General features: G+C 59.7%; 63 protein-coding genes and 1 pseudogene (2 of these 64 only partly in view). 31 read left to right on the forward strand and 33 right to left on the reverse strand.

What is annotated here, in order from left to right; genetic code table 11:
- From LIX15_RS17690 to LIX15_RS17700, 3 genes are all read left to right on the forward strand, one after another.
- Positions 1–620, forward strand: the 3' portion of a protein-coding gene (locus tag LIX15_RS17690; RefSeq protein ID WP_227774667.1) for a TIGR04024 family LLM class F420-dependent oxidoreductase. The gene continues 388 nt to the left of window position 1, outside the view; 620 of the gene's 1,008 nt are visible here — the last part of the coding sequence; its start codon lies beyond the left edge, outside the window; it ends in the stop codon at positions 618–620.
- Positions 621–869: 249 nt separating this feature from the next.
- A complete protein-coding gene (locus LIX15_RS17695) occupies positions 870–1,190 on the forward strand; it encodes a 2Fe-2S iron-sulfur cluster-binding protein (protein ID WP_227774669.1) in 321 nt (106 codons plus the stop codon).
- 19 nt (positions 1,191–1,209) lie between these two features.
- Complete coding sequence (locus LIX15_RS17700; RefSeq protein WP_227774671.1) at positions 1,210–1,626, forward strand: luciferase domain-containing protein; 417 nt, start codon at positions 1,210–1,212, stop codon at positions 1,624–1,626.
- A gap of 17 nt (positions 1,627–1,643) precedes the next feature.
- Here the strand turns inward: LIX15_RS17700 and LIX15_RS17705 are convergent, their stop codons facing one another.
- From LIX15_RS17705 to LIX15_RS17715, 3 genes are read right to left on the reverse strand one after another with little or no spacing between them, the layout of a single operon-like run.
- A complete protein-coding gene (locus LIX15_RS17705; protein ID WP_227774673.1) occupies positions 1,644–1,874 on the reverse strand; it encodes a hypothetical protein in 231 nt (76 codons plus the stop codon).
- A complete protein-coding gene (locus tag LIX15_RS17710) occupies positions 1,874–2,017 on the reverse strand; it encodes a hypothetical protein (protein ID WP_227774675.1) in 144 nt (47 codons plus the stop codon). The genes LIX15_RS17705 and LIX15_RS17710 overlap by 1 nt, the downstream gene beginning before the upstream one ends.
- A 52-nt stretch (positions 2,018–2,069) precedes the next feature.
- Complete coding sequence (locus LIX15_RS17715) at positions 2,070–3,059, reverse strand: DMT family transporter (RefSeq protein ID WP_227774678.1); 990 nt, start codon at positions 3,057–3,059, stop codon at positions 2,070–2,072.
- Positions 3,060–3,223: 164 nt separating this feature from the next.
- Between LIX15_RS17715 and LIX15_RS17720 the strand changes: the two genes are divergently transcribed.
- Positions 3,224–4,942, forward strand: coding sequence for a thiamine pyrophosphate-binding protein (locus LIX15_RS17720; RefSeq protein ID WP_227774680.1), 1,719 nt, complete (start codon positions 3,224–3,226; stop codon positions 4,940–4,942).
- Positions 4,943–4,965: 23 nt separating this feature from the next.
- Here the strand turns inward: LIX15_RS17720 and LIX15_RS17725 are convergent, their stop codons facing one another.
- From LIX15_RS17725 to LIX15_RS17765, 8 genes and pseudogenes are all read right to left on the reverse strand, one after another.
- Positions 4,966–5,592, reverse strand: a complete 627-nt coding sequence (locus LIX15_RS17725; RefSeq protein ID WP_227774682.1) for a class I SAM-dependent methyltransferase — start codon at positions 5,590–5,592, stop codon at positions 4,966–4,968.
- 209 nt (positions 5,593–5,801) lie between these two features.
- Positions 5,802–7,211: an FAD-binding oxidoreductase gene (locus LIX15_RS17735; protein WP_227774686.1), complete on the reverse strand. Its 1,410-nt coding sequence runs from the start codon at positions 7,209–7,211 to the stop codon at positions 5,802–5,804.
- Positions 7,212–7,328: 117 nt separating this feature from the next.
- The gene (locus tag LIX15_RS17740; RefSeq protein WP_227774687.1) at positions 7,329–8,018 is read right to left on the reverse strand and encodes a 6-hydroxymethylpterin diphosphokinase MptE-like protein; all 690 of its coding nucleotides are present in this window, start codon (positions 8,016–8,018) and stop codon (positions 7,329–7,331) included.
- 20 nt (positions 8,019–8,038) lie between these two features.
- A pseudogene (gene folP, locus LIX15_RS17745) lies at positions 8,039–8,845 on the reverse strand (dihydropteroate synthase); the annotation flags it as partial.
- Between the two features lie 40 nt (positions 8,846–8,885).
- Positions 8,886–10,991, reverse strand: a complete 2,106-nt coding sequence (locus LIX15_RS17750; protein ID WP_227774691.1) for a hypothetical protein — start codon at positions 10,989–10,991, stop codon at positions 8,886–8,888.
- 151 nt (positions 10,992–11,142) lie between these two features.
- On the reverse strand, positions 11,143–13,251 hold the full coding sequence (locus tag LIX15_RS17755; protein ID WP_227774693.1) for a hypothetical protein: 2,109 nt from the start codon (positions 13,249–13,251) through the stop codon (positions 11,143–11,145).
- Positions 13,248–13,949 (reverse strand): DUF7504 family protein, encoded by a 702-nt coding sequence (locus tag LIX15_RS17760; protein ID WP_227774695.1) that lies wholly within the window; start codon positions 13,947–13,949, stop codon positions 13,248–13,250. The genes LIX15_RS17755 and LIX15_RS17760 overlap by 4 nt, the downstream gene beginning before the upstream one ends.
- Positions 13,950–14,017: 68 nt before the next feature.
- Positions 14,018–14,224 carry a hypothetical protein gene (locus tag LIX15_RS17765; RefSeq protein ID WP_227774697.1) on the reverse strand — a complete coding sequence of 69 codons (207 nt, stop codon included), beginning with the start codon at positions 14,222–14,224 and terminating at the stop codon, positions 14,018–14,020.
- Positions 14,225–14,533: 309 nt separating this feature from the next.
- Between LIX15_RS17765 and LIX15_RS17770 the strand changes: the two genes are divergently transcribed.
- From LIX15_RS17770 to LIX15_RS17790, 5 genes are all read left to right on the forward strand, one after another.
- Positions 14,534–15,058: a DUF8114 family protein gene (locus LIX15_RS17770; RefSeq protein ID WP_227774698.1), complete on the forward strand. Its 525-nt coding sequence runs from the start codon at positions 14,534–14,536 to the stop codon at positions 15,056–15,058.
- Positions 15,055–15,804 (forward strand): RNA methyltransferase, encoded by a 750-nt coding sequence (locus LIX15_RS17775; RefSeq protein ID WP_227774700.1) that lies wholly within the window; start codon positions 15,055–15,057, stop codon positions 15,802–15,804. Before LIX15_RS17770 ends, LIX15_RS17775 begins: the two co-directional genes overlap by 4 nt.
- A 35-nt stretch (positions 15,805–15,839) precedes the next feature.
- Positions 15,840–16,676, forward strand: coding sequence for a phosphatase PAP2 family protein (locus tag LIX15_RS17780; RefSeq protein WP_227774701.1), 837 nt, complete (start codon positions 15,840–15,842; stop codon positions 16,674–16,676).
- Positions 16,677–16,761: 85 nt separating this feature from the next.
- Positions 16,762–17,145 carry a universal stress protein gene (locus LIX15_RS17785; RefSeq protein WP_227774702.1) on the forward strand — a complete coding sequence of 128 codons (384 nt, stop codon included), beginning with the start codon at positions 16,762–16,764 and terminating at the stop codon, positions 17,143–17,145.
- Positions 17,146–17,192: 47 nt separating this feature from the next.
- Positions 17,193–17,708, forward strand: a complete 516-nt coding sequence (locus LIX15_RS17790; protein ID WP_227774703.1) for an HPP family protein — start codon at positions 17,193–17,195, stop codon at positions 17,706–17,708.
- Positions 17,709–17,730: 22 nt separating this feature from the next.
- Here LIX15_RS17790 and LIX15_RS17795 read toward each other — a convergent pair whose 3' ends face one another.
- Both LIX15_RS17795 and gatE read right to left on the reverse strand, forming a co-directional pair.
- A complete protein-coding gene (locus LIX15_RS17795) occupies positions 17,731–18,591 on the reverse strand; it encodes a formate/nitrite transporter family protein (RefSeq protein WP_227774704.1) in 861 nt (286 codons plus the stop codon).
- A 100-nt stretch (positions 18,592–18,691) separates the two neighbouring features.
- Positions 18,692–20,560 carry a Glu-tRNA(Gln) amidotransferase subunit GatE gene (gene gatE / locus LIX15_RS17800; protein WP_227774706.1) on the reverse strand — a complete coding sequence of 623 codons (1,869 nt, stop codon included), beginning with the start codon at positions 20,558–20,560 and terminating at the stop codon, positions 18,692–18,694.
- A 219-nt stretch (positions 20,561–20,779) separates the two neighbouring features.
- Between gatE and LIX15_RS17805 the strand changes: the two genes are divergently transcribed.
- Positions 20,780–21,949, forward strand: a complete 1,170-nt coding sequence (locus tag LIX15_RS17805; RefSeq protein ID WP_227774708.1) for a PAS domain-containing response regulator — start codon at positions 20,780–20,782, stop codon at positions 21,947–21,949.
- A 12-nt stretch (positions 21,950–21,961) separates the two neighbouring features.
- Here the strand turns inward: LIX15_RS17805 and LIX15_RS17810 are convergent, their stop codons facing one another.
- Complete coding sequence (locus LIX15_RS17810; RefSeq protein WP_227774710.1) at positions 21,962–23,443, reverse strand: PH domain-containing protein; 1,482 nt, start codon at positions 23,441–23,443, stop codon at positions 21,962–21,964.
- Entirely contained in the window at positions 23,440–23,901 is a 462-nt protein-coding gene (locus LIX15_RS17815) for a PH domain-containing protein (protein WP_227774714.1), read from the reverse strand. The genes LIX15_RS17810 and LIX15_RS17815 overlap by 4 nt, the downstream gene beginning before the upstream one ends.
- Positions 23,902–24,079: 178 nt before the next feature.
- Here LIX15_RS17815 and LIX15_RS17820 point away from each other — a divergent pair, with 178 nt between their 5' ends.
- Positions 24,080–25,009: a hypothetical protein gene (locus LIX15_RS17820; RefSeq protein WP_227774715.1), complete on the forward strand. Its 930-nt coding sequence runs from the start codon at positions 24,080–24,082 to the stop codon at positions 25,007–25,009.
- 129 nt (positions 25,010–25,138) lie between these two features.
- Here LIX15_RS17820 and LIX15_RS17825 read toward each other — a convergent pair whose 3' ends face one another.
- Positions 25,139–26,551, reverse strand: a complete 1,413-nt coding sequence (locus tag LIX15_RS17825) for a class II fumarate hydratase (RefSeq protein WP_227774717.1) — start codon at positions 26,549–26,551, stop codon at positions 25,139–25,141.
- A 359-nt stretch (positions 26,552–26,910) separates the two neighbouring features.
- Between LIX15_RS17825 and LIX15_RS17830 the strand changes: the two genes are divergently transcribed.
- The 4 genes from LIX15_RS17830 to LIX15_RS17845 are packed head-to-tail and all read left to right on the forward strand — an operon-like array spanning position 26,911 to position 31,385.
- Positions 26,911–28,185 (forward strand): ABC transporter substrate-binding protein, encoded by a 1,275-nt coding sequence (locus LIX15_RS17830; protein WP_227774720.1) that lies wholly within the window; start codon positions 26,911–26,913, stop codon positions 28,183–28,185.
- A gap of 19 nt (positions 28,186–28,204) precedes the next feature.
- A complete protein-coding gene (locus tag LIX15_RS17835; RefSeq protein WP_227774721.1) occupies positions 28,205–29,203 on the forward strand; it encodes a carbohydrate ABC transporter permease in 999 nt (332 codons plus the stop codon).
- 28 nt (positions 29,204–29,231) lie between these two features.
- The gene (locus LIX15_RS17840; protein ID WP_227774723.1) at positions 29,232–30,185 is read left to right on the forward strand and encodes a carbohydrate ABC transporter permease; all 954 of its coding nucleotides are present in this window, start codon (positions 29,232–29,234) and stop codon (positions 30,183–30,185) included.
- A gap of 36 nt (positions 30,186–30,221) precedes the next feature.
- Positions 30,222–31,385 (forward strand): ABC transporter ATP-binding protein, encoded by a 1,164-nt coding sequence (locus tag LIX15_RS17845; RefSeq protein WP_227774725.1) that lies wholly within the window; start codon positions 30,222–30,224, stop codon positions 31,383–31,385.
- A 34-nt stretch (positions 31,386–31,419) separates the two neighbouring features.
- Here LIX15_RS17845 and LIX15_RS17850 read toward each other — a convergent pair whose 3' ends face one another.
- The 6 genes from LIX15_RS17850 to LIX15_RS17875 all read right to left on the reverse strand — a co-directional run bounded on the left by LIX15_RS17850 (position 31,420) and on the right by LIX15_RS17875 (position 35,340).
- Positions 31,420–31,668, reverse strand: a complete 249-nt coding sequence (locus LIX15_RS17850) for a BolA family protein (RefSeq protein ID WP_227774727.1) — start codon at positions 31,666–31,668, stop codon at positions 31,420–31,422.
- Between the two features lie 243 nt (positions 31,669–31,911).
- Positions 31,912–32,148, reverse strand: a complete 237-nt coding sequence (locus LIX15_RS17855) for a hypothetical protein (RefSeq protein WP_227774729.1) — start codon at positions 32,146–32,148, stop codon at positions 31,912–31,914.
- A 90-nt stretch (positions 32,149–32,238) separates the two neighbouring features.
- On the reverse strand, positions 32,239–32,502 hold the full coding sequence (locus tag LIX15_RS17860; RefSeq protein WP_227774731.1) for a hypothetical protein: 264 nt from the start codon (positions 32,500–32,502) through the stop codon (positions 32,239–32,241).
- A 44-nt stretch (positions 32,503–32,546) separates the two neighbouring features.
- Entirely contained in the window at positions 32,547–33,587 is a 1,041-nt protein-coding gene (locus LIX15_RS17865) for a presenilin family intramembrane aspartyl protease PSH (protein ID WP_227774733.1), read from the reverse strand.
- 469 nt (positions 33,588–34,056) lie between these two features.
- Positions 34,057–35,055, reverse strand: coding sequence for an ornithine cyclodeaminase family protein (locus LIX15_RS17870; RefSeq protein ID WP_227774735.1), 999 nt, complete (start codon positions 35,053–35,055; stop codon positions 34,057–34,059).
- 69 nt (positions 35,056–35,124) lie between these two features.
- Entirely contained in the window at positions 35,125–35,340 is a 216-nt protein-coding gene (locus LIX15_RS17875) for a DUF8015 family protein (protein ID WP_227774736.1), read from the reverse strand.
- A 493-nt stretch (positions 35,341–35,833) separates the two neighbouring features.
- Between LIX15_RS17875 and LIX15_RS17880 the strand changes: the two genes are divergently transcribed.
- Both LIX15_RS17880 and LIX15_RS17885 read left to right on the forward strand, forming a co-directional pair.
- Positions 35,834–35,977, forward strand: a complete 144-nt coding sequence (locus tag LIX15_RS17880) for an SdpI family protein (RefSeq protein WP_265338380.1) — start codon at positions 35,834–35,836, stop codon at positions 35,975–35,977.
- Between the two features lie 144 nt (positions 35,978–36,121).
- On the forward strand, positions 36,122–36,442 hold the full coding sequence (locus LIX15_RS17885; protein WP_227776928.1) for an SdpI family protein: 321 nt from the start codon (positions 36,122–36,124) through the stop codon (positions 36,440–36,442).
- Here the strand turns inward: LIX15_RS17885 and LIX15_RS17890 are convergent.
- Both LIX15_RS17890 and LIX15_RS17895 read right to left on the reverse strand, forming a co-directional pair.
- The gene (locus LIX15_RS17890) at positions 36,353–36,766 is read right to left on the reverse strand and encodes a DUF3054 domain-containing protein (protein WP_227774740.1); all 414 of its coding nucleotides are present in this window, start codon (positions 36,764–36,766) and stop codon (positions 36,353–36,355) included. The two genes, LIX15_RS17885 and LIX15_RS17890, sit on opposite strands and share 90 nt — an antisense overlap.
- A 22-nt stretch (positions 36,767–36,788) precedes the next feature.
- Positions 36,789–37,397, reverse strand: a complete 609-nt coding sequence (locus LIX15_RS17895; protein WP_227774741.1) for a class I SAM-dependent methyltransferase — start codon at positions 37,395–37,397, stop codon at positions 36,789–36,791.
- 127 nt (positions 37,398–37,524) lie between these two features.
- On the opposite strand from LIX15_RS17895, the gene LIX15_RS17900 reads away from it, so the two are divergent.
- From LIX15_RS17900 to LIX15_RS17915, 4 genes are all read left to right on the forward strand, one after another.
- A complete protein-coding gene (locus tag LIX15_RS17900) occupies positions 37,525–38,037 on the forward strand; it encodes a GNAT family N-acetyltransferase (protein WP_227774742.1) in 513 nt (170 codons plus the stop codon).
- A gap of 88 nt (positions 38,038–38,125) precedes the next feature.
- Positions 38,126–39,151: a DsbA family protein gene (locus tag LIX15_RS17905; RefSeq protein WP_227774744.1), complete on the forward strand. Its 1,026-nt coding sequence runs from the start codon at positions 38,126–38,128 to the stop codon at positions 39,149–39,151.
- 114 nt (positions 39,152–39,265) lie between these two features.
- Positions 39,266–40,246, forward strand: coding sequence for a flap endonuclease-1 (fen, locus tag LIX15_RS17910; protein WP_227774746.1), 981 nt, complete (start codon positions 39,266–39,268; stop codon positions 40,244–40,246).
- A gap of 6 nt (positions 40,247–40,252) precedes the next feature.
- Positions 40,253–40,627, forward strand: coding sequence for a hypothetical protein (locus LIX15_RS17915; protein ID WP_227774749.1), 375 nt, complete (start codon positions 40,253–40,255; stop codon positions 40,625–40,627).
- Positions 40,628–41,106: 479 nt separating this feature from the next.
- Here LIX15_RS17915 and LIX15_RS17920 read toward each other — a convergent pair whose 3' ends face one another.
- From LIX15_RS17920 to LIX15_RS17930, 3 genes are read right to left on the reverse strand one after another with little or no spacing between them, the layout of a single operon-like run.
- On the reverse strand, positions 41,107–41,334 hold the full coding sequence (locus LIX15_RS17920; RefSeq protein ID WP_227774751.1) for an H/ACA ribonucleoprotein complex subunit GAR1: 228 nt from the start codon (positions 41,332–41,334) through the stop codon (positions 41,107–41,109).
- Positions 41,334–41,615 carry a signal recognition particle subunit SRP19 gene (gene srp19 / locus LIX15_RS17925; RefSeq protein WP_227774752.1) on the reverse strand — a complete coding sequence of 94 codons (282 nt, stop codon included), beginning with the start codon at positions 41,613–41,615 and terminating at the stop codon, positions 41,334–41,336. The genes LIX15_RS17920 and srp19 overlap by 1 nt, the downstream gene beginning before the upstream one ends.
- Before the next feature lie 39 nt (positions 41,616–41,654).
- On the reverse strand, positions 41,655–42,722 hold the full coding sequence (locus tag LIX15_RS17930; protein ID WP_227774754.1) for a PGF-CTERM-anchored ABC transporter substrate-binding protein: 1,068 nt from the start codon (positions 42,720–42,722) through the stop codon (positions 41,655–41,657).
- A 64-nt stretch (positions 42,723–42,786) separates the two neighbouring features.
- Here LIX15_RS17930 and btuC point away from each other — a divergent pair, with 64 nt between their 5' ends.
- Positions 42,787–43,920 (forward strand): vitamin B12 ABC transporter permease BtuC, encoded by a 1,134-nt coding sequence (gene btuC / locus LIX15_RS17935; RefSeq protein WP_390184169.1) that lies wholly within the window; start codon positions 42,787–42,789, stop codon positions 43,918–43,920.
- On the forward strand, positions 43,917–45,185 hold the full coding sequence (locus LIX15_RS17940; protein WP_227774757.1) for an ATP-binding cassette domain-containing protein: 1,269 nt from the start codon (positions 43,917–43,919) through the stop codon (positions 45,183–45,185). The genes btuC and LIX15_RS17940 overlap by 4 nt, the downstream gene beginning before the upstream one ends.
- Before the next feature lie 13 nt (positions 45,186–45,198).
- Here LIX15_RS17940 and LIX15_RS17945 read toward each other — a convergent pair whose 3' ends face one another.
- Positions 45,199–45,507: a hypothetical protein gene (locus tag LIX15_RS17945; RefSeq protein ID WP_227774759.1), complete on the reverse strand. Its 309-nt coding sequence runs from the start codon at positions 45,505–45,507 to the stop codon at positions 45,199–45,201.
- A 386-nt stretch (positions 45,508–45,893) separates the two neighbouring features.
- On the opposite strand from LIX15_RS17945, the gene crtID reads away from it, so the two are divergent.
- The 3 genes from crtID to cruF are packed head-to-tail and all read left to right on the forward strand — an operon-like array spanning position 45,894 to position 49,046.
- Positions 45,894–47,369 carry a bifunctional phytoene desaturase/3,4-desaturase gene (gene crtID / locus LIX15_RS17950; RefSeq protein ID WP_227774763.1) on the forward strand — a complete coding sequence of 492 codons (1,476 nt, stop codon included), beginning with the start codon at positions 45,894–45,896 and terminating at the stop codon, positions 47,367–47,369.
- Between the two features lie 23 nt (positions 47,370–47,392).
- Entirely contained in the window at positions 47,393–48,220 is an 828-nt protein-coding gene (locus tag LIX15_RS17955) for a prenyltransferase (RefSeq protein ID WP_227774764.1), read from the forward strand.
- Positions 48,213–49,046, forward strand: coding sequence for a bisanhydrobacterioruberin hydratase (cruF, locus tag LIX15_RS17960; RefSeq protein WP_303657535.1), 834 nt, complete (start codon positions 48,213–48,215; stop codon positions 49,044–49,046). Before LIX15_RS17955 ends, cruF begins: the two co-directional genes overlap by 8 nt.
- Positions 49,047–49,061: 15 nt before the next feature.
- On the opposite strand, the gene LIX15_RS17965 is transcribed toward cruF, so the two are convergent.
- The 4 genes from LIX15_RS17965 to LIX15_RS17980 all read right to left on the reverse strand — a co-directional run bounded on the left by LIX15_RS17965 (position 49,062) and on the right by LIX15_RS17980 (position 51,556).
- A complete protein-coding gene (locus LIX15_RS17965; RefSeq protein ID WP_227776931.1) occupies positions 49,062–50,009 on the reverse strand; it encodes a phytoene/squalene synthase family protein in 948 nt (315 codons plus the stop codon).
- 98 nt (positions 50,010–50,107) lie between these two features.
- Positions 50,108–50,257: a hypothetical protein gene (locus tag LIX15_RS17970; protein ID WP_227774765.1), complete on the reverse strand. Its 150-nt coding sequence runs from the start codon at positions 50,255–50,257 to the stop codon at positions 50,108–50,110.
- Positions 50,258–50,322: 65 nt separating this feature from the next.
- Complete coding sequence (locus tag LIX15_RS17975; protein WP_227774766.1) at positions 50,323–50,622, reverse strand: hypothetical protein; 300 nt, start codon at positions 50,620–50,622, stop codon at positions 50,323–50,325.
- A 67-nt stretch (positions 50,623–50,689) separates the two neighbouring features.
- A complete protein-coding gene (locus LIX15_RS17980) occupies positions 50,690–51,556 on the reverse strand; it encodes an ArsR/SmtB family transcription factor (protein WP_227774767.1) in 867 nt (288 codons plus the stop codon).
- Between the two features lie 100 nt (positions 51,557–51,656).
- Here LIX15_RS17980 and LIX15_RS17985 point away from each other — a divergent pair, with 100 nt between their 5' ends.
- Positions 51,657–51,998 (forward strand): DUF7344 domain-containing protein, encoded by a 342-nt coding sequence (locus tag LIX15_RS17985; RefSeq protein ID WP_227774768.1) that lies wholly within the window; start codon positions 51,657–51,659, stop codon positions 51,996–51,998.
- A 63-nt stretch (positions 51,999–52,061) separates the two neighbouring features.
- Entirely contained in the window at positions 52,062–52,574 is a 513-nt protein-coding gene (locus tag LIX15_RS17990) for a hypothetical protein (RefSeq protein WP_227774769.1), read from the forward strand.
- Positions 52,575–52,875: 301 nt separating this feature from the next.
- On the opposite strand, the gene LIX15_RS17995 is transcribed toward LIX15_RS17990, so the two are convergent.
- A complete protein-coding gene (locus LIX15_RS17995; RefSeq protein WP_227774770.1) occupies positions 52,876–53,070 on the reverse strand; it encodes a DUF7501 family protein in 195 nt (64 codons plus the stop codon).
- 180 nt (positions 53,071–53,250) lie between these two features.
- On the opposite strand from LIX15_RS17995, the gene LIX15_RS18000 reads away from it, so the two are divergent.
- The 3 genes in view from LIX15_RS18000 to LIX15_RS18010 are tightly spaced (at most 54 nt apart) and all read left to right on the forward strand, a layout consistent with a single transcriptional unit that may run on beyond the window.
- Positions 53,251–54,030: a pantoate kinase gene (locus tag LIX15_RS18000; protein ID WP_227774771.1), complete on the forward strand. Its 780-nt coding sequence runs from the start codon at positions 53,251–53,253 to the stop codon at positions 54,028–54,030.
- A gap of 41 nt (positions 54,031–54,071) precedes the next feature.
- Positions 54,072–54,743, forward strand: a complete 672-nt coding sequence (locus LIX15_RS18005) for a TIGR00266 family protein (RefSeq protein WP_227774772.1) — start codon at positions 54,072–54,074, stop codon at positions 54,741–54,743.
- Between the two features lie 54 nt (positions 54,744–54,797).
- Positions 54,798–55,286, forward strand: partial view of a cytochrome c oxidase subunit 3 gene (locus tag LIX15_RS18010; protein ID WP_227774773.1) — the 5' portion only. 348 nt of this gene lie beyond the right edge of the window; only the first 489 of its 837 coding nucleotides appear in the window; it begins with the start codon at positions 54,798–54,800; its stop codon lies off the right edge, out of view.

Below are 55,286 nucleotides of genomic sequence, written 5' to 3' on the forward strand. Positions count from 1 at the left end.
CGGGCGAGACGGTGAACTACGACGGCGACTGTTTCACGCTGGCCGGTTTCCGACTGCGCTGTGAACCGCCCGAAACTCCGCCACCAATCGACGCCGCCGGGATGGGGCCGAAGTCCGTGGAATTGGCGGGGCGATTCGCTGACGGGTGGCACGCGACCGTTTTCACCCCGGACGGACTGCGCGACAGACTGGAAGATCTCCGTCGCGGTGTCGAGCTCGGCGACCGCGACCCGGACGACGTTCGGGTGACGCTCTCGTTGACCTGTTGTGCGTCGGAAGACGGCGAGCGCGCTCGAAAACTCGCCCGTCAGCACTCCGCCTTCTATGTCGGCGGGATGGGAACTTACTACCGCGATTCGCTGGCTCGACAGGGCTACGAAGAACTCGCCAACGACATCTCCTCGGCGTGGGGCAGTGGCGATAAGGAACGAGCGACCGAACTCGTCGGCGACGACCTACTGGACGATCTCTGTGCCGCGGGGACGCCCGAACGCGCCCGCGAGGAGCTCGAAAAATTCGCCGACATCGACGGCGTCGATGCGGTCGCGGTCGGCTTCCCGCGCGGTGCGACGGTCGAGGATGCTCGGGAGACGATGGCTGCGTTAGCGCCCAACGAGTAAGGCCGCAGGCACATTTTTCGGACGGGCGAATCGGGAACTGGGGGTAACGGGGCACTTCTCCCTTCGCGCCCATTCGATGGGTGCCTCTCGAGCTACCGTCATTCGATGACGGTCGCGGTGACGACTGTGGAAGAGGCCTCCGGCGGTAGGCCTCCTCAGCCTTGCCCTTCGATTCTCGTTTTGCACGTAACCTCGTCTGCTCTTTCGTCCGCGGAAAGAGCAAAGTCGTCTGCGAACAACTAGCACGGTATGTCAATCGTTCGATTTCGCGGACGGGAAATCGACTGCGAAGAAGGTGCAGTGCTCAGAAACGTGCTTCTCGATGCCGGTGAGACGCCGCACAATGGCTCGGCCGACTACCTGAACTGCCGCGGAAACGGCGTCTGCGGAACCTGCGCGGTGGACGTTGACGGCGAAGTGAGCGACCGAAACGCAAGAGAACGGAGTCGTCTTTCGAAACCGCCGCACGACCCCGAATCGGGGCTTCGGCTTTCCTGTCAGACCCGCGTTATCGGCGATGTGGAGGTAGAAAAGTACGGCGGGTTCTGGGGACAGAAGGTGAAAGAATGATTGAGACAAGTGAGAGTAAATGACTAACGAGATCGACCGAATCGTCGCCGAGGTGTCGAGTTGGGACGGAATCGAGGCGAAGGCGCACCGATTCGGCGGGACAGAATTTCGTCTCGGCCCCCGGGAAGTCGGCCACGTCCACGAGTGGGGTATCCTCGACATCGCGTTTCCGCGACGAGTGCGCGACCAGTTGGTAGACGAGGGAAAAACCGGGGCGCACCACATCTATCCCGAATCGGGGTGGACGACGTTCCGCGTCGGGGAGACGGGAACCCTCGACGACGCGCTCTGGTTACTGCGGCTGTCGTACCTGAGCCACGCGAAAATCGTGCAGAAGTCGGCGAAAAATGCGGGTAAAGCTGCACCCACGTCGCTCGACGTGGAGAGCGAACTCGCAAACCTCGAACCGAGCGAGGAACTGCGGGCGGTTCTGTAGATTCTGTTGTTTATTTTTCAGCTCTTCGCCCACTCGGTCGCTTTTTCGACGGCAGTCGCTCTGGAATCGGTTTCCGCGATGGTGTTCCACTCATCGGCGTCCACGTCGTAGGCGTAGACTGCATAGCCATCGCCGCGATAAGTCAGATTTTCGACGTACAACTCCACGTCGTCGCCATCGCTTAGCCAGACTCGTATCTGCTTGCCACCTTCCAAATCCTCGCGTCGTCGCCAGCCCGAAATCGACATTACGACGACCCCCAATCCGTGATGCCGAGAACCGCGTCGCAGTCCGGACACGTCCAAACCTTCGGCGTGCTGGCCGCGGCCGCGCGTTCGAGTCGCTGTGCCCAGTCGGTGATGTCGGCGTCGCAGTTCGGACAGATGGCCATGCAAGTCGTGTCAACGCTGTTCGACTTGTAGGTTCGGGCGAACTATCAACACCTATCGGCGATAGTAGACATTTCCCGAAACGACCACGGTTTCGGACGAGGACGCGCCCGGAAGCGACCGTGACGGCCTGCGAACCGCGACGACGCCGCGTTTCAGCGTCGCCCATTTTAACAGGACGAATCCCGCGACGATGACGAGGAAACCGAGTATCGTGTTTTCGGTTATCGGTTCGCCGAGCAGGAGCCAGCCGAACAGGGTGGCGACCACGGGAACGACGTAGTTCACGAGGTTCGCCTCGCTGGCACCGATTCGCTCCAGCAGGTCGAAGTAGACGAAATAGCCGACGATGCTGGCGACGAAGGCGAGGTAGGCGAGCGAGACGAGTGCAGTGGGAGACGGCGAAACGCTCGGCACCCCGCGAATCGCGGCGCTCGTCGCGTGGAGGAACAGCGCCCCGACGACCATCATCCACGCCTGCTGGGTGAGCGTCGGGAGCGTCGTCTGAATTTTCTGTGTTAGCACCGACGCGACAGCGAAGACGAGCGCGGCGACGAACAGCAGGCCGACGCCGACGGTTCCGCCACCGAGCGAAGTCGGGTTGGCGACGACGATGACGCCGAGCAATGCGACCAGCACGCCCGCGATTTGGAACCGACCAAAGCGTTCGTTCGGGAGAAGCGTCACCGCGAACAACGGCGTGACGACCGGTTTCAAACTCAGGACGACCGCGGCGACGCCGCTGGTGACGTACTGCTGGCCGACGAAGACGAGCGCGAGGTAGAGACCGAAGATGAAGATGCCACCGATGGAGACGTAGAGCCAATCGGTGCGCGTCGCCGGTCGCCACTGATAGCTCTTCTGTCGGGAACCGAGTCCGGCCACGACGACCAGCATCACGACGCTGGCGACGTCGTACCGGAGCGCCGCGAACAGCACGGGCGGGAAGGTGCGCAGACCGGCTTCGATGGCGACGAACGACGACCCCCAAATAACCGACAGCAGGACGAACAGAACCGTATTTCGATAGCGTGACAGATTCATGAGATTTTATCGGACACTCCTTCGCAGGTGTGGAGTACGTCTAACAGCTTGTGACACTTCAAAATTCTCGGAAACAGTGTACCAATTCACACAGTCACACGCATCAAATATGATGAGGAACTCGTCCCCGGAAACGGTTTAGCGTCTCGCGTTCAGTCACACCCATGGCAGATACACGCACGGGGGCGGATTTGTTCACCGAAGCAGTCGAATCTTACGGCGTTCGGTACGTCTTCGGCAACCCCGGAACGACGGAACTGCCCGTCATGCGCGCACTGGGTGATAGCGAATTGGAGTACGTCCTCGCCCCCCACGAGGACATCGCGGTCGGAATGGCTGCGGGCTATGCCACCACCCGGCAGTACGATGCGAATAAAAACTGTCCCGTCGGCGTCGTCAACCTCCACGTCGCGCCGGGCGTCGCCCACGGGCTTGGAAACCTCTACGGCGCGTCGGTGACGGGCGCTCCGCTCGTGGTGACTGCAGGGGCGCACAGCCTCGATTTCCGCCACGAGGAACCTATCCTCTCGGGTGACTTGCTCGCCATGACCGACCAGTTCACGAAGTGGAGCGCGGAAGTGACCGACGTGTCCGCGCTCCCGACGATGCTCCGCCGAGCGTTTCGCGTGGCTCAAACGCCGCCGACGGGGCCGGTGTTCCTCTCCCTCCCGCTAGACGTGATGATGACCGAAACCGACGCGGACCCACAGCGACTCGGCAGGATTCAGAACCCGGGCGCTGGCGACCCGGGGGGGATTGCGGAGGCCGCGAATCTGCTCGCGGAGGCGGACGACCCGGTCCTCGTCGTCGGCGACCACATCCCTCGCCACGGTGCCTATTCGGACACCGACCCGGTTGACGCGGCGGTTCGACTGGCGGAGGCGACGGGTGCGCGCGTCCACGCCGAAATCCTGACCTGCGAAGTTTCCTTCCCCGGAGAACACGACCAGTGGGTCTCCCACATCCCGCCGGACGAAAACCTCGCGGCGGCGGTGATGAACAGCGACGCGGTCGTCTTCGCGGGCTGTTCGACGAACACGACGCTGACCCGTCACGACCGCGACCTCATCCCCGATCGCGCGACGATTATCGACCTGAACGACGAACCGTGGCAGGTCGGGAAAAACGCGCCCGCCGACGTTGCGGTGACGGGAGACCTCGGACTCGTGATGGACGCAATCGCAGAACAGGTCGAAATCGGAGAAGAGGCGTTGGACGAGCGATTGGAGCGCGTCCAGCAGTTCAAGACCTTCGCACGGCAGAAGATGGCCGAGATGGGAGAGGATGAATCGAGGCCAGAAGACGCCGAAGACGAATCGAACGTCGCCGACCGACGCGCTTCGAAAGCCGAACTCGTGGATACCCTGCGCGCCACCGCCTCGAATCCCTACATCGTGGACGAGGGTGTCACCTCGAAGTACGCCATGCTCACGCGCTGGGCCTTCGAGCGCGAGGGCTACATCTCGAACAAAGGCGGCGGGCTGGGCTACGGCCTGCCCGCCGCCGTCGGCGCGGGGATGGCCGAAGCCGAGAAAGACGACCCCAGACAGGTCGTCGGTTTCATCGGCGATGGTTCGTATCTCTACTACCCGCACTCGCTCTACTCGGCGGCCCGGTACGACGTGGACGTGACCGTCGTCGTCTCCGACAACCGAAATTACCGCATCCTGAAGGACAACACCATCGGGCTGTTCGGCGGGGAGGACGACGACCACGAGTTCGTCGGGATGGATTTCGACCCGCCAGTCGATATTCCGAAAAATGCCGAGAGCCACGGTGCGAAAGGCTATCTCGTGGAGTCGCCCGACGAGATGGCGGAGACGCTGGAACGGGCACTCGCCGAGGACGGGCCGAGCGTGGTTGATGTGTTGGTTCACGACTGAGATTCCGTTGGAATCTCAGTCGTTCACTTTCGAAACACCCGAATCGTGTCCTGTTCTCCCCGTTCGGAATCGATCTCGGCGAGGCCGAGGTCGGTGAAAATTCGGTTCCAGTTCCGGTAGTAGAGCGGAAATTCGTCGTTGACGTAGTTCACGCCGAGTTCCGTCGAATCCGTGTCGCGTTCGTCGGTGGCGTCGCCCCCCTCGTTTTCCACCGTGATGAGCAGGTCGTCGGTAATCCGGGCCAGTTCCTCAAACACCCACTCGTCGTCGGAATGGAGGTGTTGGAGCGTTTCCACCGAAAACACGGCGTCGAACCGCCCGTCTTCGAAGCCCTTCACGACGTTCTCTATCGCGTCGTGGTAGAACGTCCCCCGCTCTGCGAGGTCGGGATAGGCGTCGGCCATCACCTCGAACGCCTCGTCGTTGATTTCGATGCCGGACAGGTTTTCGTAGCCGTTTTCGAGGAGATGAGAGAGATGTCTGCCCGAACTGCATCCGAGTTCCAAGATGGTCGCGTCCGAACCGAAGCGCGCGTCGAAGCGGGCGCGAATCGTCTCGCTCGTCTCGTTCGGCCCGTAGTAGGCGTAGTAGTCCGGCGAGTACTCCCCCGACCGCTCCGCCCACGTCTCTCGGACTTCGTTCGGTTCCATTCGAACAACTGGTGCCTCTGGCCGTAAAGTCCCGCTGGTAGCGGCGCGGGTCGGAACCACTCTTAACTTGCTGGACGACGAAGTGGGAGCGATGTCGAACCTGCTTCTGTGTCCCGAATGTGGCTGGACTGGGTCGAAAAACGACCGTCACGGAACGCACGTCTGTCCGGTGTGTGATACCGAAATCGACGGTTAACGCCGACAGACGGTCAGTCGCGCATCCGCCCGCCGCCGACCGTTTCAGGGAACACCTTCCCCGGATTCAGCGTGTCGTTCGGGTCGAGAGCGCGTTTTATCCGGCGCATGGTTTCGACGCTTTCCGCGCCGTGTTCCAGTTCCAGATATTCGCGCTTTCCGCGTCCGATTCCGTGTTCGCCCGTGCAGGTGCCGCCGACTTCGATTGCTCGTTCGACGATTTTCGTCTGTACATCTTTCGCCCGCGCGACTTGGCTTTCGTCCGATTCGTCCACCAGCACGGAGTAGTGAAGGTTACCATCCCCGGCGTGGCCGAAGCAGGGAATCAGCAGGTCGTGTTCGTCGGCGAGTCGGGAAACGAGCCGAACCATCTCCGGATAGCGGCTGATGGGCACCGTCACGTCGCCGGGATGGAGCGGCGACAGTTCCGGATCGTAGGCCTGCACCGCGAAGGCGAGTTCTCGACGCGCCTGCCACAGGCCGTCCATGTCGTCGCCCCTGGCGACCTCGAATTGAGTCACATCGTTCGCCTCAAACACGGACCGACAGAACTCGATTTCCTCCTCGATGCCGTGGTTCGCGTGGAACTCCACGAACACCATCGGAGCGTCGGGAAGCGATGACCCGGTGTAGGCGTTCGCCATCGTCGCGCTCGTTCCGTCCACGAGCTCGATGGTCGCCACGTCAACTCCGGAGCGAACCGCGTCGGAAACCGCCTCCACGGCGTCGGAAATCGACTCGAAGAGCGCCCGACCGCCGCGAATCTGTTCCGGCAAACCGGCGAGTTCGAGTGTTGCCCGCGTCACGACCGCCAACGTTCCCTCGCTGCCGACGATGAGGTCTTTCAGGTTGTACCCGCTGGAAGTTTTGACTGCCTTGCTTCCCGCCGTAATGACCGACCCGTCTGCCAGTACCGCTTCGAGTTCTAGTACCCAATCGCTCACTTCACCGTATTTCACGGTTTTCATCCCGCTGGCGTCGTTCGCTATCATCCCGCCAACCGTGGAGATGTCGCCCGACGACGGAAGCGGCGGAAAAAAGAGACCGTGTTTTGCGACCGTCTCGTCCACGATTTTTCCGAGGACTCCCGGTTCCACGTCGATTTGAAAATCGTCCGAGCGAACCGCCAGCACGGCGTCCATTCGCGTTGTATCGAGGCTGATTCCGCCGCGCGAGGGGGTGGAGTTCCCTTCGAGACTCGTCCCCGCGGCGTAGGGCGTGACGGGAACGGCACGTTCGTCCGCGGCGGAGAGCACCGCCGAAACGTCCGCAGTCGATTCCGGCCAGACGACCGCGTCCGGGCGAACTTGTTCGGCTTCGGGCGTGCCCCAATCTCCCGCGTGCCCGGAACGATGGGAGTCACCGAACGAAATTTGGCTCTCGCCGAGCGGTAGGTCGCGGAGAAACGAACAGTCGTAAGTCATGCGATACCACACGGCGTAGTACGAAATAAATCTGTTCGACCTGTGAACGCAAAATTCGCTCTCCAGGTCGTTACATGTCAGCGTCCGACTCCTTTTTCTCTCCGAAAACACGCCGTACTACTTTGGTATCCAACTCATCTCGATTCTCTCGCGCCGACCGTCGAGCACCGAAAACCGCTCGCCACGCCGCCGTTCCAGCCAATACAGCAGTCGCTCCGCCCACCGTAGCTTCCGGCGTTTCATCGCATCTACGGCAGGATCATCGAAATCCCACCCGAGGAAGACGAGTTTTTCCGCCCCGAAATGGTCGGCCAGAAACGCGGCCCGATCGCCGTCGGTGAATCCGCCGAAATTCTCGACGGAACCGCGCGGTTCGGCTTGCGTCGTCGCTAGCACGTGGTTCACGTTGAACGTCGGCACGAATTTTCGGATTGCCGGGATGTTGTCCCCGTGAGCGTGTGCGGAAACCGGAATCCCCTGTTCGGTCAATGTACGCGCCGTTCCCGGATTTTTGTCGAGGTCGGTAACCATGCAGTCCACGTCGATTCCGGCGTCGAGAAGAACGTCGGTGGCGGTCGAGGCCGAGAATACTGCATCCGCGTCGCTCGCTTTGTCGAGTTCGTCGGCGAGCGGCGGTCCCGCTCCCGCGATGGCGACCGTTTTCCCGGCGAGGGCGTCGAACCGGGAATGGTCGAACGGTTTTGCGAGGTCTGCCAGCGCGTCGCGGGCGCGTTCGTCGTCTTCTTTAGGAAATCCGAAGTCATCGAGAATTTTCGCGTACACGGGTTCCCAGTCGGTGAATTTCATGCGACCTACTCGCCCGCTCCCTCGCGTCCGAACTCGTGGCCGATTATCGCGGCATCGAGCGTTTCTTTCACGTCGTGCGTTCGAATCACGTCGGCACCGCGTTCGACCGCCAGCGCCGTCGCCGCGAGGCTTGCAGGCAGGCGGTCTTCGGTGTCCCTCTCCACGACTTCGCCGAGGAAATTCTTCCTGTTGATGGAGACGAGAATCGGTCGTTCGAATCGGCGCAGTTCGCCGAGTCGGTCGAACGTTTCCCGGTCATCCGCCAGCGTTTTCTCTTCGCTCCAGCCCCCGAACGCCGGGTCGAGGATGGTTTTGTCGGTCAGCGGTTCGCGCGCCAACGCGTCGTAGATGTCGTCCACGCGCGCTATCGCGCCGGGGCGTTGCAAATCCGGCGGACTGGCCATCTTCACGACGGCGGCGTCGTGGCGTTCGCACACCGACACCATCTCCGGGTCGGCGAAGCCGCAGATGTCGTTTACCATGTCGAATCCCCGTGAGAGGGCTTCGTCCGCGACCTCGGCGTAGCGCGTTTCGATGGAAAACACCGCGTCGCCCGCGTGCTCGACGGTTTCGACTGCGGCGTCGAGACGGTCGAGTTCTTCGTTCGCGGTGAGCACTTCGAACCGCTTGTTCGCCGATTCCAGTCCGACATCGACGATGTCGGCACCCTCGCCGATGAGTTCCGAATCGACGTATTCGGCGGCGTCTACCGGGTCGTCGTAGACGCTCGGGTCGTAGGGGGACTCCTCGCTAACGTTCAGTACGCCCATGATTCGGGGCGGATGCGCCGGGCCGATTTCTAGCCCTCCGGCGGAAACGTTCTGCATACTCGAACTCAGCGCAGTGAACGAATAAAAGGCGGCCCTTTCAGGTGAGGTCGCTGGCGGAGATGTCGTCGCTCCAATAGATATCGCCGTCATATTCGATAACATACTGTTGTCTGTTCAAATATTGATCAAGTTCATCCGCGGCCATTTTGACGGAGTCAATATATCCTGGGGACAAATACGAAGTATATGATTCTTTGTGGTATGAATTATATATTGTTCCGGCACTATGTGTGGGAACGAGATAAGTATATATCTCAACAGTATATTTGCCTTTACTCTTCGGAATTATTTTTAGATGTGTGCCGAATCCGGAAGGAGATTGGCATATTGTTGCACCGCCGTCACCGATAATAAGATATTGGTGACCGAATAGCGTTTGTTTCTGCGCAATCGGTAAAGCAGAACGAAGAGAAAACCCAGCATTGAGTAAACGCGCTAACGACTGTCCAACTTTCGTTGCACTTCTGTTCGACACATCCGAGACGGTAACAATTCCTGCTTGGCTTCCTTTTTCGATCAATGCCTTTCCCTGTTTGTACGACCGGCAGGCATTGAGTAAGAACATTCGTACACCAATAGTTTCGAGCGCCGTCGTGTCGAGTGTACCGTTTGTGCACTGAATCCCTTGATGGTCAACATGACCGATGTAGTGAAGAAAGTCGATAGGTTCGCGTAGCATCTTGCGAAGTTCATCGGTTGTCAGATCGTACTCAATATCAACGTCGTACTCTACGAGGTCACGAAATCCGTACATCTCTTCCACCGCTCCCTCTGCCTTCATTCCCTCGTCGTTGCAGACGACCTGAATCCGAATATTTGGCTGCTCAGCGGGCTCTTGTTCGATACGTCGCCGCCGAGAGTCAACTGTGAGTTTATTACTTCCGAGTGGACATCCCTTACCAACCCACGCATGCTCCATGGTGTTTGTCGGTGTAGGCTCTACAACCAACTCACTCGATGGGTCCGACTCCCCGTCCATCGATGTAGTTCGACAAAATTCTGCGATTGCAGGAGGTTGTGGACGAAGTGATTTTCCCGTCGGTTCTGCCGGGCACCGAACGAGCGAGAGGTCATCCGCAACGAAGGGGAGAATTTCGGCGTTTCCGAGTGTTGGCACTACATCGGTCGTCAGATGCCACTGTGGCATGTGTGGTTCGAGTATCTCTGACGGAATGGAGAGATATGTCGTGAGTTGCTCTGTAAGTGAGGAGTCGTACAAATCGGCAAAGTCGATATCGAGCCGTTCTTTCACCGTCTGGCATGACTGTATGGTGAAATCGTAGTACCCCTCGGTTCGTGTTACGCAGTCGAGAAAGAACACCTGCTGGAGCGTATCAGCGACCGTCTGTTCGAAATCAGCAGACCCCGTGAGTGAATATTCGAAATCATCAGTAACAAGCCGAGGGACGCGCCCGGGGACGACTTTCGCACCGAGATAAAACGCGAGCGGCGTCACCGCATATACTGACGCATACTCTTGTGGAACTTCGATTTCGATTCCCGTATCGGGACGTTCGACTGATTTCGGAACCGAGAATTCGTTTCCCGATTCGACGAGCGGTGGATGGTCCCGAAGGGTGGGAAACGACCGCTCCGGACTCGTCGTTTTCAGCGCCGACCCGAACGACGACACCGCCCGCATTACGTCTCGAACATCCTCGGTAACGGTAATTACGTCCGAAGGCCGTCGATGCAGTGACCGTGCGGCGACTCGTACCGACTGTTCCCTCTCGAAATCTATTATCGTATTCCCACCTCTGCACGTCATATCCACAGCGGATTCCACGTCGATGTAGAGTTTTATTGGTGCAGTTCCAAACGTTAGATAGTATTTTCTATCAGGTATCGAGAGAGAACCCCCGTCCGGACTGAAATGCTCGACGATATTCTTTCCGCTCCAGAAGTTGACTTCAACGCGCTTTGGCAGGCGAATCCTCGTCGTCGAAAAACGAACCGCAGAATCCATCGGAAACGGAAACTCGTCCGTACTCGCGGGATGTATCGAAACGGGTTCCGGCGTATGTAATTCGAACCGAACCTTCTCTATCGGATCGTAAACCTCAGCGCCCGACGGGTTCGAAATCGTATTGAACACCGGAACAGACGATGTCTCTTCACCGGAGGGGAAAATCGAATCAGCCATATCGAACCCACTTCGTCGCTTGGCGGTCGTGCCCGGAAATCACCTCGGACGAGTCTTGTCGCAGGACGACTGTGCGCTCGGCACGTCGTGGTATTTCGAAGTTGTTCTGCATAGGTAAACGAATGCAGTATGAGGATAAAATTAGTTCGTCTCAGCAGAGGTCGCTGGCGGAGATGTCGTCGCTCCAGTAGTAGTCGCCGTCGTACTCGAACGGCATGGATTCCAGTTCGAAGAAGTCATCCAGTTCGTCTGCCGTCAGTTTGAACGTATCGAGTACTCCGGAACACAAGTATTTGCTATCTGCGGCCTCCAAATTGAGCTCGTAATACGTGCCGATGGTGAACTGTTGATTGACGTAGGAGTGGATTTCGAACAGATACATTCCATCGTCGTCGCGCGTGATGCGAGCGTAGTGACACGCTCCCGACTGCGGCTGGCAGAGTGAAGTCCCACCGTCGCCGATGGTGACGTACTCATAGCCGGAGAGAGTTTGTTTCCGGGCGATAGAGAGTGCAACCCGGAAGGGGAAGCCGGTGTTGAGGAGTCTGGCGAGGGTTCGCCCGACTTTCGTTGCGGTCGGGTTAGAAACATCCGACAGGGTGACGACACCCACGTGGCTTCCCTTTTTTATCAATTCGGTTCCCTGTTCGTACGAGCGGCACGCGTTGAGGAGGAACGTTCTAACCGCGACATCCTCGACGTCGCGGGCGTCGAGGATGCCGTCCGAACATTGGATACCCTCGTAATCGACGTGACCGATGTAGTGAAGAAAGTCGATGGGGCTCGCCAGTAGGTCACGAAATTCGTCAGTCGTGAGGTCGTATGCAATATCGACATCGTAATCGACCAACGTCCGGAATCCGTACATCTCCTTGACGACCCCCTCTGCTCGCATATCTTCGTCGTTGCAGACGACCCGGATTTGGATGTTCGACCGTTCGGGAGCGGTCTGTTCGATGCGCCGACGCAGGGACGCAAGGGTAACCTTGTTGCTCCCGAGTGGGCACCCCTCGCCGACCCACGCATGTTCGACGCTGTCGACGGGTTTTGGTTCGACAGTCAACCGTTCCGGAAGCCTCCTCAGTTGTTCCGCCGTTGTGCTTCGATAGAAATCACCGATTTCCGCCGGTGGCGAGCGTTTCGGATTCTTTTTCGGTGCTGCCGGACACCGAATGAGTGAGAGGTCGTCCGCGACGAAGGGGAGAACTTCGTCGTTATCGGACGTCGGCGTCACATCAGTCGTGAGATGCCACTTGGGGATAGCGGGTTCGAGCGTCTCGAACGGAACGGAGAGATATTCCGCCACTCGCTCTTCGAGTGGCATCTCGTACAGCGCAGCAAAATCGAGGTCGATGCGAGGTTCGATCCGCTGGCGCTCGTTCAGCGCTACTTGATACAGTCCCTCGGTTCGAGTGAGACAGTCGAGGAAAAACGTGTGTTGAAGCGTGCGTGCAACCTCTGTTTCGAAAGTCGTCGGCCCGTCGAGTGCGTGTTCGACCCCATCAGCCACGAGACGAGGGGAGGTTCCGGAAACGACTTCCGCACCGAGATAATACGCAAGTGACGCTGCAGGATACACGTACTCGCGCGTCGGGGGAACGACGAGTTCGACCCCGGTGTCGGGCCGTTCGACGGTGTCCGGGACGGAGAACGTTTCACCGCGTTCGATGGTCGGTGGATGGCCGCGAAGCGTCGGGAACGACCGCTCCGGACTCGTCGATTTCAGCGCCGACCCAAAGTGCGAAACCGCGCGCATGACATCTTCGATGTCGTCGGGAACGGTAATCGTCCCAATAGGTCGTTCGTGAAGCGAGCGCGCGCCGAGCGTCACTTCGCTTTCCGATTCCAGTTCGATAACTGTGTTTGAATCGTCGGTGGATAGCGTCACCGGACTCCCGACGGTAAGATACAGTTTGATAGGGAGGACGTACAACTCTAGATAGGGCGTACCGCGAGAGGATATAGAGCGGCCGTGTTCCGTAGACCTGTTGAAGACGATGTTGTAATCCCGGTCACGACCGTAGACGCCGACCAACTTCGGGATCTCGATTCTATCGGTCGAAAACGTCACCGCCGAGGAGACCGGGAACGGATATTTATCGACGTTATCGTGATGGAGTGACAGGGGTTCTGGCGTGTGGAGTTCGAACCGAATCCGTTCGATAGGGTCGTACACCAGCACGCCGGAGGGGTTCGAAATCGTCTCGAAGCGCGGACGGGACGATGTACTCGTGTCGGTCGAAAAAGAAAGGTCGCTCATAGTCGCACCCAATTTGTCGTCTGGTTGTACCGCGGAACGTGCCATCGTTGTTCCGGAACGAGGCTGTCCGTCTGCCGTAGTTCGACGCGGGCGTCGAACAGCGGCGACAACTCTTGGACGATTGCTTCGTCGTCTGGCAGCGGCAGATGATAATGCGCCATCCCCGAAACGCCCCTAACGAGGGCAGTTATCGTCCGGATGAATCGTTCGACGACCGACTGGTTGTGCTGTTCCAACGGCTTGATAAGCGAATCCAAAGAGAGGCGAAGTTCCGCGGAACCAAGCCCGTCGGCCCACTCGTCGTAAAAACTGACGGCAGTGACGATTTCAGCGCGAAGTTCGCGGAGCGGGTCGTCCGAGGAACTGGTCGATTGTGGAATGGTTGGCATGGATATCGAATCTACGATCGCACGTTCGTCGTTGCCCCAGTCGATGACCCAGACGCTCGGGTCGTCGGTCGTCGTTCCGGTGGGGAGTTTCAAATTTGCGTATCTGGCGGTCGTTCCGGTAAACACCAACACGCGCTTTCGCTCTTCCGTCGTCGCCCCGAGGAGTTGTATCGTCGTCCGGTTCGTCGTCGTTTCAGAGACCCGTCCCGTGACGAGAATGTTACAGCCCTGTCGCTTGAATTCGGAGAGAACGTCGTGAAACTCGGGCGAATTCCCGTCTCCACGGAACGAAATCTCTGCGGGACGCATTGTTAGATAACTGAGGGAACCGGATAGAGATAAAAATTCGGATGGTAGCGATAAATGTTAATTAAATATTACCTCCATTGCGTCGTTGATATCCCGAATCGCCATCGTCTGTTCTTCGACGACGGCGGCGACTTCCTCGATACCGAGCGTCGTTCCTCGACAGCCTCGCCGATTTCGGCGAGGCTGTCCATCGCGACATCGACTTGCTCGATGCTGGCTTCTATCTCTCCTTCGTCCAACCGCGTGACCGCGCTTTCGGCGATTTCCTCCGCCAATGCGTGTACAGTTCGAGCAGTCCTTTGCGTGCCTCGCTCATCTCGTTGGTATCGCGTTCGGATTCGAACAGTTTCTGCTCCATGTCCGAATCGAGTTCTACCCCGTCGTCTCTCGCCCCAGCTGTTGTGCCATGTCCGTAGCATTTTACTCAATTATATATGGTTTCTAAGACATAGTGTCACGGTGATGTTGTGCGTATAAATCAATATAAAATATCGTCGTAGCTTAGCGCGAAAGCAGAACCGATGTCAACATCGGCCAGCGCACAGACACGCTCTTTTTGTCCTTGCAGTCGCTACGGAGGTATAATGGGTAAAGTGAGTATCGGGCTTCGCGGCTGGCGATTCGACGAGGACGAAGTGTTCACCGAGGACGGTAACTACCGACCGATGGACGAAATACCCGACGATACGCAAAAACGGCTTGGACGGCTAACCGCGCTCGTCGGCTCGCCCTGTGACGCCTGTTGGCTGATTCACGGCGACGGAAATCTCGAGGGGTGTAACGTGACTGAAGTCGTGTACGGCGAACCGCTCTCCGAAATTTCGGTCTGTTCCGAACACGAAACCGACTTCCTCTACTGGTATTTCGAGGAGGACGGCGAACGGTTCCGCGGCGAGGACGAACTCCAAGACGAGTTCCACGAGTGGTTCGCCGACGGCGGGCGCGCGCCTGAGGACTACGGCACGATGGAGCACGTCGATACCGACCCCGACAACCTTCCGGAACCGCCGGAACCCGACCTCGAAGAGCTGAACGTCGAACTGCCCGAAGACGAACAGGAGAAAATCGATCTCCGCGACGTGGATATCTCGCAGGAATATCCGAAATGAAGCCCGCAGTTGCCATAGTAGAACCGAAGACGCCCGGCAACATCGGTACCATCGCACGCGCAATGAAAAATTTCGGGATGGACGACCTGAAACTCGTCAACCCCCCCGAAATCGAGCGCGACGGCGACGCCTACGGTTTCGCCGCACAGGCCCGGAACGACGTTCTGCCGAACTACGACGAGGTGACGTTCGACGAATTGGTCGAAAACTACCACACCGTCGGAATGACGGCGACGACGAACGAGGACGCCAGTCGACACGTCCGGTTTCCGTTTAAAACGCCGCGCGAACTGGCCGATAGCCTGGCCGAAGTAGGGACGAAGACGGTGCTCATCTTCGGACGAGAGGCAAACGGCCTGACGAACGACGAACTTGCGCGCGTGGACGAAATCTGTTCGATTCCGGCCAGCGCGGAGTACCCCGCGCTAAACCTCGGACAGGCCGCGACGGTTACTTTGTACGAACTCCGAGATGTAACCGTCGAACAGCGCCAGCTCCCGGATGTCGAGCGAGAGCGCGCGAACGAATCGGAAATCGAGGGGTTTTACGACGCGTTCGCCGACCTGCTCGAAAGCAGCGGCCATCCGGAGGAGAAACGACCCAAAGCGATGCGGATGATTCGGAGAGTGATCGGACGGGCACACCCCACCGGCCGGGAAATAACGACGCTCCGCGGCATCGTTCGACGGGCGAACCAGCGCGCGGAGGCGTCAGACGCGCGTCGAATGGGCTGCAACGATAGGTAACTACTTTATGTCGTGTCGTCAGAGTAACTGGTAGCATGCTGTCTGCCCTCCACTTTCATTCCCTTCCTCTCGGAACCCAGTTCACGCTGCTTGTCGCGGTTCCGAGTATCGTCACCCTCTTCGTCGGGAAGTTGGTGTTTCTACCGGATGCGCGCCTTCGTACTATCCTCCGTGACTTTCTCAAAACGGATTGGAAATACCTCGGCGTGGCGTGGGTCGTCACGAACGTCGTCAACACCCTCGCGCTTCATTTCCACGCCGGGCGAACGTTCACCGAGTTCGTCTACGCCATCGAGGGTGCGACGGTCGCCACGTTTCAGGGAATCGCCTCGACGCCGCTGACACTCCTGTTTACCGCGGTGTACCTCGTCGGCTTCCCGTTCGTCGTGCTGTTCACGTACTTCAAGCTGAAGGCACACAACGAGGAGGAAGCGAAACGATACGCGCTGGCCTACGTGTTTCTCGTCGTGTTGTCGGTGCCGTTCTTCATCCTCTTCCCGGTGAAGGTGTCGTCGCTGTACCTGACTACCGTCGAACCGCTGATGTACGAACTCGACCCGGCAATCCAACACGGCATCTTCTCGACCGATACGCTGGTCAAGGCGTTTCCCAGCCTCCACACCGGCCTGTCGGTTCTTGCGGCACTGTACGCCCGAAAGGCGGACACCGCCTACGCCTACACGATTGGCGTTCTCGCGGTTGCTATCGTCTTCTCGACGCTGTATCTCGGCATCCACTGGATGACCGACGCAGTGTTCGCAATCATTCTCGTCGGCTGTGCGTACTACCTCTCACGACGGGTTAGCGAACCGCGCTGGTCGGTCGTCTCGCGCGAGGCAGTCGCCGCGGTTCGGCGGACTGCGGGCCGATAGCGACGGGAGTCGCTATCGGCCCGGCACTTATCGTCTCGATACGCCGGTATCAACGATTACGTAGCTCGACGCCGTCGTTGGAGCCGTGACCAGACGCCTTCTCATCGCGGTGGACGACTCGGAACCGGCACGAAAGGCGGTCGAGCACGTCTTCGAATTGTTCCCCGAGGACACCGTCGTCGCCCTGCACGTCACCGACCCGCTCGGCGAGAGCTACGGCGAACGGAACGACTCGGACGAGATATTCGACTGGGTGCGCGAAACGGCCGACGAGTACGGCGCGGCCGTCGAAACGGTAACCGAATCGGGCGATACCGCCGAAACGGTCGTCCAATTTGCAGAAGAAAACGACATCGACCAACTGTTCGTAGGAAGTCACGGGCGGGCGGGCGTCTCTCGAATCCTCCTCGGAAGTGTCGCCGAAACGGTCGTCAGAGACTCGCCAGTACCGATTACTGTGATTCGATAGCGACTCGATACCGAGGTCGTTTTACAGGCCGATAGACGAACGGATGTATGGACAGGCGGTTAGCAACGAGCGTTCACACGGGACTTCTCATCGCGGTACTCGGCGCGTTCGCGTGGGTAACCGGGTTTCCGATGCTGTTTCCGAGTCTCGGTCCGTCCGCGTTCGTACTGGCCATGTTTCCGGATGGTGAGGCGAGCGACACTCACCGCGTCGTCGTCGGCCACGCTATCGGCGTCGTCGCCGGATTGTTCGCCTATCACCTCTTTGCGGGCGGCGTCACGATGACGACGCAGGTGACGCCGCTGTCGATGCCGGGATTTCGACTCGCCGCCAGTGGTTGTATCGCCACTGTCCTCACCGTCGGCGGAATGTTGGCGCTCCGCGTTCGCCACCCGCCGGCCTGTGCGACGACGCTCATCGTCGCGCTCGGATTGTTGTCGAGTCCAGCCGAAGGTGCCACGATTCTCGTCGCTGTCGTCATCCTCGTCGGAGTTCAATCGCTTATCCTCTCGGTTGTCAAATTGACAGAGCAGACCGACATCACGACCGATATCTCCGACTGAGAAGACCGATTCGAGAACCGAATCAGGTTTCTTCGAGCGTGTCGCCCGTTTCGTCCGTCGTTTCGTTTTTCGTGCGGTACTCCTCCGATAGCGCGACGTGGCCGTAGTTGACCAGCGCGACGAAGACGGTTCCGCCGACGGCGTTGCCGAGCGTCGTCCAGACGAGGAAGTGGCCGAAATCGCCCAGCGTGATTCCTTGTCCCATGAACATCGCCGACAGCACTTCCGTCGTTCCGAGCAGGCAGTGATGGAACGGAGCGAGTCCGATGCCGGTCGTGACGATGATGACAAACAAGATTCGACTCACGGTGTCTCGACTGGCGGCCACGAGCCACGTAACGAGTCCCATAAGCCACCCCGCGATAACGCCGGAGAGGAAGATGACCCACGCCGGAAGCGGAATGAGTGCATTCGCGAGCGTTCCGAACGCCGCGGGTTCCGCGATGTTGAGAGCGGGCCCGAGAAGCGCGATGAGTCCCGCGAACAGGACACAGCCGACGAGGTTCGAGACGTAGACGATACCCCACAGTTCGCCGAGGTCGGATTTGGATGCCCGTCCGTCGAGCACCGGCAACACACCCATCGTGGTGTGTGCGGTGAACAGCTCAGTCTGTCCGAGGACGACGAACAGAAATCCGACCGACGATGCGACTGCGAGGAGGAACTGCTTGACTAGCGGCGAGGGAAACGACGGTGAAAACGTCAGCACCATTCCCATGAACAGCGCGCCGAAACTCACGTTGAGTCCGGCGGCTAACCCGGAGAGAAACAGCCCTTTCGAGGGCCTGCGAATCTCCTTTAGCGCGTTGTTGATCTCGCGTTCGAGGATGTTTCCGTAGGAGAGCGTAGCCCCGGACGGATCAACGTCCGCGTCGGAACTCACGCAGTTGCACCCCACCGGAGAAACAGTAAGCAATTCGATTCGAACATTCTCTCCGGTTTTTCGGTGCCCCCCGATAAAATCCTGCTGGCAGAAGGAGAAATCAGGCGCGCTGTTGAATCTCCTCGCGGAGCACCTGGCTCACGAGGTCGCCGTCCGCCTTTCCGCGAAGTTGTCCCATACACTCTCCCATCAGGCCGGAGAATGCGCCCATACCTTCCTCTTCGACCTGTTCTTCGTTGCGTTCGACGACCGTGACGACCGCATCGCGGACTTCGTCCTCGCCGACGCCAGCGAGGCCCGCTTCCTCGACCGCCTCTTCGGCGGACAACTCGGAATTCTCCGCGAGAAGCGTCAGCACGTCGTTGACGCCCTCTTTCGCCAACTCGCCGTCGGTGACGAGGTCGATGACGGCGAGGAAGTGATCCTCTTCCAGGTGTTCGACTGGCACGTCCTCGCGCCGAAGTTCGGTCACCGTACTTTCGAGCAGTCCGGCGACGAACGTCGGATCCGCGCCGGTTTCGACCGCACGCTCGAACAGGGCCATCCGGCGACCGTAGGCGACCTGTTCCGCGAGTCCCGCGCCGAGCGAAAATTCGGATTGGTAGCGCTCGACCTTCTCCGTGAGCAGTTCGGGCGTCTCGACTTCCGTCGGATCTAAATCGACCGGCGGAACGTCGGTTTCGGGATACATCCGCGCCGCACCCGGAAGCGGGCGGAGGTAGCGGGAGGTGCCGTCCTCGTTCGCACCGCGGGTTTCCTCGGGAACGCCGGAGAGTGCGACTTCCGCGCGATTTGCGGCGGCCTCGATTGCACCGTCTGCGACTTCCGGACTCGCGGCGACGATTGCGACCGCGTCGTCGTCGCCCGCATCGACGGCATCGCGGAGTGCGACCACTTCGTCCTCCGTGACGCCATAGGCCGGGAGTTCGTCCGTGTGGAAGATGCCGCCCGCCCCGTGGCGTTTGGCGTGGTCGGACAGTTCCGTCCCAAGACGGCGGTCTGGCTGAATCTCACGTCCGACGAGGCCGTCGAAACCGAATAGGGGGACGGCGGTGACTTTGCCACCCTCATCGAGCGCGCCTCGGATGACGCCGCTGTCGGTGTTCTCGAAGACGCTCGTCACGTCCTGTACCTCGCCGACTTCGGCATTTCGGTCGCGGAGTTCGTCGCGAATGGCCAGCAGTTCGACCTGCCGCCCGACCTCGTTGCGGACGAGGTCGTCGATGTCGTCTAAACTCTGCACGCCCTTCATCTCGACGCGGGCACCTTCAGCGATGGAGACGTTCACGTCCTGTCGGATGGTGCCGAGGCCGCGTTTGACGTGGCCAGTCGAGCGCAGGAGCATCCCGATTCGCTCGGCGGCCTCGCGGGCTTGCTCGGGCGAACTGATGTCCGGTTTCGTGCCGATTTCCACGAGCGGGATGCCGAGTCGGTCGAGGCTGTAGAGGACGCCCTCTTCGCGTTCCTCGATTCGCTGGGCGCTTTCCTCTTCGAGCATCAGGTCTTCGACGCCGACGGGGCCGTCGCTCGTTTGGATTTCGCCGTCGGTTGCCACGAGCGTCGATCGCTGGAATCCGGACGTGTTCGACCCGTCAACGACGATTTTCCGCATGAGGTGGGCTTGGTCGATAACGTCCATATCGAGCAGTTGGGCGATTTCGAGGACGACCTCTCTGGCTTCCTCGTCCAGTCGGTGTGGCGGTTCGTCGTCTTCCTCTACGAGACAGGTGGTGTCGTAGGCGAGGTATTCGAACTCGCGGTCGATTTGACTCTCTTCTAAGGCCGCGTCGTCTATTTCGCCGAGTTCGCTCCGGGTCGGATGCAGATACCGGGTGAACGTTCGGGACGACGATTCGGGTTCGCGCAGTTCGGTCGGACACCCGCAGAACAGTTTCGTCTCGGTGTCGAGTTGCTGGTGTATTTCCAGCCCTGCCACGAGACTGAGGTCCTCGTAGTCGTACTCGCTCATTGGTCGGACGTGAGACGCGGAAGGGTAAAAAACCGTCCAGTTCGCGCGAGTCGTTCGCGGGCGGCGGTCGGAAGGATAACGAATCGAGAACACATATAATATTTTCTATATTTAGTTGTAATGAATTATTTATTCTCCCATCTCCCACTAGAAACAAAATCCGGAGACAGTAGCCGAATAGACAGTAAATATGAATCCAAAGCCGACAGAAAATCACATATGATTGATTTCCTCACGCTGGGAAATCTTACCGAAAATGCACCGATTCGCGTCCTTCATGTCGACGACGACCCGGCACGAATCCGCCTTTCTACGACGCTTTTAGGTCGGTATCTCCCAGATGCTGAAATCTACACCGAAACCGATCCGATGGTGGCACGTGACCGACTCGATGCAGATTTATCAGTGGATTGTATAGTGAGCGATTTCGATATGGGTACGATGGACGGGCTCGACTTTCTGGAAGCCGTTCGCGAGCGTTTTTCGAATCTACCGTTTATCCTCTTTACCGGAAAAGGGAGCGAGGAAATCGCCAGCGAGGCGATTTCCGCGGGCGTCACCGACTATCTTCAGAAAAGCGGCGGTGCCGACCAGTACGCGGTGCTTGCAAACCGCATCGAAAACGTCGTCGGTCAGTATCGTGCGGAGCGGGCCGCAACGATGTACCAGCGTCGGATGAAAACCGTCTACGAACGGGTGACGGACGCCTTTTTCGCCCTCGACGCCGACTGGAGATTCACATTCGTCAACGGGCGAGGAGAGGAGTTGCTGAACAAAAACGAAGCGGAACTGGTCGGGAAATCCGTCTGGAACGAATTTCCCGACGCCGTCAACTCGCAGTTCGAAGACGAGTATCGAGAAGCGATGGAGTCACAGCAGCCGACGACGTTCGAGGCGTACTTTGACCCCCTCGAAACGCTGTTCGAAGTTCACGCCTATCCGTCCGAAGAAGGCTTGTCAGTTTTCTTCCGGGACATCACCGCGGAAGACCGAATGCGGAAAGAACATCGCAGGGAAAAGGAACTGCTGGAACGGGTGTTCGAGACGAGTCCGGTTGGAATTCTCGTGCTCGACGACGAGGGGGCGATTACACGGGCCAACAATCGGGCCGTCGAACTGCTCGAAATCACAGAGGAGGAAATCACGAATCGAAGTTACAACTCCTCGCAGTGGGAACTGACGGACGAAAACGGAAACACTCTCACGCAGGACGAGTATCCGGTTCGACCGGCGTTCGAACGGGACGAACTCGTCCGAAACGAACGATTCGGCTACGAAAATCCCAGCGGGGAATGGGGTCTCTATTCGCTTAGCGCGGCGCCGATTCACACCGAAGATGGAGAGTTAGAACGGGTCGTCATCACTGTAGAAGACATCTCCGACGCGTGAAAACTGGACTCTTCATTCGCTGCTGAACTGTCTCGACTGGGACTGGGTTTTTTCCGTGCGAGCGCGTTCCGCCTGTTCCCGAATCTGTCGTCCGAGTCGGTGGCGGACGAGTTCCCGAAAGTCGCCCGCGTCGTCTACGTCGATATCGGCGGCGTGAGCTTCCTGTCCGCCGAATCCGACCGAACTCGCAGTATCGACGAAAACCGTTCCTAATCGCCATCGGCGCTGAAAGATCGTTTCGCGCTGAATGACGGTTTGCACCCGATAGTAGGGAACGACGTGGGTTCGCCTGCGCCAGAAGCCGTTTCGCGTCTGAACGTGGTTCTCTCCGGCGTAGTAGCCGCGATGTTTCCACTTATACTGCCCCGCGGTGGGTGCAAGCACGAGAAGCGCGAGCGCGGCGTACCAGAAGTCAAGCAGTCCAGTAAACCAGTCGATGCCGAAGGCCAGTCCCGTGATTCCGGCGACGGCCAGCGCGTACCGGACGACGTATCGGCGTCGGGTTCGTTTCGGCGGCCGGGTAAAGGTCGGGTCGTCAAAGGACTCGATGGAGTGGGCTAACCGAAGAACGCGCTCACGTGTTGCGAGGGGAATCGCCGCCTCCGACCCGCCGGACGGCCCCTGTCCAGGCGCGTATCCCGCGGTTTCGACGGAAAGCGTCGCGTACCCGGTGCGTCGCATGAGCGGGTTCTCTTGGAGTGTGAGCGTCTGAATCTTGTCGAGGGGAATCGACCCGTCGTAGCGCTGGAGCAGGCCGCGCTCGTACCTGAGTTCGTCGCCGACACGCATCAGGGTGAAATCGTAGTAGCGCGCGAACGTTACCATCGCGCTGGCGACCCAGAGCACGAGCGCGGAAATCAGCAGTTGTGCGAGTCCGAACAGAAACGACAGCCCGCCGAACGATTCGGCCGCCCCCGTCAGAAACGGAAGGATGAAAAAGATCAGACCGAATACGCGAGGTTCTATCGAAATCACGGACAGCAAGAGCAGTTCCGGCGAGCGAATTTCGTACAGCAGGTCGGGTTGGATTTTGTCCTCTTCGTTGCGTTCTGTGATGCCGCGTTTCCGGCGCTGAATCTCGCGCTGGAGCCGTCTCGCCTCGTCGTAGGCGACGAACCGGAGGCTGGCTTCCGTCTCGCCGCCACCTGCCGTTTCGAACCCCACGAGCGCGATTCCCAGCACGCGCTGGACGATGTTTCGCCGAATGTCCACGTTCTGAATCCGGCGCAGCGGAATCTCCCGGCGTCGCCGCGAAACGACGCCGGAGTCGATGTCGAGCGAACTGTCGGTGAGGACGTAGTCGAACCGACGGTAGTAGGTGAGTTCCCAGAGTCCAGCGACGAGCAGTCCGACGGCGACGATCGCGAGAACGATACCGATGTCGACGAAATCCACCGCGCTCGCGAGCGTCGTTCCGACGAAAAAGAGAGTAAGCGCGAGGCTCGCGCTCCTCGTGAGCAGTCGGTAGGGAAGCGAGAGCGGGTGGAGTTTCATACCGCGTCCTCGTACTCGCTCTCGATTGCGAGGTTCCGGAGGCGGCGCTGGAGGTCCGACGCTCGTTCGGGCGTCAAACCGGGAATCGTCACGTCCGCGCCGCGCGACCCGGCGGTGTAGACCACGACGCTTCCGAGTCCGACCAACCGCTCGATGGGGCCGCGTTGGGTATCGACGTGTTGAACCCTGACGAACGGGACGACTGTCGTGACGCGAGTGAACACGCCGCGTTCGAGATACAGGTCGTCGTCGCGAATCTCGAACCGCCACACTCGATATTTGAAGAGAACGTGGGCTCCGCCGACGACGAGTATCGCGAATGCGAACGCGAGAGGGAGCCAGAACGCGATGTCGAACACAAATCGACGTACCGCAAACAGCACCGCCCCGAGAAATACCGTCGTGGTGAGGACACCCGCGAACCAGACGATTCTGACGCGGGAGTTCAGTGTCTCCATGTTTGCATATCGGGGAAGGTAGCGTATAAAAGTAGGCGTCGCATACCCCTCGCAGTCCGGTGCTATCGTCGCCCTACTTTGTTCGAAGGCAATCCGTACGGATTCGTTCGGCACGCTCTGATGTGAGTCAGTCGGCGCGGAACAAAGATACCAGCAGACCGTATCATTCGTGGACAGCATGACCGAGAACTCGACAACCATCGCCCGTCGCCAGTTTGTTAAGGCGACCATTGCCTCGACCGCTATACTCGGGGGTGTCTCGTCGGCAGGTGCAGCTCAGCAGGACGGTAACTCCCAGTTCGCTATCGAACAGGACGGTAACTGCATCCCGATCAAACCGCTTTCGATGTCGGGACTCCCCATCGAGGAGTTCTACGACTACAGAACGCCCGATACCGACCCGATGTCGTACAAATACGCCTCGTTCGGAACCGAAAGCCTCCAACGCGACGACACCAGTCTCTTGTTCCTTTACGACGGACCGAAGGGACTGAGCCTCGTGATGATTCACGACAAACTGGATAGCGACGGTGGCGGAGCGGTGTCGTTCCGTATCACCAACCTTCCCGTGCAAGGGAAGTTCGTGGTCAAAGACGACGAATACGACGGTTCGACGAACCGCGATACGTTCGACTACTCGAAACACCGGGACTGGAACGGAAAGGAAACCGCGAACGCGACCATCCACTGGACGTGGCAAGGCGGCCGGTCGGATGGTGCGGTGTACCGCGGACTCGGTAACGACTTCGAGTTCACGATTCATCCCCAGTTCAACGAGCAGGCTCTTCTCTCGGACGAGGGCGGGGAGTATTCGGGTGAAGTGAACAAGTGGGAAGTGCTTTCGGGCGACCCGAACAACCCTACGCGCACGAAACTGAAGATGAACAAGGAGGTGAAGATAACCTCCAGCAGCTGTGACTCGGGAACGACCACGGAGACGGCCGGGAACAAAACGGCGAACGGCGGCGGTGAGGGAACCGGAACGAAGACGACCTCCAATCCGTCGGACGTGAACAGCGACGGCGGACAATCGTTCTTCGCGAAACTGTGGGACGGTATCTCGTCTATCTTGAACTCGGTGGTGTCGTTTTTCACCAACCTGTTCTGACCCGACCGCCACCGAAATCGTCGGTCGGGTCAGAAACGAGATAGGAGGTGCGAATTGTGAATCGTAAACTGCGAAGCACTGGTTCCGAATCGAAGCCCACAGACTTCGAATCGCGACCGACGAACCGATTTACTCGTCCTGCCCGAGGATACCGCGGTGGGTCATCGCCTCCGGATCGATGATTTCGTCGGCCTCTTCCTCGCTCAGGTAGCCGTTTTCGACGACGACTTCGCGGACGGTTTTTCCTTCTTTCAGGGCTTCTTTCGCCGCTTTCGACGCCTTGTCGTAGCCGATGTGCGGGTTGAGCGCGGTGGCGAGCGCCATGCTCTGTTCGACCTGCGTCTCGCAGTGCTCCGCGTCGATATCGAGTTTGCCGACGAACTTCTCGGCGAACACCGTACTACTGTTCGAGATGAGTTCCGCGGACTGAAGGAAGTTGTGCGCCAACACCGGTTTATAGAGATTGAGGTCGAGTTGCCCCTCCGCCGCGCCGTACTCGACCGCGGTGTCGTTTCCAACGACCTGCTTGTGCATCTGATTGACCGCCTCGGCGACCACGGGGTTGATTTTGCCTGGCATGATGGAACTGCCGGGCTGATTTTCCGGTTGATCTACTTCTCCGAGTCCGTTCCGCGGGCCAGACGCCAGCAGGCGGAGGTCGTTCGCGATTTTGTTGAGCGAACCGGCGACCGTCCTCAGCGCGCCGTGCGCTTCGGCCATCGCGTCGTGGGCGGCCTGTGCCTCGAAGTGGTCGTCCGCCTCGCGGAATTCGACGTTGGTCTCCTCGCTAATGTACTCCGCGGCGAGCGCAGGGAAGTCGGGATGGGTGTTCAGACCGGTTCCGACCGCGGTTCCGCCGAGGGCGAGTTCGGCGAGGTGGTCGCGCGTGTGGTCGATGCGGGCCAGTCCTTTCTCGATTTGGGTTCGGTAGCCGCCGAACTCCTGTCCAACGCGAACCGGGGTTGCATCCTGCAGGTGAGTGCGACCAGTCTTCACCACGCCGTCGTACTCCGCTTCCTTTTCGGCGAGCGCTTCGCGCAGGGTGTCGAGCGCCGGAAGCACGTCTTTCTCGACGGCTTCGAGCGCGGAAACGTGCATCGCGGTCGGAATCACGTCGTTGCTCGACTGGCCGAAGTTGACGTGGTCGTTCGGGTGAATGTCGCGGTTGCCGACCTCACTGCCGTAGATTTCGGCGGCGCGGTTGGCGATGACCTCGTTCGCGTTCATGTTCGAGGACGTGCCGCTGCCGGTTTGGAACACGTCAACCGGGAACTGGTCGTCGTGCTCGCCCGCGATGACTTCGTCTGCGGCTTGGACGATGACGTCCGCCTCGTCGTCTTCTATCATTCCGAGGTCGCGATTCGCCTGCGCAGCGGCCTTTTTGACCACGCCGAGGGCGCGGATGAACCGTCGACCGAACGTGATGCCCGAGATGGGGAAGTTTTGTACCGCGCGCTGGGTTTGTGCGCCCCAGTAGGCGTCGGCAGGTACCTGCATCTCCCCGAGGCTGTCCTCCTCGATTCGGTAATCTTCGTCGCTCATACCCGTGGGGTCTTGGGCCACGGATAAATAATGTGCTCAATCGGTGTTGCCAACCGGCGCTAGAAGCGACACTCAATTTTGATATTACATCAATTCTATGTAACTAAAATACACGAGATAGGAATAAACGTTCGGTGAGTATCACCGAATACTGTTACAGTGTGGTATACTAGACCCGAAAAACTCCAAAAAGAGGGAGAAAATACATGATGAATACCACAAGAACGTATGCTAACTAATTAACTAAGAAAAGAATTAATTCACTAATTATTAAGTAGTTCTCTGTGCATGGTTTTCCCATACTTCAAGGTACGATTATGAAACGAAACAACAGTAACGATATATCGCGTCGAGATTGTATGAAATATGCCGGTATCGCGGGTGCGGCTGGTATGACGGGTCTTGCGGGTTGTCTCGGCGGTGGCGGTGACGATGGCGGCAACAATGGCGGCGGTAACAAGGTCGAAGTCCAGCACTGGTGGACGGGCGGCGACGGAAACGCGGCCATCACGGCGCTGTTCGAGGGATTCGAAGAAAAACACGACATCAAAATCAAGTCGAATCCCGTCTCCGGCGGCGCGGGGCAGAACCTGAAAAACGTCATCAAAAAGCGCGTGCTCAACAACAAGCCGCCGAGCACGTGGCAGGCGTGGCCGGGCAAGAACCTCCAACCGTACGTCGAGGCGGACAAACTGGAGGACATCGGTGACTCCGTCTGGTCGAAAAACGGGATGAAAGGCGCCTATCTGAAAGGGCCGAAACAGGCGGCGAAACCGGACGGCAAGTTCGTCACGGTGCCGCTCAATATCCACCGACTGAACAACCTCTTTTACAACGTCGACGTCGTCGAAAAGGCGGGCGTCGACCCGAAAAGCATCTCGAAACCGAGCGACCTCGTCGGTGCGATGAAGACGGTCGAGAGCGAGACGGACGCGGTCGGGATGGCTCACCAGACGAAATCCGGCTGGTCTACCTTGCAGTTGTGGGCGCAGGTGCTCCTCGGCGAACACGGTGAGCAGACCTACACCGCCTTCACCGAGGGGAAAGTGAAGGCGAACGAGCAGGCAGTGAAGAACTCGTTGTCTATCGTCAAGCAGTATAACAAACACTTCAACGGCGACGCCGGGTCGCTGGACTGGCAACAGGCGAACAAGAAGCTCATCAACGGCAAGGCGGCGTTCATCCACCAGGGGGACTGGGCCGCCGGAATGTACCGCGCGCAGGACGGTTTCGAGTTCGACAAGCAGTGGGGAATGGTTCCGTACCCCGGCACGAAGGGGATGTACTCGCTCGTCATGGACTCGTTCCCGTTCCCGACGAACAACCCGACGGAGGAGACGACGAAGAAGTTCCTCCGGTACGTCGGCTCCGTGGATGCACAGGAACGATTTAACCCGAAGAAGGGCTCCATCCCGCCGCGCACCGACGTTTCCAAGGATAAGTTCGGCCCGTTCCTCTCGCGCCAGATGGATCAGTTCCAGAACTCGAAATCTCAGCCGCCATCTATCGCGCACGGACTGGCGACGAGTCCAGAGACGCTCACGGCGCTCGATGACGCCGCCACGTCGTTCAACTCCAGTTGGAACGTGAACAAGACCTACAACAAGTTCGTTCAGGCGTTCGAATCGAACTGAACTCGACGCCCTATTTTCCATGCAAGGAATACGCGAACTGCTGAAAAAGGGCAGACGTGGGTCGAGTCGTGAGAGAAAGCTTCGAGCGGACGGCGGCGAACCGGTCGAAACGCACCGCGAGGCTGAACAGTCGCTCCTCCGGAGCGAATTCGTCCAGAGCCTTCCGTTCTGGCTCCCGCCGTTCCTGCTGATGGGCTTTTTCGTCTACGGCGCTATCGGCTGGAATCTCGTCATCTCCTTTACCGACTTCGCCTCGCTCACGCTCCCGACCTACGACCCGGCGACGTTCGACTTGGAGATGTATCGGCAGGCGATAAACGACCCGAACTTCTGGACGGCGGCGCGGAACACGGTCGTTCTGCTCGTCGCGTTCACGGCGCTCTGTCTGGTGGTCGGACTGGTGCTCGCCATCCTCGTCGATAGGGAGATTCGGTTCGAGAACACGTTTCGAACCATCTACCTCCTGCCGATGAGCCTCTCGTTCGTCGTGACGGCGAAGGTCTGGGCGTGGATGTACAACTTCGAGAGCGGGATGATAAACGTCACACTCAGACAGGTCGGATTGGGTTCGCTCGCTCACCACTGGATAAGCGACCCGGGGACGAAGCTCGCGGCGGTCATCTTCGCGCTCATCTGGCAGTTCAGCGGCTACGCGATGGTCGTGTATCTCGCTGGACTGCGAGCGATTCCGGACGCGCACTACGAGGCCGCGCGGGTGGACGGCGCGAGTTCGTGGCGGATGTACCGCCGAGTCATCATCCCGCAGTTGCGCTCGTCCACGATGGGTGCGGCGGTGGTGCTCATGGTGTTCGCGCTCAAGGCGTTCGATTTCTTGTACGTGATGTTCGGGACGAACCCCGGCCCGGCGGCGGACATTCTGGCGACGATGATGTTCCGCGAAGCGTTCGCGTCCAACCACTGGGCGTACGGCTCGGCCATCGCCATCATCCTCTTCCTGATGGCGCTGACCATCGTCGGACCGTACCTCTACAGCGAATACAGACGAGGTGAACTATGAACACGACAGTCGATAGACGGAGGAACCGATGAGCAGTCCACCTGCGACGCCGGAACCGGAACAACGGACTCGCCGGGAGCGAGCCACAACTGCGTTCCGCAACGCGGGGCCGCGGCGGTTGGTGCTGTACGCGACGCTACTGGCGATAGTCGCGTTCTATCTGGCACCGCTGGAAGCCGCCATCATGACCGCCATCAAGACGAACAGCGCGTTCAATACGACGCTTCCGTTCGCGCCGCCAATCGAGTTGTTCCCGCCGAGTCTGGAGGGATTCACGCTCGAAGCGTGGCGAGTGGCGATAAACAAACTTTCCCACGGCATCCTCAACAGTCTCATGCTCGCGGTTCCGGCGACGATTCTGTCGGCGACGCTGGGGAGTTTCGCGGCCTACGGCGTGACGAACGTCGAGTGGAAGTACCAGATGCCCATCATCGCGCTGTTCATCGCGGGCATCTTCATCCCGTATCAGGCCGTGCTGGTGCCCCTCTCGCGCCTGTTCGCCATCGTCGACACGCAATCACTGCTCGCGCCGCTGTGGGGCCTGCCGCTGATGCACGCCCACTACTCGAACATCATCAACCTCATCATCGCCCACACCGCCTACGGAATTCCCATCACGTTCCTGCTGTTCCGGTCGTACTACCGGAACCTCTCGGAGGAGATGTTGGAGGCGGCCCGTCTCGACGGGGCGAGCGTGTTCAGCATCTACCGGAACATCGTCCTTCCGCTGTCGAAGCCGATGTTCGCGGTGACGCTCATCTACCAGTTTACGCAGGTCTGGAACGACCTGCTGTTCGCGCTGGTCATCCTGCCCGGCGGTGCCGGAGCGGGCGAACCCGTGACGGTCGCGTTGACGAATCTGAGCGGCGGTATCATCCAGTCGTTCGGTCTCCAGATGGCGGGAGCGTTCGTCGCGGCGATACCGACGCTCATCGTCTACATCGCGTTCGGGGAACAGTTCGCAAAAGGAGTTGCAAGCTAATGATAGGAACATTCACGACACGACGGAGGAAGGACGATGGCTAATTTGACACTCGACGGCGTCACCAAGTGGTTCGACGACGACGGCGACCGAATCGTCGCCGTGGACGACGTGCACGTCGATATCGAGGACGGGGAGTTTCTCGTCCTCGTCGGTCCCTCGGGATGCGGAAAATCGACAACGCTCCGGATGATCGCCGGGTTGGAAACCGTCTCGCAGGGCGACGTTCGCCTCGGCGACCGAGTCATCAACGATCAACCGCCGACAGTCCGCGACATCGCCATGGTGTTCCAGTCCTACGCTCTCTACCCGCACATGACGGTTCAGGAGAACATGAGCTTCGGTCTGGAGGAATCCACCGGCCTCTCGGACGACACCATCGCACGGCGCGTCGAGGAGACCGCCGAGATGATGGGTATCGACGACCTGCTCGACCGAAAACCCGGCGAACTGTCCGGCGGTCAGCAACAGCGCGTGGCGCTCGGCCGCGCCATCGTCCGTGACCCGGATGTGTTCCTGATGGACGAACCGCTCTCGAACCTCGACGCCAAACTGCGTTCGCAGATGCGCACCGAACTCCAGCGGTTGCAGGAAGATCTCGGCGTGACGACGGTGTACGTGACGCACGATCAGACGGAAGCGATGACGATGGGCGACCGAATCGCCATCCTGAACGACGGAAAACTCCAACAGGTGGCGACGCCGATAGAGGCGTACCATCGCCCGGCGAATCTGTTCGTCGCGGGGTTCATCGGCGAACCCTCGATGAACTTCTTCGAGATGGAACGCGAGGGCGACGTCCTCGTCGGTGACGATTTCGAATATTCGCTCACCGCGGAGACGCTCGATGAGATCGGCGACACGGAGCGTGTGACGCTCGGCATCCGCCCGGAGGACGTAGAACTCGTTTCGGGTGGCGAGGGCGCCCACGAGTTCCGAACCGTCGTGGACGTGGTCGAACCGATGGGTAACGAGAACAATGTCTATCTTCGGTTCGACGCGGGTGGTGACGACCCGCAGATGACGGGGGATGAACGGACGTTCGTCGCCACCGTCGGTGGTCTGCAATCGATAGAGGACGGGCAGGAAGTCGCCGCTCGGATTCCGGAATCGGCAATCCATCTGTTCGATACCGAAACCGGCCTCGCACTTCGAAATCGAACGCTTGACCTCTCCGAGGCGCCGGTTCCGAATCGCTGATTTCCCGCTGTTCGACTATTTCTCGTCGTTCGAATTATTCGTCGTCGTCCTCTTTGGGCGTGTACGTTTTCAGTTCGAGCGCGTGGATGTCCGTCGTCATGTGGTCGCCGAGCGCGTCGTACACCAGTTGGTGTTGTTGCACTAGCGATTTTCCTTCGAACGCCGGAGAAACGACGAGCGCTGCGAGGTGATCCTCGTCGTGAACTCCGCGGGGGTGCGTGACCGTCACGTCGGCGTCTTCGAGTTCCGATTCGATGAGATTCGCGACATCATCGGCGTTCATGGATGGTGGTTTTGCGTGCAGGGGTAAAAAGTCGAAGGAGATTGCCTGGGAACTGTGGTGAAAGATATTTTTCACAGAGGGTTCCCGATTGTTTTGTATTCATTCTATAGAGATGGAGGATAGTGTCGGATGTGCTGGTAGCAATTCCCGACTCCAAAGAAACTGCACCTCACCGTCCCCAACCGACCGCGTTTCCCGGTCACTTCGCTCCCTACGATACTCGTCCCTCTCGCGCGCTAATCTTCAGTGTTCGCCTTCGCGCGCCGGATGATGCTTTCCGATTCGTGAATTTTCACACACCACGATGGCGGGCGTCGGCAGGGTCGAGGAATCCTCAGCCCTGCCGATTATCACGCGAGAGGCGACCGAAACGAGCGCCAGCGAGAAGGGAGTCGGTTGGGGAGGCGTAGGGCTGTCGCGATGCGGTGGCGCTACTTGTCGTCGTGACTTGCTGGCGAAAAGAGGACGACTTGTTGGCATCTGTTCACGTAGTTCCACAGTAGATGGAAGATGTACAAATAATAAAATAAATGAGATCCACTACCTAAGATACTCCTCTTCCGCCGATTCCTAGCTCCACCAGCCGAACTGCTCTTTGGCCTGCTCGATTGCGCCTTCGACTTTCTTTTCCAGTTCGTCGATGGAGCGCTCGACGTGGTGAACGCGCTCGCGGGGAATCCGGCGGACGACGTCGTCACCGTCGTCGTTCTCGCCGACTTTCACGAGCCAGTGGTCGTCGAAGTAGACGATGTCGTCGTTTTCGATCTCTCGCTCGGTGATTCCGTCCGCGTCTTCGTACACGATTGTCGCGGTGCCAACGTCTGGGTCGGGCATGAATCGACCTACTCAGGGGAGGTGTTAGAGCGTTCTGGCCGTGACTACACGAGGGGAAGCGAACCCAAGCCGAGCGCCTGTGAGAGTGAAATCCCGCTAGCCAACGCACCGACGAGATAACCGCCGATTGCACCGCCGTTGAGCAGCGGCAGTCCGGCGTGCGCGCGGCCCTTGAGCACCAACCAGAGCAGGGTGATTAACCCGGCCATCGTTCCAATCATGGCGGTCAGCGCGGGGAGGTTGAGCGCGAAGCCCGAGACGAGCGCGTCCGCGGGCGAGAAGAAGGCCGCGCTGGCGACGAGGACGGTCGGTATGACGGCATCGCCCAGACCGATAAAGAGGGCGTCGCGGTCGCCCGAATCCGGTTCGGAGTCGGCTTCGCTCGCTTCCGAGGTACTATCCGATTCGCTCATCTCATCCGGTTCGTCCTCCGGTGACACCGCGCCCTCGCTGGTCGCCTGTGCGGTGTCCTCGATGAACGAGTAGGAGAGCGTCATCGGAATCACGAGAACGACGGGAATTTTCAAGTCCATCACGCCGGAAGCCAGCGTGAGCATGTGCTCCGTTCCGTAGACGCTGATGGCGTCGTAGATGGCGAGTACCGCGAGGAGGAGGATCGCCGGAAGCAGACCGAAACTGATGCCGAACAGGCCCGCCGCACCCGCGCCCATAACGACCCCTGCGGAGTCGATGACGTACCATTCGGGGTGAACCGCGAGGGCGAGCACGACCAATGCGGCAGCCCCCCACGCGATGACGTTGACCGGCGCGCCGCCGACCGTCACCTCAACCGCGGCGGGAACGATAACGCTGAACACGTACAGAGAGAGCATTCCGCTCGTGAGGATGATGACGCCGCGGAGAATCCACTCGACGCCGAGTTTCATGACGGCGAGCATGCCCGCCGTGAAGACGAGGATGACGCCCACGTAGACCAGACTGTTGGTCGGGTCGGAGGGATCTTCGACCGTCTGATAGCCCGCAGATTCGAACGGTTCGACCAGCGCCAGCGCCCCGAGTTGTACCCCGAGAAAGATGGCGACGGTCAATCCGGATGCGAACAGCACCCGCGTTCGTTTGTTCATGGCCGAAGCAATGAAGTGACCCCTCTTTGTGGTTTTGGGTTCGACATTTTGGAAGAAGTGTCGTGGTTCGTTTTTGGATGCTGCGGGCCACGGCAGCAGGTCAGCAAGACGCGAAGCGTCTTGCAAGTCTCATCCCTCGCGCGATAATTGGCAGGCCTTCGGGACGCCCTCAGGCCTGCCAACGCACGCGCCACGAGGTTTACGTCAATTTCCGAACCCTTGTTTTCCACATGGCGCGCGCTGGCGTGAGTTCGAGGACTTTACGTCCGAGAAATCGCGCTGAAGCGCGCGAGGGATGAGCGAACGAGCGCCAGCGAGTAAACGAATCGGTTGGGGAGGCGCGTGGTCGGATGCAGTGGCGATCATGTGTTGTCGTGATTTGCTACCAGCAATCCAATAATACCCAAAAACACCACAACCTTTCAAAACCCGTCCAAATCGCGCACTCCCGACCAACTCCTCCAAATCGCTACTTCCCAGTCAACGACTCACTGGCGGGCGAGAGGGAAATCGTGGAGCCCAGTCCGTTCTCCCGAGCTTTCTGATACAGCATGTACGCCGAGGCAACGGTTTCAATCCCGGTTCCGCCGCTGTCGAAGACGGTGATTTCGTCCTCGGATTCCCGCCCGACGGCCTCACCGGCGACCACATCGCCGAGTTCTGCGTGGATGTGGTCTTCCGTCACGGCGCCCGATTCCAACGCGGCGAGGAACGACCCGGCGTCCTGCGTCGCTCGTTCGCGCAGGTCGGGCACGTAAGTCGCACGCTTGATGGTCGTCGCGTCGAGTTCCCTCTTTTTCGGGTGGTACTGCCCCATCGCGGTGACGTGGGTACCGTCTTCTAACAGGTCGCCGTCGAAGACGGGTTCGCTGGCGGTCGTGGCCGTAATCACGACGTCCACGTCTTCGACTGCGGCCGCACTGCTGGCGACGGCGGCGACAGAAGCGTCGAGTGACTCGTTCATCTCGCCAGCGAACGATTCGCGGCTCTCTTTGGTCGGTGAGTAGACGGAGACGGTTTCGATGTCGCGCACGGCCGTCACCGCTTTCAACTGTCCGCGCGCCTGCGCGCCGCTTCCGATGATGCCGAGTTTCGTCGCGTCCTCCCGGGCGAGCGCGTCCACGCCGACCGCACCCGTCGCGCCGGTTTTGAACGGGTTCATGCTCGCGCCGTCGATGAGCGCGAGGGGTTCGCCGCTCTCGGCGTCGAACAGGGGGGTCATGAACCACGCATCCTCCGCGCCGAATCCGGCAGAGTACATGTAGCCGCCCATCGCACCGATTTCGGGTAAAATTGCGGAGTAACTCGTCAGCATCCCGGCGGGGTCGGCGTTCGGGAGCGTCGTGCGTGGTTTCGCGGGCGCGCCCGCACCGCGCTGGCGGTAGCCCTCGCGGACGGCATCGACGTACTCGTCCGGCATCGCCAGTTCGGCAACCTCGTCGCTCGAAAGAAACAGCGCATCTGTCATGGCTGGCAAGAGAACTGCCAGCGACAAAACCGTTGAGGAAGAAGAAGCGAAAGGGAGGGAAGTGAACAGTTAGTCAGCGGAGTTGACCGGGGTAGAAGACTGGACGGGCGGGGTGTCATCGACGGGTCCGTTGACGAACAGTGCGTGGCCGATGAGGAGCACGGAAGCGGTCGCGCCCAGTGGAATTGCGGTCGTCAGCGCGAGTCCAGCGACGCTGAGTACTCCGGTTACGCCAACTAGTGCGAGCGGAATCAGGCCCAAAATGAGGTCATAGTATCCAGTCATAATCTATTATAGAATATGCGGGGAGGGTATATAACTCTTCCCCATATGAGAGCCAGTCGTTCTGTGTACCTACTCCGTATTCACGGTCGCATTGACGAGTTACTTCTTCATAAGTTATAGAAACTAGACTAAGATACAGGCATGGAGAAGCGCAAATTCTGCATCTTCTACGGTTTTTGAATATGACTCTGGATTATTTCCCCGTCTGTTCTCGTCAATTGTTACCACGGTAGATGGTGACGTGAGGTGAGAACGAAAAATATCCCCGAGTAATCGGCCGATAGCGAATACTCTGGAGCATAAAACGAAGTGGCCGAACAGACAGCAGAGCCGTGTTTCGAACAATAAACGCATTTTATAAGGCAAAATGAATAAGAGTCAGTATGAAGGGGCGAACGCGGTATCTCGTCGCATTTTTCCTCGTGGTCGTCGGATTCCGCGCCAGCGAATATTTCTATCTACAGATGCCGACCAGATGGCGACACATTGGAGTGTGAGCGGTGACGCCGACGGGACAATGTCGAAACCGTGGGGTCTCTTTTTGTTTCCCACGATAACCGCCGGTCTGCTCGTCCTGTTCATAGCAATCCCACAAATTGACCCGCTCCGCGAGAACATTCTGTCGTTCCGCGAGTAGTACGACTCCTTCGTCGTGTTGTTCACAGCGTTCATGCTCTACGTCCATTCGCTCGTCATTCTGTGGAACCTCGGCTACCTATTCGACTTCACGACGGTTCTCGCACCCGTAATCGGCGCTCTGTTCTACTTCATCGGCACGCTAATGAACCGCGTCGAGCGAAACTGGTTCGTCGGCGTTAGAACCTCGTGGACGCTCTCAAACGACGAAGTCTGGAAAAGTACACCACCCGCGCGGAACCATTGTTCAAACTCGTCGGCCTCGTCGCGGTTCTCGGGGCGTTCGTCCCCGACCACGCGGTCTATCTCATGGTCGTTCCGGCGGTCGGCATTACCATCTATCTCACAATCTACTCGTACGTCGAATACCGCCGCGTTACGACGTAACCGTCGTCACCAGTCCGCGCCAGAGGACGAGCGAAACGAGTCCGAGTCCGGTGACTACGAGGACGAACGAAAGCGGTGAACCGCCGTGAAACAGGGAGGTTGCCCTCAGCCCGGCCCCGATGAGCGAGGCGACGACCCACGCTCCGCCCACCAACAGCGCCGCATCGGAAAACGATCGGCGCGCTCGCCTGCTGTACGCGCCGAGGAGGAGCGAGGCAACGACCCATCCGATGAAAAAGGGCGCGAGCGTATCCACGAACAGCGGTGGATTCTCCACCGGATTGTTGTTGTGTCGAAGACTCCCCATCCAGAGGAGTCCCACTATAATCGCTAAATCACCGACGACGAGTCCTGCGGTGGCTGGCGAGCGGTCGAAGCGCCCGGTGGCGAAGACACTGCTCATATCACTACTCGGAACGCCGGGGTTATGTCGTTCCCGATGTGCGCTTGACGCCCGCGACGGTGTAGTCGAACCCGCGATTCCGGACGCGGGGTACGAGTCCCGCGTCCGCGAGCATCCGAGCGAGTTCTTCGGGCGTGAAGAAGACGGAGTTCATACCGATTGCGTGTTCCCCCCGAACGAGCAGTTTTCCCCGAATCGTCGCCGGATTGAACTCGCGAACGACGAGGACGCCGCCCGGTTTCAACACGCGCACCACCTCTGCGAGGGATTCCTCCGCGTCGCCGACGTGATGGAGCGCATCCGATATGACCACGGCGTCAGTCGATTCCGAATCGAGCGGCAGTCGGGATGCGTCCCCGCGCACGCGGGCGAGCCCTCGCCCGCGTGCCTGCGCGAGCATCTTTTTCGACGCGTCGAGGACGATTCGCTCCTCGGCGTCGATCGCTTTCGCCGCGCGACCGGTCCCACCGGCGACGTCCACGACGCGTTCGATTGGGCGGTCTGCCTGCGCCAACCCTTCCGCGAGAATATCGGCGTCAGAGGTCGGCGAGAAGATATCGTAAAACCGTGCGGCGCGGTCGAAGTAGGCCACGTCTCCAGCAGAGGTCGAGTGAAAGCCGGTGTTCGACATGGAAACGAAATCGCGCCCCAACGAGTAAAATCCGACGGGCGCCTGTCGAAAGCGGATTTGACGGCGAACTCCATCCGCCGACGAAGATACCCAGTGGAAGGATGTGGTTCGCGTTCGAATCCCCTGTATGGAGTACGCGATATTGGGCTGGCCCGAGGACGACCCGACCCTCCGCCTCGATCACGAGGTGTTCAGCTACGCCGGTAAGTTCGTGATGTCGAACTCCGGGAAGGCGGTCGCTCGACAGGAAGACGAACTCGTCGCGGCGATCGCGTTCAGCGAAGATAGAACCGACGACGAAACCGTGTGGCTTCGGTACGTGACGGTTCGCGTCGACAGACGCGGCGAGGGAATCGGGCCGGAGCTCGTCCGGTTCACCACGGAGAAGATTCGCGCTCGGGGCTATCGGCGCGTGAAAATCGCAGTGAACAACCCCTTCGCGTATCAGGCCCTTTCTCGTGCAGGATTCGGATGGACGGGCGAGGAAACGGGACTCGCGGAACTCGTGTTGGAGCATCCGACGGAACAATCCAAATCGAAATATCAGTCGGGATTGGACGTGTTTCGCGAGCGTGACCTCTCGGCGGACGAAGAATCGTTTCTGGCCGAAAAACGGGGTTCGAAATCGCCGTCTTCGTAATCGAAAAACGGCTTCTCCCTCCGCTTGTTACGTTTATTGTACGCATTAACACCCGATTAACGAAGTCCTATTAGGGAGACGGACAACCATGAAGACGAGTCGGCGGACGATACTCGGCCTCGTCGGCGCGGGGCTTTCGGTCGGAGCGGCGGGATGCTCGGCCTTTTCGAACAGCAGTTCGAATCCGGGAGAGACGGCCGACCCGGGCGGAACGGCGGGCGACGACGCGACGACGGTCAAGGACGACCGTGGAGGGAGTGAATCGACGACGGACGAGGAGGAAGGGACGACGCCCGAAAAAATCGAATCTCCGGAAGGACTGTACGAATCGGTGGGCGTTCCGAGCGACCCGAGCGGATTCACCTACGCGCGGATGGGTTCCGAGGACGCTCCCGTCACGGCCACCGTTTACGGCGGCTGGAAATGTCCGCACACCCAACGATTCGTTCTCGGATTTTTGGGTGATATCGTGACGGATTACGTCGAACCCGGCGACGTGACCCTCGAATTTCGCGCCGTGGCCTACAGGAACGGCGAAGGATTCCACGGCCCCGACGAACCCCGGGCGGCGCGGGCCGGACTCGCGGTTTGGAACAACGACCCCGACTCCTACTGGACTTTCTTCGAATACATGTTCCAAAATCGAAGCGGGGTCGATGGCTGGGCGACGACGGAGACGCTCGTGCGAATCGCGGCGGAGGCGGGCGTGGAAAACCTCGACACAATCGAATCCGAGATAGCAGACGGAAAATACCAGCAAGAAATTGAGAAAACGATGGAGAAGGTTCCTGAAATTCCCATCCCCGCCGTGCCCCGGGTTGTCGTCGATGGCGAACCGACCGCACCCACGGCGCGCCCGAACCGGACGATTGCACAGTTGGACGCCGCGCTCGGACGCGAGTCGGAGCCGGACGAGACGACCGACGAAACTACGACCACGACGAGCGACGGGTCACCGACGGGCGAGGATTCGGACGAAACCACAACGACGACTGGCGGAACGACGACCACGAGCGGCGATACGACTACGACGACGACCGAGGATTCCACGACTTCGGGGACGGCTACGACCACAACGACTCCCGAGACGACCAATACGACGACCTCCGAATAGCTTCGTTCGGCAAGCAGTTCACAATCGTGTTGTTGCGGTTTCGGCATTTTCCGCAGTTCCCTTTCCCGCCATCAGACGGGAGTTTCAAGCCCACTCCGCTCTTACTCTCGGCAAATGGGAAACTCTGCACTTCGACAGCTCGCGTCCCTCGAAGAGATTAGCTTCGATGACATCGAAGGGTCGATCGTTGCGATTGACGCGCACAATTGGCTCTATCGCTATCTCACGACGACGGTGAAGTGGACGCGCGACGAAGTTTACACCACCGAGGACGGAACCGAAGTGGCGAATCTCGTCGGCGTGGTACAAGGCCTGCCCAAATTCTTCGAGCACGATTTGACGCCCGTTTTCGTCTTCGACGGACAGGTGACCGACCTCAAGAGCGACGAAATCGAGAGTCGGCGCGAACAGCGCGAGAAGCTGGAAGACCAACTGGAGGACGCCCGCGAGGAGGGCGACGCCATCGAAGTCGCCCGTCTCGAAGCCCACACCCAGCGACTCACGCCGGTCATTCAGGAAACCACCCGCGAACTGCTCGAGTTCTTGGACGTCCCTATCGTCGAAGCCCCGTTCGAGGGCGAGGCGCAAGCGGCCCACATGGCCCGAACCGGGGCCGTCGATTACGCCGGAACCGAGGATTACGACGCGCTTCTCCTCGGAGCGCCCAAGACCCTTCGGCAACTCACCAGCAAGGGCGACCCGGAACTAATGGACTTCGACGCAACGCTCGGAGAACACGACATCACGTGGGAGCAGTTGGTGGATATCGCCATCCTCTGTGGCACCGACTTCAACGACGGCATCTCCGGTGTCGGCCCGAAAACTGCGCTGAAGGGCGTCAAAGAACACGGCGACCTGTTCGGCTTCCTCGAAGAGCGCGACGAATACATCGAGAGCGCCGACCAAATCCGCGCAATGTTCCTCGATCCCGAGGTCACTGACGATTACGAGTTCGACACCGAGATGAACCCCGACATCGACGCCGCCCGCGAATACGTCACCGAGGAGTGGAAGGTACACGCCGACGAAGTTGAGCGTGGATTCGAGCGAATCGAAGAGAGCATCACACAGACGGGCCTCGACCAGTGGTCGTAGGTGCACGTGGGGGTTGACGGTTCGCCCAGTGGTTCCGGGGCCGTCACGTTGACGGAATCGCGGGCAGTAGACGATTTCATGTGCGACGAACTGTCGCCGAATGAGGTAGTGGAGGGTATGACCGTCGAACTCGAATGGTCGCCGAAGAGGGCGGGAAGCGGCGACACAGTCGAAGGGGAAGTAACCCGCGTGTGGCGGCCCGAGGACGACGTTCGTGAGTTCACGGTTCGGGAGGCCGAGGAAACCGACTGGAACGTTTATACTGAGTATCGAAATCCCCCCGTCGAGCGGGTTGACGTCGGTGAGGGCGATTCGGGAGATGAGATACCGGAAGCGCAGACCGTCGGACGATTGGAGCGAGTTGTTCTCCGAAGTCGGTGATGGAGGTGGAAGGTGGAGTCCTGTTTTGCATCACCGTGGTCGTGTGATTTTCAGTCACGATGTTTTCTTTTCGCGAACTGCTAGCTATTCCGACTCCAATGAAACCGCAACGCACCACGGACCACACGCCACCACCCGACTGCGTTTCTCGCTCACTTCACTCGTTTCGATACTCGTCCACCGGAAGACGAACCTCCGATTGGTGGTTCGCCTTCGCGCTCCGCGTAGTTCGACTGGCCGACCAACCGCAAAAACCGCAAAGCGCCCGCACCAGTTGTACGCGAAAAACGTGCCCACTCCTCCTTGCCGTCTCTTGGTGGAATGAAAGGACGAGACGCGCGAGCCTAGCACACGAGGACTTTCTATGCCACGAAAACAGTCGCTGTCGATGTAGTCACAATTGGACCCAGAAGAAATTGCTTCACAGAGGCTACGGCGTCACGACAACCCGAAGAATCACAATCTACTCTTTCTGGTCGTTATCGAGCGTACAGTTTCGAACCGACTAACATCGCGAGTCGCGTCCCCTTATCCGGCGAAACGGCCACGTAGGGGCGTGAAACCGGGCCGAATACGTCTACCACTCTGCCGACGTTTTGGAGGCTTTCGTCCACGACCATGGTTCCGATATCCGGATACTCCTCGCTCGGCGATTGCACGATGGCGAGGTTCTGTGCGGTTCGGACGACTTCTCCCAGTCGGTGCATCAGTTTCGCATGGCCGTGACGTACGCGGCGACGGCCTGAATGAGGTCGTTTTTCGATGAGTCATCCGCGTTCTTTACGAGGACGCGGCCGCGTTCCTCCCATCCTTCGCGGGAGTAGGCTTTGTCGCGTTCGATGACGGTGTCGTAGCCGACCTGCTGGACGGCTCGAGCGATTTCATCGACCGTCGGTTCCTCCACGGCGGACCCTTCCGGAACCCGCCGTCCCTGACTGCGAGTCAACGCCGCGTCGAGATACGCGGGCCAGATGACTTTTTCGACCATACTCCCCCTCTATCGCGACCCGTTAAACGCCTTTTCGTGTTACACTCGTCGGGCGAGAAGCGCGACAACTGCGAGCGCACCTGCGACGACCGCACCGACGCCGCCGAATCCGGGTTGGCCGCCGGATTCTGTGGTCGTTTCACCGGCCGTGTCTCCCTGCGAATCGGCCGTGGTCGTCGTTTCGGCGGTCGTGGTCACGTTCGCCTGTTCAAACGCCTCGGGGTGGAACGTTTTCGCTAGTTTCGTGATGGGGTGGACGATTCGCGGCGCGGGTTGGCTCACGTAGTTCGAGTTCAGCGAAACGGTCTGATTCTGCTTCGCGGCGGGGGTCTCGCTGTAGGCGTTCGGCACCTCCGCACCGGCGGAAACGATGAACCATTCCGGTTGCTGTTGAACGACGACTTCGTTGCTTATCTGCTTGTAGCCGGAAATGTCGGCCTCCGCGGCGACGTTCGTCGCACCAGCGGTTTCGATGACTTTGTTGATGAACGTCCCCTCTCCGGCGGTGAATCCGCCGCTCATGACGTACAGCACTTTCGGGCTGTCTTCGCCGGAAACCGCCTCCCGAACCGTGTTCACGCGGTCTTTCATCCACGAGACGGTTTCGTCCGCGCCGTCACACTCACCCGTGAGTCGTCCGGTCAGTTCGGTTTTCGCGTAGATGTCCTCGATGGTTTTCGCTTCGTCGAACTTGTACACCGTTAGCCCCGCTTCCCGGAGTTTCTGGACGGTTTGGTCGGGGATGACGTTCGGTGCGAGAACGAGGTCGGGGTTCTGCGCAACGACCTTCTCCGGCACGACTGTGGTCGTTCCGGCACCGGAGACGTTCGCTTTCGCGTTCGCACCGTCGAGGTGGGTCGAGAACTTCGTCACGCCGACGACTTTCTCTTGGCCACCGATTTCCCACATCGTCTGGGCCGCGCTCGGCGAGAGGGTAACGATTCGCTGCGGTTCTTCCTCGACCGTTACGTCGGTTCCCGTCGCGTCGGTTTCCGTTATCGGGAACGAGCAGGTTTCTTGTGCCCCTGCGACACCAACGGGGCCGACCGCGACACCGCCGAAAAGCGTTGCGACGACGAGCATCGCCGACAACAGCAGTTGTTTCATAACAATCTGAAACTGCAAGCGTATTCAATAAATATTTACCTAAAGCAATCAGACTTGGACACCGATGCGATACGAGACGCGGGTGGCGACGCAGATGCCTGCCAGAGTGGCGACGTGGTGCGTCGGATTGACGGGTGCGCTCGTCGCCGTCGTGCTGGTTAGCGCCGCAACCGGACCGACTTCGCTCTCGCCGCTCGTCGTGGCGAAAGCCCTGCTCAACGAGTTGGCGATACCGATCGGTGTCCACCTCGCAAATCACACGCTTTCCGTTCCGGGCGTCCTCTCCGTCGGCGTTCCACTGCCCGATTTTTCGTACACGCCGATTTTTTCGTTTTCCGTTCCACAAACCACCGAAACCATCGTGGTAACCCTCAGAATGCCGCGAATCGTCCTCGCCGGAGTCGTCGGCTTCGCCCTCGCAACGGCGGGCGTCGTCATGCAGGGATTTTTCCGCAATCCGATGGCGGATCCGTCCATCATCGGCGTTTCGTCGGGTGCCGCTGTCGGCGCGGTGGCGACCATCGCATTCTCGATTTCGCTCCCGTTCGCGCTCCCCGCGTTTTCGTTCACTGGCGCGATAATCGCTGCCTTCGGGGTGTACCTGCTGGCGACGCAGAACGGTCGGACGCCGGTCGCGACACTTCTGCTGGCAGGGATTGCAGTTCAGACGCTACTCGGCGCGGTCGTCTCGTTCCTTCTCCTCGAAAGCGGCGAAAGCCTCCGAGAGGCAGTTTTCTGGCTGATGGGCCACCTCCATTACGCCTCGTGGGGGAAGGTCTGGGTCGCACTACCGGTCGCGTTGCTCGGCTTTTCGGTTCTCGCCCTGTTCGCACAGGACTTGAACGTCCTCCTCCTCGGTGAGGAGGACGCCCACAATCTCGGCGTCGAAGTCGAGCGAACGAAGCGCCTGCTCCTCGCCGTCGCCAGCATTGTGACCGCCGCCGCCGTTTCCGTCTCCGGCGTCATCGGATTCGTCGGCCTCGTCGTCCCGCACCTCATGCGCCTGCTGGTCGGACCCGACCACCGAATTTTGCTCCCGACAAGCGCCCTCGCCGGGGCCGTCTTCCTCGTTGCGACCGACACCGTCGCCCGGTCCGCGACCGGCGCGGCCGAACTCCCGGTCGGCATCGTCACCGCATTCCTCGGCGCGCCGTTTTTCCTCTACCTGCTCCGCAAGCGCGAGGTGCACGCGCTGTGATTCGAATCGAGAACGTCGCGGTGACGCTCGGCGAATCGAGGATACTCGACGGCGTCGATGCTAGCATTCCCGACGGACAATTCGTCGGTCTCGTCGGGCCGAACGGCGCGGGGAAAACCACCTTACTCCGGGCGATGAACGGCGCATTGTCCCCCGATTCTGGCCGCGTGCTCGTCGGCGACGACGCGATGGCAGACCTGTCTTCGAAGGCAGGGAGTCGCCGGGTGGCGACCGTTCCGCAGGAGACGACCCTCTCGTTCGACTTCGACGTGCGCAACGTGGTCGCCATGGGTCGCAATCCCTATCGGACGCGGTTCGGAAACGATGCAGACGGCCGAACCGGTGATGCTGTCGAAAACGGCGGCAGGGACGTGGTCGAACGCGCGATGGAGCGAACCGACGTGGCGAGATTCGCCGACAGGTCGATTACCGCCGTCAGTGGAGGAGAACGCCAGCGTGTCCTGCTCGCTCGCGCGCTGGCGCAGGACACGCCGGTTCTCCTGCTCGACGAACCGACGGCCAGCCTCGACATCAACCATCAGGTTCGAACGTTCGAACTCGTTCGGGAACTCGTCCGAGAAGGTAAAACCGTCGTCGCCGCCATTCACGACCTGAACCTCGCAGCGCACTACTGCGACACGCTCCTCCTGCTCGACTCGGGGTCGGTGCTCGCGTCGGGGCCACCCGCGGAAGTTCTCGCGGAGCGAACCCTCAGGGAGGCGTTCGACGCCCGAGCGGTCGTCTCCAGTCACCCTGTGACCGGTTCGACCTACGTGACAGCTCTTCCGGAGCAATCGGCTAGGAGGGAAGGAGACGGAAGAATCCACGTCGTCGGCGGGGGCGGAACCGTCTCGCGCCTCCTCTACGTCCTCTCCGCCGCGGGCTACGACGTGTCGGTTGGCGTGCTAAACGAAGGCGATTCCGACCTCGAAACCGCCCGATTGCTCGGCCTCGAAACCGTCGTCGAGGAACCGTTTGCACCCATCGGTTCCGATGCACTGGAATCTCTCGAAGCGGAAATCAGAGATTCCGACTTGACCGTTCTCGGTGACGTGGAAATCGGGTCGGGCAATCTGGTGAACCTCGAAGCGGTCTCCGAGGCGGATTCCGTCGTCGTCGTCGAAGAGCGTCCGTTCGAAGCGCGAAATTACGCCGGAAGCACCGCTGTCGCGTTGTATCGAGAACTTTGCGAGCGAGGGCGGGTCGTCGCTCCGGACGACTTGCTCTCGGCGGTCGAGGATGCGTTTGCGGGAGAGTCCCGATAAGACGGAAGCCGCTTTACGATTCCTTGGCGGAGCGATACTGCACCAATTCGAACAGCATCAGTGCGGCGAACGTACTCGCCGCGAGCATGACAATACCGGCGACACCGACGCGAACCGAGGGAGCAATCACGACGCCGGTGCCGAGCAGTGCGCCGGTCAGCAGTGCCATGACGAACCGTTTTATCTTCGTGAGCGAGACGAACCGCTGTGCGACGGTCGGATCGAGACCGACGAATCGTGACCAGACGACGTAGAAAGACAACACGATGAGAAAGGAAAGGAGGGCAACGCCGAGCAGTAACGAAAATACGACGACTTCCACGATATACGTCTCTGTTGAGGATGAACCTCTCGCGTAATCGTATAAGTCTATCGAATGATAGGTGAACACTACCAAGTGATCCTCGGATTGTCGAATTAATGAAGTGTAGTGCGGGGTTTGTAGCATCCCGGGATGAGAACTTTCGTGGAAGGGTTGGTGACACTTTGGAAGGAGGCCAACCTTCCGCCAGGGCCTTCGGCGGCGCCGGAATACAACGCTCACACTAGCACGCTTACGCGCCCGAGTCAGGCAGGCGCAATTGTACGAAGAACCCCAGACCCCTTTGTTATACGCCAGCTAAACCGCCGTGGGTGCGACCTTATCCTGTGATGAAACCATACACGTCGGGGAGTCGTTTTTATCAGGTTCGCGCCCTGACATCGCGTATGCATCTCGCAGGGGAGTCGATCGTAATCGTCGGGAGCGGATTCGGCGGTCTCTCGACGGCCTGCTATCTCGCTGACGCTGGCGCGGACGTGACGGTCGTGGAAAAGAACGAGCAACTCGGCGGGCGGGCGAGCCGACTCGAAGAAAACGGCTTCCGGTTCGATATGGGCCCGTCGTGGTACCTCATGCCCGACGTGTTCGAGCGATTTTTCGACCACTTCGACCGCACGCCGAGCGACTACTACGGGCTTCAGCAACTTGACCCGCACTATCGAATCTTCTTCAAGGACGGGGACGAGGTGGATATTCTCCCCGACCTCGAACGCAACAAGGTGTTGTTCGAATCTTACGAGACGGGTGCCGGCGAGGAACTCCAGCGGTATCTCGACCGCTCTGAAGAAAATTACGGCGTCGGGATGGAGTATTTCGTCTACACCGACCGCGCCCGATTTCGGGATTACATCTCGTGGGACGTGGCGAAAAACGCCCGGGGGTTGAACCTCCTCGGGTCGATGCAAGACCACGTCGAGAACTACTTCGACCACCCGAAACTCCAGCAGATAATGCAGTACACGCTCGTTTTCCTGGGCGGGTCGCCGAACAACACCCCGGCAATCTACAACCTGATGAGCCACGTCGATTTCAATCTCGGCGTCTACTACCCGGAAAACGGTCTGGGCGGCGTCGTGGACGGCATCGCTCAACTCGGCGAGGAGTTAGGTGTCGAGTTCGTCACGGAGTACGAAGTGACGGGCATCACGGGACACGAGGGCGACTTCCTCGTTCACGGCGGGGAGGAGTCGATGGTCGCCGACATCGTGGTGAGCGACGCCGACTACGCCCACACGGAACAGGAACTGCTCCCGCCGGAGGCGCGCAAACACGACGCCGACTACTGGGAATCGCGTACGTACGCTCCCTCGGCGTTTCTCCTGTACCTCGGCGTCGAGGGCGACGTGGACGAACTCGCTCATCACACGCTCGTCCTGCCCGAAAACTGGAACGAGCACTTCGACCAGATTTTCGAGAAGCCGGCGTGGCCCGACGACCCGGCGTACTACCTCTGCGTGCCGAGCAAAACCGACGATTCGGTCGCCCCCGAGGGACACGGCAACCTATTCGTCCTCGTCCCGATCGCGCCCGGACTCCCGGACGGGGACGCCATTCGCCAAAAATACCGCGAGAAGATTCTGGACGACATCGCCGAAAACACCGGCGTCGAACTACGGGATAGAATCGTCTTCGAAAAGCAGTTCTGCGTCTCCGACTTCGCCGACCGCTACAACAGCATGCAGGGAACCGCGCTCGGACTGGCGCACACGCTCATGCAGACCGGCCCGATGCGGCCCCGTCATCGCTCCTCGAAAGTCGATGGCTTGTACTTCACCGGGTCGTACACGACGCCGGGAATCGGCGTTCCGATGTGCCTCATCGGCGGACAACACACCGCGGACGCCGTCTTAGAAGACCACTAATCCGGAACGGGGGTGGACACATCATGATTCGATACCTGCTGAAACTGTCGCGTCCGCGGTTCTGGCTCTACCTCGCGGGGCCGGTGCTGGTCGGCGTCACCTACGGAGCGACGACCATCGACGGCCTGTTTTCCATTCCGGCACTCGCACTGTTCGCCTACTTTCTGATTCCGGCGAACGTCTTCCTCTACGGCATCAACGACATCTTCGACGCCGACGTTGACGAGGCGAATCCGAAGAAGGACGAGCGGGAAGTTCGCTATCGGGGAAGCAAAGTCGTCCCAATCGCAGTCGCGATTTCCGTACTCCTCGGACTCGGCTTGCTCCTCATCACTCCGAAAGTCGCGTGGCCGTGGTTCCTCGGTTTTCTCCTCCTCGGAGCCGAGTATTCAGCCCCGCCGCTTCGATTCAAAACGACGCCGCTGTTGGATTCGCTCTCGAACGGGCTGTACATTCTTCCGGGCGCGATGGCCTACGCCGCGCTTTCCGGAACTAATCCACCTCTGCTGGCCATCGTCGGCGGATGGCTGTGGGCGATGGCGATGCACACGTTTTCGGCGATTCCGGACATCGAACCGGACGAACGCGCCGGAATCCGAACGACCGCGACGATGCTCGGGAAGCGCAGAACGCTCGCGTACTGTGCGGTCTGCTGGTTGCTGTCGGCAGCGCTGTTCGGCCTGCTCGACCCGCGAGCGGGCCTCCTTTTGCTCTGCTATCCCGCGCTCGTCGTAACGTGGGTCGTTCGCGATGTGGCAATCGACCGCGCCTACTGGTGGTATCCCGCCATTAACACCGTCGTCGGGATGGTGCTGACGGTCGGCGGCCTCTGGAGGGTCGTCCGTGGATAGACGCGAAGCAGAGGCGAACCTCTCTATGATCGTCCGCGAAAACCGGTTTACTATCGCCGTGGTCTTCCCGCTCGTCGGTGCCTTGCTGTTCGTGGCGGGTCACGAGGCGTGGCTACCGGCGTGGCTGGCGCAGAATCCACTTCTCATCGTTTTCGGAACGCTCGTCATGCGCTCGCCGCTCGTCGCCGGACTCCTGCCGGAAATCGACCGCCGGGCGGGAATCGCGCTCGTCGCGCTCGCCGTTTACACCTACGCCATCGAGTTCCTTGGCGTGACGACGGGACTTCCCTACGGCGAGTTTCACTATCAACTCGAACTCGGGCCGATGCTGTTCGGGACGGTCCCGATGGGTCTGCCAGTCTTTTTCTTCCCGCTCGTGTTGAACAGCTATCTGCTCTGTCTGCTGTTGCTCGGTTCGCGAGCGAGCTCTCGGTTCGCTCGCTTCGTCTCCTCCCTTGCGATCGTTATCGTCATCGATCTCGTGTTAGACCCTGCTGCTGTCACGCTCGGATTCTGGGCCTATGACGGCGGTGGGGCGTACTACGGCGTGCCGGTATCGAACTATCTGGGATGGGTGGTGAGTGGAATCGTCGCGGTTGGATTGGTCGAACTCGGGTTCGACTGGCGGGCGCTCCGCGCCCGCCTCGATGGCTGTGAGTTCATGTTGGACGATATGGTCAGTTTCGTCATCCTCTGGGGGGCGATGAACGCCTACTTCGGAAACTCGGTTCCCGTCGCTATCGCAGTCCTGTTATTCGCCGGACTGCGTCGAATCGACCGATTTGACTTCGCGGTTGGGCGGTCGGTTCGGAAAGCGCCGCGTTGATACCCGTCGTTTCCGCTAGCGGGTCGGCATCGCCGACCCGGTTCCTGTCCGACTTTCATCCCCCTCCGGAATACTGCTCACACCCCGAAACACGGTTTCCGGGTCGCGAGAAACTCGCCATTGCCAGCGCGTTTTGGCGAGGAGCCACAACTTCCGAGCGGTACCCAACTGCGGCGTTTCGGACAGCACGTCGTACTGCCGCGCTCGAATGAGTCGGTGATGGTCGGCGTACAGCACCGACGCGAGGAGGACGGCCAGTTGACAGTCTTCGGGGAGATACTGGATACCGGCAACTCCGTCCCAGTACAGCGATTCCGCCCGTCCGAGTTCGTCGTGCACGACCGCGGCGAACGATTCGGAGTAGTCGAGTCGGCTGATTTGTTCGTTCGTCACGCCGTGGCGCGAGAGCGTCGTTTGCGGCAGGTAGATGCGGTTTCGTTCCACCATATCTTCGCGCACGTCGCGGAGGAAATTGGTCAACTGGAACGCCTCGCCGAGCGCGATGGCGTGCGGGCGGGCCTGCTCCGGGTCGTCCGCGTCCATGATGGCGAGCATCATCTCTCCGACAGCGGCGGCGGACCCGCGCATGTACGTTTCCAGTTCGTCGTACGTTTCGTACCGTGCCTTCTCGATGTCGGTCTGCATAGCGTCCACGAACGCTTCGATTTCGGCGTCCGAAATTCCGCGTTCGTTCGCAACATCACGAAACGCCGCAAGGACGGGGTCGTCCGTCGGTTCATCGCCAATCGCCTGCCTCCGGAGCCGCTCCAGTTCGGCGCGCTGTTCGTCCGGCGGAACCCCCTCCGCGTCGTCTACGACTTCGTCCGCGGTTCGGAAGAAGGCGTACAACACGTGAGTCGGGAGGCGCACTCGTTTCGGCAGGAGACGAGTGGCGAGATAAAACGTCGGGCCGGTTCGCTGATGCACCGATTTACTTGCTGCGAGTTGTCGTTCTGTGACCATTCCGAGAGTCTCCGGTTTCGGTTCGGCGACTCGTGACATCGGAATACCACGTCCTCGTCCATAATCGTTTGTGCGGATTGTCGCTCGTCGGATTACGTTCACCGTCTCGCGAGGACGCCTAACAGAAAGCCGGTGGCCAGCGCCACACCGGAACGACGTGCTTCGTTAAACCGAATGAATCGCGTGCCCGCCGGCGTGACTTCGACCACGCCGACAGGGGTTGCGCCGACGCCGTAGCAATACAGCAAACAGTCATCCACAGTCCGTCAGCTAGCACGTCGCGCCACGTCATCTCCTTGCTCGGAACGACCGATTATCCCTCGGTTCGACCCTGTAACAGCAGTCCGAAACCCATCAGCCAACAGCTGGCCCCCAGTCCGAGCAGGCCGAGCGTGAGCGTCGTTTCGGACGCTCCCAAGACGAACGCGTTCGGCGGAACCGACTGCAAAACGGTGTCCAACGCCTCCCCCGCAGTTTTCGTGCGGGAGACGACGGCGGTGGTTCCGAGGAGGATTGCGGGAATCGAGAGAACGAGCAATGCCACTCCCGACGCTATCGACAGCGTCCCGATGGTGTGAACCGTTCGTCGATCGAACACACGCACCTCGTACATGATAGCATACCTCACGACTTAATCGTATCCCGTCGTTTTCCACTGTCGAAATCGAACCGGACGGGTATCAGGCCGACGTTCGGTAGACGCGGACGTACCAGACCGCGAATCCGAGGGCCAGAATTAGTGCGCCACCTAAGAAAAAGAGCATGCCGGGGGGAACTCCGGCGGTCGCAGAGCCCTCCGCAATCGTCTGAACCGTTGTCGTCGTCGTTTCCTGTATCGCGTCGGTCGTTTGGTCGAGGGTGGTCGTCGTAGCTTCGTCGGAGGTTTGCGTCGCCGTTTCGGACGTGCGTGTCGCAGTTTCGGTCGTTCCACCGTTGGAGGACGATTGCGTCGTCGCTTCGTTTCTGCCGTCGGTGGTCCTCGCGCTCGTCGATTCGTTGCTCAAATTACTGTTGCCGTCCGCTCCGGAACCGGAATCGGCGGAACTGTCCCCACCTTGGTAGCCACCGTCGCTGTTCGAGGACAAGCCGAACGGGGAGGGAAATAGAGTTCCCGTAGAGAGTCGCTGGACGACCAAACTCGCCACGCCGAGGATGCCGAGTCCGCCGAGGAGATTCGAGATGGCGGATTTCAGTCCGACGGTGTCATCTTCGTTTCCGGCGAAGAGGACGAGCGGTCCCGCCGTCGGCGCGTACACCTTCATCTCGCGGCCTTTTTCGGAGTAGGCCGTGTCCGCGACTTCGATGAGGTTTCCATCCTCCAGTTTTTTGAGGTGGTACTGGACGTTCTGGAGGGTTGTATCGACTCGTTCCGCGATGGTCGCTGGTGTCGCCGGTTCCTCGTAGAGTGCGGAGAGGATGTTTCGTCCGGTTTCGGAAGAAAGCGCCGAAAGGAGTTCGTCGGCGTCCTCGCTATCGACGCCGACGATCCGCGGGTCGCGCTCTTCGTCCGCGACGGAGTCGACGGCGGAGGACAAGAAGTCGACCATATCCTACCATTTTAGCCCGCCGATATAACTCTGCCCGACGGGGGATTCCCGGCGTTTTATTATCTCCCGATGAAAACGAACGTTCTGATAGGACGACTCCATGGATGGCGAGGCGAATTCACTGCGGACGTTGCTACAGATTCTCGCAGAGCCGCGGCGACGGTACGCGCTGTACCATCTCCGGCGACACGACGAAACAACGGTAACACGTCTCGCCGACAACGTCGCGGGGTGGATGGACGCCGTCCAACACGAACCTCTGTCGGCGGAGGCGCACGTCCACATCTACACCGAACTTCACCATACCGATATCCCGAAGCTCAGCGCCGCAAAAATCGTCTGTCTCCACGAGGACGACGAGCGACTGGAGGTCGTTCAGTTCCCCGAGATGCTAAGCAATCTGCTCGACGTGACGCTCGAATACGACGACGAAGAGAGCTAATTCGCTATCGTTGCGGGACTTACCCGTTTACTAATAAAGCACCTCGTCGGCGAACGTTCGGGCATGATGAACCGGATGCAAACGGTGTTGTTCGTCGTTGGAACTGCGCTCTTTCTCACGGGTATCGCAGTCAGCGTCGGTGGACTTGACTCACCGGTGGCGGACGCGGGTGCCGCGGCCCTCGATACTGTTGATTCCGGCGACGGGACACAAGAGAACGAACAGGACACGGAGAGCGGTAGTTCGAACGACGAAAACGCGGGTGGTGGTCGAGGCGCAGGGCAGAACGCAGGTGGTAACGAGCAAGGAGATACCGAACAGGACGGTGACGAGGAGGGTGATGACGATGAGCAACAGGACGATGAGAATGAAGCCGAAGACGGAGAGTCAGAGCGAGATGAAAACGGCAACGGGCCGGAAGGCCAAGCAAACGACTCCGAAAACTCGGACGACGAACGGGACGAGAGCGAGGAGGATCCCGAGCGCGGAGAGGAGGCGAGTACCGAGAACGGCGATACCGAAAAAGGGAACGAAACAACCATCACGACCGCTGAAAGCGGTGGAGTGGGTAAGTAACTGAACTGCGTCTTTTCCGTCCGACACTGCGATTGTAGGGCAGGCCGAAGCGTCTCGTTATTGCTGTTCGTACCGACGTTCCACGAGTTTGTCGCACGCAGGCAACCCAACCCCGCCGAGAATGTTACTTAGGAGCGTCATTCGAAGACGTAGTTCGCCATCGTCGCGCATGTACGTCCAAAATCCGACGAGGAGTGACGAAAGGTAATCTGATACGATTTGCCACTGATAGCGACGACTCGATTCGTGGATGGAGATTCGCCCGCATTATACTCCCGAACCGAGCGCGCGAGAAATCACCCTATCCGCCCCACTCGCCGCTCATGTCTCCGGTGATTTGCTCGCGCCACATGTCGTACTCGGTTCTGCACGACGAATTCGTTCGCACGTGAGCGATGAATCCCCATCCGCCGTCTTCGAGGGTGGCATCGCAGAACGGACACTGTTCCGGATTCGTCCACGAATTCGCCCGCACAGATTGTGCTTCGTACGACATACACCGCACTACAACGACATCCTATAAAATATTTCGGGATATAATAGACATTCGGTCATAATATATGCGTGTCAATACTCACAGCATAACGAATACTGCACGACGGCGTCCGTTCGTCTATTTTTCACCCGGCGTTCCGCAGTCATCGGATTGAAGGCGGGTTTCCGCGTCGTTAGTCACATGAAAGCGTTCGCACCGGGAAGCGTAACGGCGGTGTTCGCACCGACCGAATCGGGCGACGAATCGAGAGGCGCGAGCATGGCAATCGAGGACGGTATCGTCGCCAACGTACAGACCGCCGACGAAACAAAAATCGTTCTCGACGGCGATGGCACCGACTTCGAACCAGTCGAAAGCGTTCTCGGCAAACTCGATGTTACAGCGCGGGTCGAACTCGACGCCGACATCCCCATCGGTTGCGGGTTCGGCGCGAGCGGTGCGGCGACGCTCGCAACCGCGATTTCGGCGAACGAAACGTTCGAACTTGGCTATTCGCACGACGAATTGGTCGGATTTTCGCACGTCGCGGAAGTCGAAGCGGGCACCGGACTGGGTGACGTGTTCATCCAGTCCGCGGGCGGCCTGTTGATGGACGACGGATCGGGGCGAAAACGGTGGGAACCGACCGACGCCGTGGAGTACGTGTCGTTCGGCGGGATATCCACGAGCGACGCCCTCGGCGACGAGGAACTCATGGCCCGCGTCCGAACCGTCGGTGGGCGAGTTCTCACCTCGTTTCCCGACGAACCGTCGCTGGAGCGTGTGGTTCGCGATTCGTGGGAGTTCGCCCGCGAACTCGAACTGCCGACGGGACGGGTTCGGGAAACCGTCTTCGAAGTGGAATCGGAAGGCGGCGTGGCGAGCATGGCGATGCTCGGCGAAACCGTGTTCGCCGTCGGCGTGGAGGACGTCCTTCCCAACAGAACGACGATATCACACGAAGGATCACGTATTCTATAGATACGTAAGTTCATATATCAGATCAACAGTTAGTACCAACTATGGAGTACGAAATCACCAACGGGCCGAGCAACGCGGTACTTACGTTCGAACTCGATGCGGACGAACACGTCGAAGCGAAAACCGGTGCGATGGTGAGCAGAAGTGCGACCATGGCCGCCGACACGGAGATCGCGGGCAGGGAGGGAATCACGGGGATGCTCTCGCGGGCCATCAGCGACGAACAAGAGATGATTACGAACACGTTCACGGCGGAAGTAGACGGCGCGCAGGTTACTCTCGCGCCGGATACGCCGGGCGACATCGTTCCCATCGACCTCGCCGAGACCGGACGCATCAAAGCCCAGTCGGGGTCGGCACTGGCGTGGACACCCGAGGTAGAGCACGAAACCGCGCTCAACAACGCGGGGAACTTCTTCTCGTCCAGCGAATTGACTGTGCTCGGACTCAAAGGGGACGGTATCGCCTTCCTCTCGTCCTACGGGTCGATTTACAGCGCCGACATCAGCGACGACGACCCGCTCATCGTGGACGAAGACCACCTCGTCGCGTGGACGGATGGACTCGACCTTACGCGGGAGCGCGACGGCGGTATAAAATCCTCGTTTTTGGGCGGGGAAGGCCGAGTGACTCGGTTTTCCGGCGAGGGAACCGCGTGGCTTCAGACCCGCGACCCGCTCGTGTTTATGAACGGCCTTTCGAACGAGAACTGAACCATCGCTGCTGCCGTCGTCTTTTTGCTGTTCGCTGGCTTGTGTCTATCAGTCATGACCGATTCGGCCACGAGTACCGACGGCGCAACTGCGGACTCCAACGACTCACACCACGAACGCAGTCGGTGGCCGGTCGTCTCGGCAGTCGGGGCCGGCGTGCTGTACGCCGGCGTCGCGCTTTTCCTGTTGGGATTGGCGACCGACGTCTTCCCGGAGAGTGCTGGTTTCGCGATTGCGATAGTCGGAATCGGTGCGTTCGTCGCCGGACTCGTCGGATGGCTCAATCAAGCGTATCTCGCGAGATACTGGCGGAGGCAGGCGAGCGATCGAAAGCGTCGGGCGTACCGAGCGACGATGGTGCTGTTTTTGGTGACGGACGTGGCGACGTTCAGCGCGGGATTCACCTACTACTTTTTCGTCCGTATCGGCGGCTGGCCACCCCAGAACCTTCCCGACGTGTTAACTTCGCTGGTGCTCGTCAACACCGGCCTGCTCGTCCTCAGTAGTTTCACGCTCCACTTTTCACACGCGGCGCTCGAAAAC

Origin of the sequence: Haladaptatus pallidirubidus, from assembly GCF_020700235.1 — an archaeon.
GTDB lineage: Archaea > Halobacteriota > Halobacteria > Halobacteriales > Haladaptataceae > Haladaptatus > Haladaptatus pallidirubidus.

Coding starts and splice junctions, on each gene's coding strand:
- LIX15_RS17965 (WP_227776931.1), bottom strand. CDS start 50,009: ATGGTCACAGAACGACAACTCGCAGCAAGTAAATCGGTGCATCAGCGA.
- LIX15_RS17830 (WP_227774720.1), top strand. CDS start 26,911: ATGAAATATGCCGGTATCGCGGGTGCGGCTGGTATGACGGGTCTTGCG.
- LIX15_RS17825 (WP_227774717.1), bottom strand. CDS start 26,551: ATGAGCGACGAAGATTACCGAATCGAGGAGGACAGCCTCGGGGAGATG.
- LIX15_RS17755 (WP_227774693.1), bottom strand. CDS start 13,251: ATGAGCGACCTTTCTTTTTCGACCGACACGAGTACATCGTCCCGTCCG.
- LIX15_RS17740 (WP_227774687.1), bottom strand. CDS start 8,018: ATGAAATTCACCGACTGGGAACCCGTGTACGCGAAAATTCTCGATGAC.
- LIX15_RS17855 (WP_227774729.1), bottom strand. CDS start 32,148: ATGCCAACAAGTCGTCCTCTTTTCGCCAGCAAGTCACGACGACAAGTA.
- LIX15_RS17805 (WP_227774708.1), top strand. CDS start 20,780: ATGATTGATTTCCTCACGCTGGGAAATCTTACCGAAAATGCACCGATT.
- LIX15_RS17850 (WP_227774727.1), bottom strand. CDS start 31,668: ATGAACGCCGATGATGTCGCGAATCTCATCGAATCGGAACTCGAAGAC.
- LIX15_RS17885 (WP_227776928.1), top strand. CDS start 36,122: ATGAACCGCGTCGAGCGAAACTGGTTCGTCGGCGTTAGAACCTCGTGG.
- LIX15_RS18005 (WP_227774772.1), top strand. CDS start 54,072: ATGGAGTACGAAATCACCAACGGGCCGAGCAACGCGGTACTTACGTTC.
- LIX15_RS17720 (WP_227774680.1), top strand. CDS start 3,224: ATGGCAGATACACGCACGGGGGCGGATTTGTTCACCGAAGCAGTCGAA.
- btuC (WP_390184169.1), top strand. CDS start 42,787: ATGCGATACGAGACGCGGGTGGCGACGCAGATGCCTGCCAGAGTGGCG.
- LIX15_RS18000 (WP_227774771.1), top strand. CDS start 53,251: ATGAAAGCGTTCGCACCGGGAAGCGTAACGGCGGTGTTCGCACCGACC.
- LIX15_RS17890 (WP_227774740.1), bottom strand. CDS start 36,766: ATGAGCAGTGTCTTCGCCACCGGGCGCTTCGACCGCTCGCCAGCCACC.
- LIX15_RS17835 (WP_227774721.1), top strand. CDS start 28,205: ATGCAAGGAATACGCGAACTGCTGAAAAAGGGCAGACGTGGGTCGAGT.
- LIX15_RS17780 (WP_227774701.1), top strand. CDS start 15,840: ATGCTGTCTGCCCTCCACTTTCATTCCCTTCCTCTCGGAACCCAGTTC.
- LIX15_RS17735 (WP_227774686.1), bottom strand. CDS start 7,211: ATGACTTACGACTGTTCGTTTCTCCGCGACCTACCGCTCGGCGAGAGC.
- LIX15_RS17985 (WP_227774768.1), top strand. CDS start 51,657: ATGGATGGCGAGGCGAATTCACTGCGGACGTTGCTACAGATTCTCGCA.
- LIX15_RS17760 (WP_227774695.1), bottom strand. CDS start 13,949: ATGCGTCCCGCAGAGATTTCGTTCCGTGGAGACGGGAATTCGCCCGAG.
- LIX15_RS17860 (WP_227774731.1), bottom strand. CDS start 32,502: ATGCCCGACCCAGACGTTGGCACCGCGACAATCGTGTACGAAGACGCG.
- LIX15_RS17815 (WP_227774714.1), bottom strand. CDS start 23,901: ATGGAGACACTGAACTCCCGCGTCAGAATCGTCTGGTTCGCGGGTGTC.
- LIX15_RS17750 (WP_227774691.1), bottom strand. CDS start 10,991: ATGGCTGATTCGATTTTCCCCTCCGGTGAAGAGACATCGTCTGTTCCG.
- LIX15_RS17875 (WP_227774736.1), bottom strand. CDS start 35,340: ATGACTGGATACTATGACCTCATTTTGGGCCTGATTCCGCTCGCACTA.
- LIX15_RS17845 (WP_227774725.1), top strand. CDS start 30,222: ATGGCTAATTTGACACTCGACGGCGTCACCAAGTGGTTCGACGACGAC.
- LIX15_RS17995 (WP_227774770.1), bottom strand. CDS start 53,070: ATGTCGTACGAAGCACAATCTGTGCGGGCGAATTCGTGGACGAATCCG.
- LIX15_RS17905 (WP_227774744.1), top strand. CDS start 38,126: ATGAAGACGAGTCGGCGGACGATACTCGGCCTCGTCGGCGCGGGGCTT.
- LIX15_RS17870 (WP_227774735.1), bottom strand. CDS start 35,055: ATGACAGATGCGCTGTTTCTTTCGAGCGACGAGGTTGCCGAACTGGCG.
- crtID (WP_227774763.1), top strand. CDS start 45,894: ATGCATCTCGCAGGGGAGTCGATCGTAATCGTCGGGAGCGGATTCGGC.
- LIX15_RS17900 (WP_227774742.1), top strand. CDS start 37,525: ATGGAGTACGCGATATTGGGCTGGCCCGAGGACGACCCGACCCTCCGC.
- LIX15_RS17705 (WP_227774673.1), bottom strand. CDS start 1,874: ATGTCGATTTCGGGCTGGCGACGACGCGAGGATTTGGAAGGTGGCAAG.
- LIX15_RS17975 (WP_227774766.1), bottom strand. CDS start 50,622: ATGTACGAGGTGCGTGTGTTCGATCGACGAACGGTTCACACCATCGGG.
- LIX15_RS17980 (WP_227774767.1), bottom strand. CDS start 51,556: ATGGTCGACTTCTTGTCCTCCGCCGTCGACTCCGTCGCGGACGAAGAG.
- LIX15_RS17710 (WP_227774675.1), bottom strand. CDS start 2,017: ATGGCCATCTGTCCGAACTGCGACGCCGACATCACCGACTGGGCACAG.
- LIX15_RS17695 (WP_227774669.1), top strand. CDS start 870: ATGTCAATCGTTCGATTTCGCGGACGGGAAATCGACTGCGAAGAAGGT.
- LIX15_RS17840 (WP_227774723.1), top strand. CDS start 29,232: ATGAGCAGTCCACCTGCGACGCCGGAACCGGAACAACGGACTCGCCGG.
- LIX15_RS17775 (WP_227774700.1), top strand. CDS start 15,055: ATGAAGCCCGCAGTTGCCATAGTAGAACCGAAGACGCCCGGCAACATC.
- fen (WP_227774746.1), top strand. CDS start 39,266: ATGGGAAACTCTGCACTTCGACAGCTCGCGTCCCTCGAAGAGATTAGC.
- LIX15_RS17820 (WP_227774715.1), top strand. CDS start 24,080: ATGACCGAGAACTCGACAACCATCGCCCGTCGCCAGTTTGTTAAGGCG.
- LIX15_RS17810 (WP_227774710.1), bottom strand. CDS start 23,443: ATGAAACTCCACCCGCTCTCGCTTCCCTACCGACTGCTCACGAGGAGC.
- gatE (WP_227774706.1), bottom strand. CDS start 20,560: ATGAGCGAGTACGACTACGAGGACCTCAGTCTCGTGGCAGGGCTGGAA.
- LIX15_RS17930 (WP_227774754.1), bottom strand. CDS start 42,722: ATGAAACAACTGCTGTTGTCGGCGATGCTCGTCGTCGCAACGCTTTTC.
- LIX15_RS17895 (WP_227774741.1), bottom strand. CDS start 37,397: ATGTCGAACACCGGCTTTCACTCGACCTCTGCTGGAGACGTGGCCTAC.
- LIX15_RS17770 (WP_227774698.1), top strand. CDS start 14,534: ATGGGTAAAGTGAGTATCGGGCTTCGCGGCTGGCGATTCGACGAGGAC.
- LIX15_RS17865 (WP_227774733.1), bottom strand. CDS start 33,587: ATGAACAAACGAACGCGGGTGCTGTTCGCATCCGGATTGACCGTCGCC.
- LIX15_RS17920 (WP_227774751.1), bottom strand. CDS start 41,334: ATGCACCGACTGGGAGAAGTCGTCCGAACCGCACAGAACCTCGCCATC.
- LIX15_RS17725 (WP_227774682.1), bottom strand. CDS start 5,592: ATGGAACCGAACGAAGTCCGAGAGACGTGGGCGGAGCGGTCGGGGGAG.
- LIX15_RS17700 (WP_227774671.1), top strand. CDS start 1,210: ATGACTAACGAGATCGACCGAATCGTCGCCGAGGTGTCGAGTTGGGAC.
- LIX15_RS17990 (WP_227774769.1), top strand. CDS start 52,062: ATGATGAACCGGATGCAAACGGTGTTGTTCGTCGTTGGAACTGCGCTC.
- LIX15_RS17715 (WP_227774678.1), bottom strand. CDS start 3,059: ATGAATCTGTCACGCTATCGAAATACGGTTCTGTTCGTCCTGCTGTCG.
- srp19 (WP_227774752.1), bottom strand. CDS start 41,615: ATGGTCGAAAAAGTCATCTGGCCCGCGTATCTCGACGCGGCGTTGACT.
- LIX15_RS17955 (WP_227774764.1), top strand. CDS start 47,393: ATGATTCGATACCTGCTGAAACTGTCGCGTCCGCGGTTCTGGCTCTAC.
- LIX15_RS17790 (WP_227774703.1), top strand. CDS start 17,193: ATGGACAGGCGGTTAGCAACGAGCGTTCACACGGGACTTCTCATCGCG.